The 48,026-nt window shown below is 36.8% G+C and carries 46 protein-coding genes and 1 tRNA gene; 24 read left to right on the forward strand and 23 right to left on the reverse strand.

Going from position 1 to position 48,026, the window contains the following annotated elements; translation table 11 throughout:
- Nucleotides 1–283 precede the first annotated feature (283 nt).
- The 9 genes from FVQ77_07445 to FVQ77_07485 all read right to left on the reverse strand — a co-directional run bounded on the left by FVQ77_07445 (nucleotide 284) and on the right by FVQ77_07485 (nucleotide 9,703).
- Nucleotides 284–628: an ATPase gene (locus tag FVQ77_07445; protein ID MBW8050159.1), complete on the reverse strand. Its 345-nt coding sequence runs from the start codon at nucleotides 626–628 to the stop codon at nucleotides 284–286.
- Between the two features lie 68 nt (nucleotides 629–696).
- Nucleotides 697–770 (reverse strand) — tRNA-Met (locus FVQ77_07450).
- Nucleotides 771–1,168: 398 nt separating this feature from the next.
- Nucleotides 1,169–1,513, reverse strand: coding sequence for a 50S ribosomal protein L20 (gene rplT / locus FVQ77_07455; GenBank protein MBW8050160.1), 345 nt, complete (start codon nucleotides 1,511–1,513; stop codon nucleotides 1,169–1,171).
- Nucleotides 1,514–1,537: 24 nt separating this feature from the next.
- Nucleotides 1,538–1,732 (reverse strand): 50S ribosomal protein L35, encoded by a 195-nt coding sequence (gene rpmI, locus FVQ77_07460; protein ID MBW8050161.1) that lies wholly within the window; start codon nucleotides 1,730–1,732, stop codon nucleotides 1,538–1,540.
- 256 nt (nucleotides 1,733–1,988) lie between these two features.
- Nucleotides 1,989–2,462 carry a translation initiation factor IF-3 gene (locus tag FVQ77_07465; protein ID MBW8050162.1) on the reverse strand — a complete coding sequence of 158 codons (474 nt, stop codon included), beginning with the start codon at nucleotides 2,460–2,462 and terminating at the stop codon, nucleotides 1,989–1,991.
- Between the two features lie 514 nt (nucleotides 2,463–2,976).
- Nucleotides 2,977–4,938 (reverse strand): threonine--tRNA ligase, encoded by a 1,962-nt coding sequence (gene thrS / locus FVQ77_07470; protein MBW8050163.1) that lies wholly within the window; start codon nucleotides 4,936–4,938, stop codon nucleotides 2,977–2,979.
- Nucleotides 4,939–5,120: 182 nt separating this feature from the next.
- Nucleotides 5,121–6,275 (reverse strand): tetratricopeptide repeat protein, encoded by a 1,155-nt coding sequence (locus tag FVQ77_07475; GenBank protein MBW8050164.1) that lies wholly within the window; start codon nucleotides 6,273–6,275, stop codon nucleotides 5,121–5,123.
- A 5-nt stretch (nucleotides 6,276–6,280) separates the two neighbouring features.
- The gene (locus tag FVQ77_07480; protein MBW8050165.1) at nucleotides 6,281–7,105 is read right to left on the reverse strand and encodes a hypothetical protein; all 825 of its coding nucleotides are present in this window, start codon (nucleotides 7,103–7,105) and stop codon (nucleotides 6,281–6,283) included.
- Nucleotides 7,106–7,156: 51 nt separating this feature from the next.
- On the reverse strand, nucleotides 7,157–9,703 hold the full coding sequence (locus FVQ77_07485) for a carboxypeptidase-like regulatory domain-containing protein (GenBank protein ID MBW8050166.1): 2,547 nt from the start codon (nucleotides 9,701–9,703) through the stop codon (nucleotides 7,157–7,159).
- A 427-nt stretch (nucleotides 9,704–10,130) separates the two neighbouring features.
- Between FVQ77_07485 and FVQ77_07490 the strand changes: the two genes are divergently transcribed.
- Nucleotides 10,131–13,592, forward strand: a complete 3,462-nt coding sequence (locus FVQ77_07490; protein ID MBW8050167.1) for a M1 family metallopeptidase — start codon at nucleotides 10,131–10,133, stop codon at nucleotides 13,590–13,592.
- Between the two features lie 292 nt (nucleotides 13,593–13,884).
- Nucleotides 13,885–17,304, forward strand: a complete 3,420-nt coding sequence (locus FVQ77_07495; GenBank protein ID MBW8050168.1) for a tetratricopeptide repeat protein — start codon at nucleotides 13,885–13,887, stop codon at nucleotides 17,302–17,304.
- A gap of 61 nt (nucleotides 17,305–17,365) precedes the next feature.
- Here the strand turns inward: FVQ77_07495 and FVQ77_07500 are convergent, their stop codons facing one another.
- Nucleotides 17,366–18,025 (reverse strand): carboxypeptidase-like regulatory domain-containing protein, encoded by a 660-nt coding sequence (locus tag FVQ77_07500; GenBank protein ID MBW8050169.1) that lies wholly within the window; start codon nucleotides 18,023–18,025, stop codon nucleotides 17,366–17,368.
- Nucleotides 18,026–18,194: 169 nt separating this feature from the next.
- Between FVQ77_07500 and FVQ77_07505 the strand changes: the two genes are divergently transcribed.
- From FVQ77_07505 to mazF, 9 genes are all read left to right on the forward strand, one after another.
- Nucleotides 18,195–18,569, forward strand: a complete 375-nt coding sequence (locus tag FVQ77_07505; protein ID MBW8050170.1) for a metalloregulator ArsR/SmtB family transcription factor — start codon at nucleotides 18,195–18,197, stop codon at nucleotides 18,567–18,569.
- Between the two features lie 364 nt (nucleotides 18,570–18,933).
- The gene (locus FVQ77_07510; protein ID MBW8050171.1) at nucleotides 18,934–19,629 is read left to right on the forward strand and encodes a noncanonical pyrimidine nucleotidase, YjjG family; all 696 of its coding nucleotides are present in this window, start codon (nucleotides 18,934–18,936) and stop codon (nucleotides 19,627–19,629) included.
- Between the two features lie 354 nt (nucleotides 19,630–19,983).
- Entirely contained in the window at nucleotides 19,984–20,190 is a 207-nt protein-coding gene (locus FVQ77_07515; GenBank protein ID MBW8050172.1) for a CopG family transcriptional regulator, read from the forward strand.
- On the forward strand, nucleotides 20,187–20,687 hold the full coding sequence (locus tag FVQ77_07520) for a hypothetical protein (protein ID MBW8050173.1): 501 nt from the start codon (nucleotides 20,187–20,189) through the stop codon (nucleotides 20,685–20,687). The genes FVQ77_07515 and FVQ77_07520 overlap by 4 nt, the downstream gene beginning before the upstream one ends.
- A gap of 262 nt (nucleotides 20,688–20,949) precedes the next feature.
- On the forward strand, nucleotides 20,950–22,689 hold the full coding sequence (locus tag FVQ77_07525; GenBank protein ID MBW8050174.1) for a hypothetical protein: 1,740 nt from the start codon (nucleotides 20,950–20,952) through the stop codon (nucleotides 22,687–22,689).
- Between the two features lie 124 nt (nucleotides 22,690–22,813).
- Complete coding sequence (locus tag FVQ77_07530; GenBank protein ID MBW8050175.1) at nucleotides 22,814–23,401, forward strand: hypothetical protein; 588 nt, start codon at nucleotides 22,814–22,816, stop codon at nucleotides 23,399–23,401.
- A 171-nt stretch (nucleotides 23,402–23,572) separates the two neighbouring features.
- Nucleotides 23,573–24,391: a T9SS type A sorting domain-containing protein gene (locus FVQ77_07535; GenBank protein ID MBW8050176.1), complete on the forward strand. Its 819-nt coding sequence runs from the start codon at nucleotides 23,573–23,575 to the stop codon at nucleotides 24,389–24,391.
- A gap of 37 nt (nucleotides 24,392–24,428) precedes the next feature.
- Nucleotides 24,429–24,671, forward strand: a complete 243-nt coding sequence (locus tag FVQ77_07540) for an AbrB/MazE/SpoVT family DNA-binding domain-containing protein (protein MBW8050177.1) — start codon at nucleotides 24,429–24,431, stop codon at nucleotides 24,669–24,671.
- Nucleotides 24,671–25,012 (forward strand): endoribonuclease MazF, encoded by a 342-nt coding sequence (gene mazF / locus FVQ77_07545; protein MBW8050178.1) that lies wholly within the window; start codon nucleotides 24,671–24,673, stop codon nucleotides 25,010–25,012. Before FVQ77_07540 ends, mazF begins: the two co-directional genes overlap by 1 nt.
- Before the next feature lie 118 nt (nucleotides 25,013–25,130).
- Here mazF and FVQ77_07550 read toward each other — a convergent pair whose 3' ends face one another.
- Genes FVQ77_07550 through FVQ77_07560 form a run of 3 tightly spaced genes read right to left on the reverse strand, consistent with a single transcriptional unit; the run spans nucleotide 25,131 to nucleotide 27,424 of the window.
- Nucleotides 25,131–26,921, reverse strand: a complete 1,791-nt coding sequence (locus FVQ77_07550; protein MBW8050179.1) for a T9SS type A sorting domain-containing protein — start codon at nucleotides 26,919–26,921, stop codon at nucleotides 25,131–25,133.
- A gap of 12 nt (nucleotides 26,922–26,933) precedes the next feature.
- Nucleotides 26,934–27,197, reverse strand: a complete 264-nt coding sequence (locus FVQ77_07555; GenBank protein MBW8050180.1) for an addiction module toxin, HicA family — start codon at nucleotides 27,195–27,197, stop codon at nucleotides 26,934–26,936.
- A 2-nt stretch (nucleotides 27,198–27,199) separates the two neighbouring features.
- Nucleotides 27,200–27,424 (reverse strand): type II toxin-antitoxin system HicB family antitoxin, encoded by a 225-nt coding sequence (locus FVQ77_07560; GenBank protein MBW8050181.1) that lies wholly within the window; start codon nucleotides 27,422–27,424, stop codon nucleotides 27,200–27,202.
- 210 nt (nucleotides 27,425–27,634) lie between these two features.
- On the opposite strand from FVQ77_07560, the gene pruA reads away from it, so the two are divergent.
- Entirely contained in the window at nucleotides 27,635–29,263 is a 1,629-nt protein-coding gene (gene pruA, locus FVQ77_07565; GenBank protein MBW8050182.1) for an L-glutamate gamma-semialdehyde dehydrogenase, read from the forward strand.
- Nucleotides 29,264–29,311: 48 nt separating this feature from the next.
- On the opposite strand, the gene sucD is transcribed toward pruA, so the two are convergent.
- Genes sucD through FVQ77_07580 form a run of 3 tightly spaced genes read right to left on the reverse strand, consistent with a single transcriptional unit; the run spans nucleotide 29,312 to nucleotide 30,857 of the window.
- A complete protein-coding gene (gene sucD / locus FVQ77_07570) occupies nucleotides 29,312–30,181 on the reverse strand; it encodes a succinate--CoA ligase subunit alpha (GenBank protein MBW8050183.1) in 870 nt (289 codons plus the stop codon).
- A gap of 41 nt (nucleotides 30,182–30,222) precedes the next feature.
- Nucleotides 30,223–30,639, reverse strand: a complete 417-nt coding sequence (locus tag FVQ77_07575) for a type II toxin-antitoxin system VapC family toxin (GenBank protein MBW8050184.1) — start codon at nucleotides 30,637–30,639, stop codon at nucleotides 30,223–30,225.
- Nucleotides 30,636–30,857, reverse strand: coding sequence for an AbrB/MazE/SpoVT family DNA-binding domain-containing protein (locus FVQ77_07580; protein MBW8050185.1), 222 nt, complete (start codon nucleotides 30,855–30,857; stop codon nucleotides 30,636–30,638). Before FVQ77_07580 ends, FVQ77_07575 begins: the two co-directional genes overlap by 4 nt.
- Before the next feature lie 199 nt (nucleotides 30,858–31,056).
- Here FVQ77_07580 and FVQ77_07585 point away from each other — a divergent pair, with 199 nt between their 5' ends.
- A complete protein-coding gene (locus FVQ77_07585) occupies nucleotides 31,057–31,245 on the forward strand; it encodes a hypothetical protein (GenBank protein ID MBW8050186.1) in 189 nt (62 codons plus the stop codon).
- Nucleotides 31,246–31,257: 12 nt separating this feature from the next.
- On the opposite strand, the gene FVQ77_07590 is transcribed toward FVQ77_07585, so the two are convergent.
- The 3 genes from FVQ77_07590 to FVQ77_07600 form a co-directional block, all read right to left on the reverse strand.
- Entirely contained in the window at nucleotides 31,258–32,535 is a 1,278-nt protein-coding gene (locus FVQ77_07590; GenBank protein ID MBW8050187.1) for a replication-associated recombination protein A, read from the reverse strand.
- Nucleotides 32,536–32,597: 62 nt separating this feature from the next.
- On the reverse strand, nucleotides 32,598–33,404 hold the full coding sequence (locus tag FVQ77_07595; protein ID MBW8050188.1) for an SDR family NAD(P)-dependent oxidoreductase: 807 nt from the start codon (nucleotides 33,402–33,404) through the stop codon (nucleotides 32,598–32,600).
- Between the two features lie 18 nt (nucleotides 33,405–33,422).
- Nucleotides 33,423–34,052, reverse strand: a complete 630-nt coding sequence (locus tag FVQ77_07600) for a hypothetical protein (GenBank protein ID MBW8050189.1) — start codon at nucleotides 34,050–34,052, stop codon at nucleotides 33,423–33,425.
- A 272-nt stretch (nucleotides 34,053–34,324) separates the two neighbouring features.
- On the opposite strand from FVQ77_07600, the gene FVQ77_07605 reads away from it, so the two are divergent.
- The 3 genes from FVQ77_07605 to FVQ77_07615 all read left to right on the forward strand — a co-directional run bounded on the left by FVQ77_07605 (nucleotide 34,325) and on the right by FVQ77_07615 (nucleotide 37,183).
- Nucleotides 34,325–35,836 carry a PAS domain S-box protein gene (locus FVQ77_07605; protein ID MBW8050190.1) on the forward strand — a complete coding sequence of 504 codons (1,512 nt, stop codon included), beginning with the start codon at nucleotides 34,325–34,327 and terminating at the stop codon, nucleotides 35,834–35,836.
- A gap of 38 nt (nucleotides 35,837–35,874) precedes the next feature.
- Nucleotides 35,875–36,273 carry a response regulator gene (locus FVQ77_07610; protein ID MBW8050191.1) on the forward strand — a complete coding sequence of 133 codons (399 nt, stop codon included), beginning with the start codon at nucleotides 35,875–35,877 and terminating at the stop codon, nucleotides 36,271–36,273.
- A gap of 250 nt (nucleotides 36,274–36,523) precedes the next feature.
- On the forward strand, nucleotides 36,524–37,183 hold the full coding sequence (locus FVQ77_07615) for a response regulator transcription factor (protein ID MBW8050192.1): 660 nt from the start codon (nucleotides 36,524–36,526) through the stop codon (nucleotides 37,181–37,183).
- Here the strand turns inward: FVQ77_07615 and FVQ77_07620 are convergent.
- Nucleotides 37,180–37,431, reverse strand: a complete 252-nt coding sequence (locus tag FVQ77_07620) for an RNA-binding protein (protein ID MBW8050193.1) — start codon at nucleotides 37,429–37,431, stop codon at nucleotides 37,180–37,182. The two genes, FVQ77_07615 and FVQ77_07620, sit on opposite strands and share 4 nt — an antisense overlap.
- 104 nt (nucleotides 37,432–37,535) lie before the next feature.
- Between FVQ77_07620 and FVQ77_07625 the strand changes: the two genes are divergently transcribed.
- Nucleotides 37,536–38,156: an ABC transporter ATP-binding protein gene (locus FVQ77_07625; protein MBW8050194.1), complete on the forward strand. Its 621-nt coding sequence runs from the start codon at nucleotides 37,536–37,538 to the stop codon at nucleotides 38,154–38,156.
- Between the two features lie 4 nt (nucleotides 38,157–38,160).
- Here FVQ77_07625 and FVQ77_07630 read toward each other — a convergent pair whose 3' ends face one another.
- Nucleotides 38,161–38,499 carry a DUF4296 domain-containing protein gene (locus FVQ77_07630; protein MBW8050195.1) on the reverse strand — a complete coding sequence of 113 codons (339 nt, stop codon included), beginning with the start codon at nucleotides 38,497–38,499 and terminating at the stop codon, nucleotides 38,161–38,163.
- A gap of 71 nt (nucleotides 38,500–38,570) precedes the next feature.
- On the opposite strand from FVQ77_07630, the gene FVQ77_07635 reads away from it, so the two are divergent.
- From FVQ77_07635 to FVQ77_07645, 3 genes are all read left to right on the forward strand, one after another.
- A complete protein-coding gene (locus tag FVQ77_07635; protein MBW8050196.1) occupies nucleotides 38,571–39,449 on the forward strand; it encodes a DUF58 domain-containing protein in 879 nt (292 codons plus the stop codon).
- A 183-nt stretch (nucleotides 39,450–39,632) separates the two neighbouring features.
- Nucleotides 39,633–40,571, forward strand: a complete 939-nt coding sequence (locus FVQ77_07640) for a hypothetical protein (protein MBW8050197.1) — start codon at nucleotides 39,633–39,635, stop codon at nucleotides 40,569–40,571.
- A 70-nt stretch (nucleotides 40,572–40,641) separates the two neighbouring features.
- Nucleotides 40,642–41,679 carry a hypothetical protein gene (locus tag FVQ77_07645; GenBank protein ID MBW8050198.1) on the forward strand — a complete coding sequence of 346 codons (1,038 nt, stop codon included), beginning with the start codon at nucleotides 40,642–40,644 and terminating at the stop codon, nucleotides 41,677–41,679.
- Between the two features lie 89 nt (nucleotides 41,680–41,768).
- Here FVQ77_07645 and FVQ77_07650 read toward each other — a convergent pair whose 3' ends face one another.
- Both FVQ77_07650 and FVQ77_07655 read right to left on the reverse strand, forming a co-directional pair.
- Nucleotides 41,769–42,815: a hypothetical protein gene (locus FVQ77_07650; protein MBW8050199.1), complete on the reverse strand. Its 1,047-nt coding sequence runs from the start codon at nucleotides 42,813–42,815 to the stop codon at nucleotides 41,769–41,771.
- Nucleotides 42,815–42,946, reverse strand: a complete 132-nt coding sequence (locus FVQ77_07655; GenBank protein ID MBW8050200.1) for a DUF433 domain-containing protein — start codon at nucleotides 42,944–42,946, stop codon at nucleotides 42,815–42,817. Before FVQ77_07655 ends, FVQ77_07650 begins: the two co-directional genes overlap by 1 nt.
- A 268-nt stretch (nucleotides 42,947–43,214) precedes the next feature.
- Between FVQ77_07655 and FVQ77_07660 the strand changes: the two genes are divergently transcribed.
- From FVQ77_07660 to FVQ77_07675, 4 genes are all read left to right on the forward strand, one after another.
- Nucleotides 43,215–44,483 (forward strand): hypothetical protein, encoded by a 1,269-nt coding sequence (locus FVQ77_07660; protein ID MBW8050201.1) that lies wholly within the window; start codon nucleotides 43,215–43,217, stop codon nucleotides 44,481–44,483.
- A gap of 79 nt (nucleotides 44,484–44,562) precedes the next feature.
- Nucleotides 44,563–46,311 (forward strand): hypothetical protein, encoded by a 1,749-nt coding sequence (locus FVQ77_07665; GenBank protein ID MBW8050202.1) that lies wholly within the window; start codon nucleotides 44,563–44,565, stop codon nucleotides 46,309–46,311.
- Between the two features lie 18 nt (nucleotides 46,312–46,329).
- The gene (locus tag FVQ77_07670) at nucleotides 46,330–46,695 is read left to right on the forward strand and encodes a hypothetical protein (GenBank protein ID MBW8050203.1); all 366 of its coding nucleotides are present in this window, start codon (nucleotides 46,330–46,332) and stop codon (nucleotides 46,693–46,695) included.
- A 204-nt stretch (nucleotides 46,696–46,899) separates the two neighbouring features.
- Nucleotides 46,900–48,026 (forward strand): hypothetical protein (locus FVQ77_07675; protein MBW8050204.1); only part of this gene is annotated, 1,127 nt, incomplete at its 3' end.

Here is a 48,026-nt window from a genome sequence, read left to right on the forward strand (position 1 = left end):
GGCTCTTGCCTTATTTTTTTTGCAAAGATAGTTATGTTTAATCCTAAATATTAATTGTTTTTATCGGACAACAGTGATTTTTTTTTAAAATAGCTATTTTTATACTTGAGTCCACTCTAAAAAGTCAATTTTCGCCACAAAAGCACAAAAACACTAAATCCTACTAAAAATTAACTAATTGATTTTCAGGGTTTTGTGGGATTTAGTGCTTTGGTGTTTTAGTGGCATTTTTTCTTTTTTAACTTTTTAGAGTGGACTCATACTTTAAATCTAAAATTCTATTTCACCCTCCTACAAGTTCCCTTAAGTTGTCAATAAAACAAGACCATAGCTCATTCAACTCCTCTAAATTATCCATTTCAGAATAATCTGTAATGCTAATATAAACTGTTTCAGTAATTTCATTTTTTAATAACTCAAGTTCTAAATAATTAGGATCGCTGTTTTGTTTTGTATTTTTAGAAATAAATTGAAATTTCACATACTGATTATGCTTAGATGATACCATTTTTGCAAAATGATCTTCACCATCCCATACAAAGTTATAAATATTATCTTCATCAACACTAACGCCATCAACAAACCATTGTGCTAATCCGTCAGGACTACTAATATAAGGATATAGGATATTCGCAGATGCGTTTATCTCATACTCTTGCTGGAATTTCGTTTTACTCATAGATTTAGCCCCAATTGTAGCGAGGGCGGGATTTGAACCCGCGACCTCAGGGTTATGAATCCTGCGCTCTTACCAACTGAGCTACCTCGCCAACTAGTGTAGCAACAATTTAGTTTTGCAACATTAATTAGTGTCTGTCTATAAAGTAGGGCAATTATGAAAACCGCTAAAGCGGTTATACCTTTTTAGTTCTCATTAACCCCTGACTTAAGTCAGGGGTTAATGAGAAATTAGAACACACTAACCGTTTTAACGGTTTTTTTTAATAATTAACTGACTTTATAGACAGACACTAATTAGTAATAAATAGATTCTTTCGTTATTAATCAACAAATGGTTATATGGCTATATGGTTAAATGGTTTGTGATGAGATTAGAGACGCCCAATTTGGGCGTCTCTAATCTCATAGGTTTAAACTCGCTGCTTAATTGCTGGCAATTTAGTTGCCATAAAACCATATAACCATATAACCATATAACCATTTTTTTCTATTGTACTTTCTCCACAACAGCCTTGAATGTTTCAGGATTGTTCATAGCCAGATCAGCAAGTACTTTCCGGTCAATATCAATATTTGCCTGCTTAAGCTTGCCCATAAACTGTGAATAGGACATTCCATATTCTCGTACCCCGGCATTTATTCTTTGGATCCAAAGTCTTCTAAACATTCTCTTGTTATTTTTTCTATCACGGTATGCGTACAATAGACCTTTTTCTACAGCATTTCTGGCAACGCTATATACATTTTTCCTCCTGCCCCAATAGCCTTTAGCGGCTTTTAATATTTTTTTTCTTCTTAGCTGTGAAGCGACTGCATTTACTGATCTTGGCATAATTCAATTAAAAAATTTGTTAATTTAGATATTAAGCAAAAGTTTCACTCTCTTTTCATCAGACCTGTGCACTAAGGCCGGCATCCCTAATTTCCTTTTCCTTTTAATAGATTTTTTAGTCAGAATATGATTTTTAAAAGCGTGCTTTCTTTTAATTTTACCGGTGCCGGTTAACCTAAAGCGTTTTTTTGCTCCTGAATTTGTTTTTACTTTTGGCATAATTTATTGTATCGGAATTTCATCCCGAGTACTCGGGATAAATGAAATTTATATTCAAACCTATCCTTTGTGCACTTAATGAACAGCTACTGGGCTCTGGTTACTGGGTTCTGGGTTATTAGTAATTCTTTCTGACAGTATTCACTCTACCAGTACCCAGCACCCAGTACCCAGTAACTAACTTATTATTTTTACTTCGCTCAATATTTAGTAATTTCATCCCGAGTACTCGGGATCAACTTATGAAATTATGTTCTTATTTTTTTTGTTTAGGTTCTAATATCATAATCATTCTTCTACCTTCCATCTTTGGCATATATTCAACTTTGGCCTTATCTTCCAAAGCCTGTGCAAATTTTAACAACAATACTTCTCCCTTTTGCTTATAGACTATTGTTCTTCCTGGAAAATGAACGTAGGCTTTAACTTTAGCGCCATGATTTAAAAAATTTATTGCGTGTTTGAGTTTAAAATCAAAATCATGAACATCTGTATTGGGTCCAAACCTGATCTCTTTAATTACTATTTTCTGAGCTTTAGCTCTTAACTCTTTCTGTTTCTTTTTGTACTGGTATTTAAATTTAGTATATTCAATGATCCTGCAAACAGGAGGATTAGCTTTAGGCGCTATTTCTACAAGGTCTAACCCCCTTTCCTTAGCCAGCTCTATTGCGTCCTGTATATTATATACATCCTGCTCAATATCCTCGCCCACAACCCTTACTTCCATGGCTGTTATTTTCCCATTCACCCTGAAGGGTTCTTCCACCCTGCCACGTCTTTTAAACCTTCCTTGAAATTTACCGATTTTTACCTCCTTTTTTTATTAGAAATTAGAAAATAGTATAGAGGAGGCATGTTGAGCGACAGCGAAATCCCGATTCTGTCGGAGCCTCCTCTATACAAAATGCCTCGTTTTTACTCGGGGTCTAACTTTTCTATTACACCAATTGGGCGTAAATATCGTAATATTTTCAAAATATATAAAATTAAATCAATTTTATTTTATCGGAATTTCAATGTTTAAATGAAATTTATATTTCAATCTATTATTTGTGTTCTTAATGAACAGCTACTGGGCTCTGGTTACTGAGTTCTGGATTATTTGCTTTCGGCAGGCAGGTTGGTAATTCTTTCTGACGGTAATCACTACCTTTACCCAGCAACCAGTACCCAGTACCCAGTAACCAGCAATTTTATCATATTTTTTCTTCATCCCGAGTACTCGGGATCAATTTACAACGTTATGTCCTAAACTCCCCCACCTTTGCTTCATCTCTGAACATTTTTTCAAATTCTTCATGGGAAAAGCTGCCTAAGTCCCCTTTTCCATGTCTTCTCACTGCTATTTTTCCTTCCTTCTCTTCTTTTTCACCAACGATTATCATGTAAGGCACTTTTTTTAATTCGGCATCACGAATTTTTTTCCCGATCTTTTCATCCCGGTTATCTATAAAACCCGTGATATCATCTGTTTGTAAATCTGATAAGACCGTTTGAGCATAAACTTCATATTTTTCTGAAATAGGCAATACAGCTACCTGTTCGGGTGAAAGCCAAAGAGGAAAATTTCCCTCACAATGCTCAATTAATACAGCTATAAACCTTTCTAATGACCCAAATGGCGCTCTATGAATCATCACAGGGCGATGTTTCTGATTATCTGACCCTATGTATTCTAACCGGAACCTTTCGGGTAGTTGATAATCAACCTGTATCGTCCCTAATTGCCAGTTTCGGCCCAGTGCATCTTTGACCATAAAATCCAGTTTTGGACCGTAAAATACGGCTTCACCCAATTCAGTGACGGTGGTTAATTTTTTCTCCCGGGCTGCTTCAATAATAGCCCGTTCTGCTTTTTCCCAATCTTCATCTGTTCCAATATATTTTTCTTTTTCCTGTGGATCTCTCAAAGATATCTGGGCAGTATAATCTCTAAAATCAAGGGCGTCAAAAACGTACATGATCAGGTCAATAACTGCTAAAAATTCTTCCTTGACCTGGTCAGGGCGGCAAAAAATATGTGCATCATCAACGGTAAAACCCCGCACACGTGTCAAACCCTGTAATTCCCCACTTTGTTCATAGCGGTAAACGGTGCCAAACTCTGCTAAACGAACAGGAAGGTCTTTATAAGAACGCGGCTTGCTTTTGTAGATTTCGCAGTGATGGGGGCAATTCATAGGCTTTAAAAAAAACTCTTCCCCTTCGCTGGGGGTTGCAATTGGCTGGAAAGAATCCTTGCCATATTTTTCGTAATGCCCTGAAGTTATATAGAGTTCTTTATTTCCAATATGTGGGGTAGTTACAGGCAGATAGCCTGCTCTTTGCTGCGCTTTTTTCAGAAAATCCATCAAACGTTCTCTTAAAACAGTTCCTTTAGGGAGCCACAATGGTAAACCCAATCCTACTTTTTCAGAAAAAGTAAAAAGCTCCAACTCTTTTCCCAGTTTTCGATGGTCACGTTTTTTTGCCTCTTCAATTACTTCCAGGTACGCTGTCAATTCTTTTTGCCTGGGGAAGGTAATGCCATAAATCCTTGTAAGCTGTTTATTGTTTTCATCGCCCCGCCAATAGGCGCCTGCTACATTCATTAATTTAACAGCTTTAATAAATGCTGTATTTGGTATGTGTGGGCCTTTACAAAGGTCTATAAAGTTCCCTTGGGTGTAAAAGGTAATTTCACCATCCTGAAGATCCTTCAGCAGATCTAATTTATACTCATCTCCTTTTTTATTGAAATGATCTACAGCATCTTTTTTAGAAATTTCCTTTCTCAAAAAAACGTTTTTTTGCCTTGCCAGGTCAAGCATTTTACTTTCTATCTTCTGAAAATCTTCAGACGAAAACTCTCTATCGCCAAAATCAACATCATAGTAAAACCCATTTTCAATGGGTGGCCCGATACCGAATTTTATACCAGGATACAGCGCTTCAAGCGTTTCTGCCATTAAATGTGCTGAGGAATGCCAGAATGCAGCTTTACCTCCCTTGTCATCCCAGGTTAACAACTGCACCACAGCATCACTATTGATGGGTCTTGTGGCGTCCAATACTTCTCCATTGACTTTTGCTGCCAGCACGTTTCGGGCAAGTCCTTCACTAATGCCGGAAGCAATATTGAGGCCGGTTGTACCTTTTGGGAACTCTTTTATAGTTCCGTCAGGGAAGGTGATCTTTATTTTTAATTTTTGATTTTCACCCATTGATTGTTGAATCGTTATTCGTTTTCAAAAAGTAAATCCCTACTTAAATAATTTAATGATCAACGTAAAAATCACACTTAATGAGGATAGCGTCACGAGTTACCCGGAAGCAAAAAACTGCTTGAGCGTAGAGAATTCCGCCAACTGGCGGGGCTATTGTGCTACCCCATGCGCTTTGTAGCTTACCGAATAGTATCACTTAAAACCGTTTTAACAGAATCCTGAGATACTTGCACCACCTGCTTAACCACCTTCTTCCTGTATATTTTCCTCTTTAACTTTTTCAGCGCACCCGCTGCATCCTGGTTCAGAGAATCTAAACTAACAGCCATTTCATATTGTGGGATCGCTTCCTTTTTGCGGGCTCTATATTCATAAGTTCGTCCTAACAAATAATAAGCAGAACTCATCTGTTGATTACTCTTTACCCCGCCAGTTGGCGGGGCCCTGCCCCGCCAACTGGCGGGGCCCTGCGCATTTATTGCATTCAAAAAATATATCTCCGCATCATCATAATTTCGTTCATTGAAAGCCAATACGCCCAGATTATAATGAGCCAGATAAAATTCAGGATCAAATTCCAATGCTTTTAAATAACACGCCTTTGAAGTATCCAATTCATTTAAGTATTGAAATGTAACTCCTTTATTATAATACAGGAACGGGTTGGCCGCGTTGTACCTTAAACCGGAGTTAATATACTGCATGGCAATATCGTATTCTTTCCTGGCATTAAATAGTCTTACAAGGTTATTATGCGCTTCAACATATTCAGGGGTTTGCTCAATAGCTGTTTGCAGGTTTGAAATGGCTCTGGCAGTATCTCCGATTTCAGCGTATATCATCCCTTTGTAGAAATAAGCATCAGCATTGAAAGGAGTGATCCTGAGAGCTTTATTCATATAATCAAATGCTTTTTGGTATTGCATGACGATGTAATACATCTCTCCGATCAATATAAAAAGTTCCGGATTTTTTAACTGCAACAATTCTGCTTTTTCCGCTGCTTTCAAACTCAATTTAATTTTATTAATTGCCCTGTATGCTTTAGATTTAATGAAATAATATTTTCCATTTATAGAATCCTTTTCAAGAGCAAATATAATATCATTCAAAGCCAGTGTATCTTCACCCGCTTCCAGGTATAGTTTAGCCCTTTTATAATAAAGCTCAGGGTTTTCGGGGTTATTTTTGATGGCATCGCTTACAGCTAGTAGCTTAGCTTCTGTGGGGTTTGTTTCAAGTTGAACTTCGTGGATACTATTATCACTATCGCTTTTGGAACCACAAGCGTTTAAGAATAAAAAAGTGCCAATTATAAATATATAAAATTTCATGTTTTTTAAAATATTTTATTCACATCATCATCATCAATAATTTTATACGACATTTCATAAAACTCCTTTTTATTGCTGGGGAGATCAACTAATTCTCTAGCCAATTTTTGATTACAAAGTGTTTCATTTCTTTTTCCTATATATTCTTTAAAAGAGGAAAACTCCCAATCTTCCATCCTTTTAACCAAACCAGCTTCCATTGGGTTTTTATGGATGTAGTTGAAACATATAAGGGGATAATACTCATCAGATGACGCATCTAAACATTTTTCTTTTGTTTTTTGCTGAAATAAAGATCCGGTTCTTCTTTCTTGTATATTAATAGCTCTTGTATATGATCTTAATAATACACCTATAGCGTTATTGAGTTTATAGAGCTGGTTATCATCGGATGACTGGTTGGAATCAGGGTTGGCGTCATCCGATGAATAGGTGGATTTTACCCTCCCACATTCATCGGATGACCCCTCGCCTCGTATCATCCAGTCATCAGATGATAGCTTACCCTTTACGCTTAGGCCGTCATCGGATGACTGGTTGGGAAGAGGGTTGGCGTCATCCGATGAATAGGTGGCTTTTCCCTTCACACATTCATCGGATGACCCATCGCCTCGTATCATCCAGTCATCAGATGATTGCCAACTCTTTGTATAAATTAAAAAATGAAAATGATTTGGCATTAAACAATATGCTAATATTTCACAATAATCAAGTAAATATTCTTTAATTTTTCTCAAAAAGAAAAGATAGTTTTCCCTTCCAAAAAATATTTTCTGTTTATTATTACCTATATTGTAAATATGATAAAGTTGTTCTGATTGAAAATACATATTTTTAATATATTGGTTTTGAGGTTTTGATCGATTCTACAAAATTAACAATTACAACCTGAACTGCACCGAAAACCTAATCCCAAAATTATTATCATGAGGATATTTAGTTTTATTATAGTATGTTAAGCGATGAAATGCTTCTACCCTGAACAATCTTAAAATATTTTCAATGCCATAGCTGACCTCAACGTAGGGAATTATAACCCCAGGTATTTTTAGTATTTTAAATTCTTGATCTAGTGTTCCAAATTGTTGATCTTCTTTTGGTATATTATCTTCTCTTACTACGCCTCCAAACAACACATTTGCTGTTGCAATCGCTCTCCATTTTAATTTCTTAAATAAAGGGATTCGATTAAATATCAGCCCGTTAAAATGATGTCTGTAATTTAGCCATACATAACTATCACTGACAAACTCAAAATAATTCATTAAATTAAAGGTCTCCCTGTTATAAAAGGGTGTTTCATTTCCCAGATGCACTGCCAGGAGCGGATAAGGCAGCACTGAAAAAATATGTCCTGCAGTAAGTGAATAGTACGAAATACCAAACTGACCTAACCTAAACTTATCGCTTATATTTAAAGTTACTTTATGATAGTCAAAATCACTAAAAAGAACGTTGCTTATACCCAATGTATATCTAATCGTTAGAATAGGCCATTTTTTAGCTCCAAGGCTAATTCTTTCATTGTCGTTTTGTATAAAAGCCTCATCTTTTGCAAACCTTGATTCAAAGGTCACTTCGGTTGTGACAAAATCATTTATTACCGTATCCCCTCCATTTGGTTCTGGAGTAGGGTATTGAAAATCAAACTGAGGAATAAATGAATAATTTTTGAATGTGATTTTTTCTGTAATACCTTTTACAAATTCACTTTGTATCCATAATTTCTTTTCCTCACTATAAAAAGGCTTACTCAATACGCCATAGTTTGAAAAGGCAAGAAAAAGGTTATTTTCAATTTCATCAGTCAAACCAACCTGCCTGAGGTCATACTTATACCCGAACCCCATTTCGGTACGGGGATTGAAACTTGCAATATATCTTACCTTAGCGTCATATTTCCATTTCCGGTCAAAGGTACCATAGGCAACATATCCTTTAAATATCAATTTTTTGCTGAAATCATAATTTGTTCTGAAACCTATCCGGATCCTTGAATGTTCAATATTATTATAGGTATATAAAAACGCATAAGAACCAAGATCAATCTTGCCAAGTGAGTAATACCCGTTAACGATTATATCTATAATATCAATATAAGTTTTGATCAGTGGCATGTTTCTTAGCGTATCTATCATATCATAAACATTCCTATCTGTTGCTGTAAGTGTATCATGGCGCTGTTCGGCCCAAAATTCATTATCATCCATATTTTGAAGAGCATCTTCGGCTACTACTATCTTATCTTCATAGAATTTTATATCTTTTGGTTCATTAACTTTAAAGTTCCTGTTTGATGTATAAAACTTCGCAAGCATTCCTGCCCAATCATCTTTAACTTCAGCTATATCTATCAAAACACGGTTTTTAACCGGCAGCCATGCACCAGCTTCAGTCTGTTTTAATTCCTGCTGTATCTTAATTTTTTCAATATAATTAAGATTGGCGCTTTTACCAACCGTAACATCAATCCGTTTCAATGCGAAGGAAGTATCTGCAATCCAAATAGTACCCCAGAATGCAAGGTCCTGTGGACGTTTGGGGTTGATCTCTATTTTATAGCACCACTCATTTCCAAGAAACATACTGTCTGCCAACAAATATTGGTAATAAAGTCTCCAGCCATCGGCAATAGGAGAAACAAAATCTTTTTCCAATATACTGAGCCAGTTCTCATAAAAATTATACTGTTGAAATGAAGTACCAATTATTTGTGATACCAAAGTTCCATCATCCAAACCTACCCCGGTAATTTTTGTATGGAGTATATCTTCCCTGGATTTTTTGGGATTATCACGGTAGTGATACTTAGATATTGACTCTGAAACGAAAACCGGTAAAACAGGCCTGCCGTCCTCACCTGCTAATTGCTGAAGACTATCAAAAATTGATGTGATCTTCCGCATGATCTTTTTATTTCGGAATTTATCAGTAATGTTATCAATATCCAATTCAATCTTATTATAACTCTCATATTCATAAGCAGACAGTGATCTTTTATCATTTTTTGATTTGTTTTTAATAACTTTTCTCATGGTTGCAAATGCAGGATTTTCACCTGCAACCACTACTACTTCTTTCAGTTTCAGAGCGGCACTTTCCAATTGAAAATTAATTGGTTTAATGAAACCTACTTTGGAAATTTCCATCTTCCAATCTCTCTTTTCTAACTTCACTGCTTTAACTTTTGTAATATATCCAATATAAGAGGCAACTAATGAATCGGTGGGTTTATCTGTACTCAACCTGTAATACCCTTCAAAATCTGTGGTTGTGCCAATTGTTGTACCCTTAAAATAGACATTCACAAAGGGCAAGCCATCTGCGGTTTGTGCATCAGTGATCCTGCCTTTTACAACTACAATTTTTTGTTGGGCAATAAGCAACTGAGAAAAACATAATAGCATGGCGCAAAGCGCATAGAGCATAGCATCCCGAGTAACCCGGGAGCGAAAAATGCCTGCTTGCCAGGTATAAGCCCTCGTATTGGCAGGTGGGCCTTGAGCGTAGGGAACACCATGCGCTTTACGCCATGCACCCAGCGCTTTTAGAGTAGCTGTTTGCCAAAGTTTTTTAAGCATATTAATTCAATATGGTAATTTGAAAATTTGTGAGGAATCTTTGAAAAACCTGCTTAAACAGAAGAAATTTTTACCACACTTGTGTCCCCCCGAGTACCCGGGAGGACTGATGAAACCACGAATTACACGAATTACACAAATTAAATTAGTGTAATTATTAATTAGTGTAATTAGTGTAATTAGTGGTTTCATTTTCATGGATCTTTCAAATCCTCCTTAAAGTGTGCAATTAATAACATTTTTTTTACTTTTGCCCAATATAAAAACAAGAATTATGAAAAACCTTCTATTTTTTACCTTCTTATTGATTATTTGCCATGAACTGCTTGCACAAAATGACACGTTACCAAAAGTAGGACCCAATCCCTCTACCAGCCCCCCTACCAGCCCCCCTAAATCCCCCCGAAGGGGGGACTTTAGCCCCCCAATTGCCAAAGGCAAAAGCGATGGCAAAGTCCCCCCTTCGGGGGGATTTAGGGGGGCTGACTACTGGAAAAACAGGCCCCCTCATCCAGGCTATTGGCAGCAAGATGTACATTATGAAATCAAAGCGACTATTGATGATAAAAAAGACATTATTGACGCTGCTTACTATAAGCTAACCTATTGGAATAATTCTCCGCATGACCTTGATGAACTCTATTTTCATCTTTACCAGAATACTTTTCAACCTGGCTCTTACTACCATAATCTCTGGCTCAATAATAACAGGGTGCCAATATTTGGCAAAAGGTATGAAGAAAAAGGACTCGGTACAGTTATTGAAAATTTAAAAATAAATCAAATTCCCGTTGAAACTGAACTGGATAATACCATTCTAAAAGTAAAATTAAACCAACCCTTAAAAAGCGGGGATTCCTTAGTCGTAACGATGCAATTCAAAACCTACTTTGACCAGGGGTCTATGCGCAGAAGAATGAAGAGATATTACTTCTTTGGAAATAAGCACTACAACGGGGTGCATTGGTATCCGGCTATCTGTGTTTATGACAGAAAATTTGGCTGGACCACCGATCAACACCTTGACAAGGAATTTTATTCCGATTTTGGGACCTTTGACGTAACATTAACATTTCCCCATGAGTATATTGTAGAAGCAACCGGCATTCTGCAAAATCCCGGGGAAGTTCTACCAGACACATTAATGGAACTATTAGATATTACAAATTTTAAAGATACCCCCTTAAACTCTCCACCTTCAATAGTTATTCCTAAAAAAAATGACAAAATAAAAACCTGGATCTACCACGCAGAAAATGTACATAATTTTGCTTTTACTGCGGATCCTACTTACAGGATTGGTGAAATTGAATGGAAAGGGATCAAGGTAATAGCGCTGGCCCAGGAGCCCCATGCATCAAGATGGCAAAAATCAGCAGAATACGCAGCTAAAGTAATTCAATTATATTCACAGGATTTTGGAATGTATGCCTGGCCCAAGATCATTGTAGCAGATGCCAGAGACGGTATGGAATATCCCATGCTGACTTTAGACGGTGGCTTGTACCCACGGCACAAAAGCCTTTTAGCCCATGAGATCGGACATATGTGGTTTTACGGAATGGTTGGCAACAACGAAACCTATCGTGCCTTTTTAGATGAAGGATTTACGCAATTCTTAACGGTGTGGTGTATGAATAAACTTGAACGGGACACATTACTTCCGCGCCCTCCATCTCTCAAAAATAATTACAGGTATAATCGCCTTTATTACCCCTACCTTAAAAACGTGCACGAAGGCTATGATGAAAAACTTAATACCCATTCTGCTGCATATAATGGTGCATTAAGACACGGAGGTGGATATGGTTTGGTCTATTATAAAACAGGCGTAATGCTCTACAATTTAGTATATGTCCTCGGTGATGAGTTGTTCTTAAAAGCAATGCAGTATTATTTCAATAAATGGAAATTTTGCCACCCATATCCCGAAGATTTCCGCAAAGCAATTATTGACTATACACAAACTGACCTTAACTGGTTCTTTGACCAATGGTTGGAAACCACTAAGTATATTGATTATGCCATTCAAAAAGTTAAAAGAAGTGGCAGTGGCAGTAAAGAAAATAAGGAGAGGTCTGAAGACCCTCCTTTTGTAGAGACGTTGCATGCAACGTCTCTACAAAAGGAACAGAGCTACGAAATTACATTTAAAAGATTGGGTAGAATGCAAATGCCTCTTGATTTTACCGTTACTAATAAAAATGGGTTACAATATAATTATCATATCCCTAATACATGGTTTGTAAAAGAAAGGAACAAGGGACGCCTGCCTGCCGAATCCCAAAAGGCGCAGGCAAGGGGGGCGGGGGATAGTTTAGTAACTATCCTTCCAAAATGGTATGGCTGGGACCGCTTAGCGCCCATTTATACCGCAAAAATAGCCATTGATGGCAAGATCAAAGAAATTGAGATAGACCCCAGGCATTATCTTGCCGACATTGACCTGAGAAACAACAAATGGAACACCACCTTACCCTCCTTGTTCTCCTTGTTAGGGAGAAAAGGGATTTCTACCTGGAAATTTGACAACAGGCTGCCTTCCACCCCACAATGGACAACACAACAAAATTACTGGAGGCCTGATATCTGGTATAACAGCTATGATGGATTCCAGTTTGGATTACACGCTGAAGGAAACTATTTCAATCAAAAAAGTTTTTATTCGGCAAATATATGGTATAATTCAAGATTACTTCAAGGCAATTTTGAAAACAGCATAGAAAATAACAATAATCCTGTTTCATTTAATTTATCCATTAAAGAAAATCTAAACAAATATTGGCGAAATGCCTGGCTTACCCAATATATTAACCACAATGCGGGCTTATTTAGTGCAGGGCTAGGCCTTGAAAAAACATTCAAAAAACAAGACCAATACAATCGTGAATTTTCAAAAATATATATAAAATTCAAATCAATGTTTAGAGCAAAGGATACAGATACGTTATACCTCCTGTATCCATCATATTGGTCTGTAAATTCGCTTAACAATACACTTGATATGGGTTTTCAACGCATATACAGGTATAGAAAAGGGCGTGGTGTATTTAATGCAGGAATTCGAGTTCCATTTATTGGCAGTGATTTCAATTATTCTTATCTTCAGGTTTCCTGTGTGAATTATAATTACCTGGGAAAATTTGAACTAAAAACACGATTCTTTGCCCAATACGGATATGGAGAGCCGCCACGTGAATCTTCGCTATACCTTGCCGGCGCCAATCCTGAAACATTATATAATAACAACTTTACACGTGCAGTTGGTTTTATACCTGCTGAATGGGTGGGCTATGGTACAGATGTAAACCATTTCCAGCATGGAGGAGGTTTGAACCTTCGCGGATATGCCGGATATCTGTCCCCTGACGGTACAAAAGATGCCGTTATCTTAAACTATGTTGGCAAATCAGGGATCAGCGCTAACTTTGAGCTGGATTTTGACAGATTCATAAAATTCAGGCCCAAAAAATTGAGAAAATACTTTCATTTAGATGCATACCTTTTCACTGATATGGGACTTCTAACCTATATAAACAGTAAAGGAAATCAAAAATTGGGCAGCTTTAGAATGGATGCCGGTATAGGCAGCGCGCTAACTATAAAAGCCGGCCGGTTACGTATAAAACCGTTGACAATCAGGTTTGATATGCCCCTCTTCCTGAACAGGACGCCTGCCGTCTCCCCTGAATTTGTAAAATTTAGGTATGTGGTAGGGATCAACAGGGCGTTTTGAAACCACTAATTACACGAATTACACTAATTAAGAATTTCACTAATTTTGAAACCACTAATTACACGAATTACACTAATGAATACACTAACGATGCCATCGCTCGAAAAAACGATGCCATCGCTCAAACTATTATATTTAACGAGATCATTGCTTGAAACGGAGGCAGTATTAGCACATTGATCTTTAAATAAATAAAGCGATGGCATCGTTCAAAGAAATCATTACTTAAAACAACAACAGTATTAATTAATTGATCGTTAACTAATAAAGCGATGGCATCGTTAATTCAACCGTGAAAAAACTGATCATATTCATCATAGCCGTTGTTGCAAGTAGTTTCCTCTTGCAACAACCTGACAACTCAAATCCTCAACTTGACTCCCTCAAAAACGCCTTTGACAATGCAAAGCACGACACCACCAAAGTCCGTCTGCTGGTTGAATTATCAGAAGAATTATATCTTTCTGATCCTGACACAATGATCTCGCTTTGCAAACAGGCACTTGAGATTATCAATAAAAACCTCACTGCCTCCAACAAAGAGGAAAATGCATCTTTTTTAAAAACCAAAGCAGCAGCCCTTAACAACATCGGTTCTATTTACAATTTACAGGGCAACCCTGACAAGGCACTGGAATATTTCCTGCAAAGCTTAGAGATAAAAAAAGAGATCAATGTGGAACATCCCGAAGAAAGCGGGAACAAACAAGGCATCGCCATCTCATTAAATAACATAGGCGTTATCTATCGCAACCAGGGCAACCCCGACAAGGCGCTGGAATATTACCTGCAAAGCTTAGAGATGCTAAAAGAGATCAATGACAAAGAAGGTATCGCCATCTCATTAAATAACATAGGCCTTATCTATAAAAAGCAGGGTAACCCTGACAAGGCACTGGATTATTACCTGCAAAGCTTAGAGATACAAAAAGAGATCAATGACAAACAAGGTATCGCCTACTCATTAAATAACATAGGCGCTATCTATGACAACCAAGGCAACCCAGACAAGGCGCTGGAATATTTCCTGCAAAGCTTAGAAATAAAAAAAGAGATCAATGACAAACAAGGCATCGCCATGTCATTAAATAACATAGGCTCTATCTATAACAACCAAGGCAACCCTGACAAGGCACTTGATTATTACCTGCAAAGCTTAGAGATACAAAAAGAGATCAACGACAAACAAGGTATCGCCTACTCATTAAATTTCATAGGGCAGATTTATCTTGAACGTAAAGACTATACCGCAGCCACAGACTACTGCACGCGCTCACTCAGAATAGCAGAGGAGCTTGGCTATCCTGAAAACATAATGAGATCTGCCGGAAGCCTGCACAAGATATACAAAGCCATGGCAAAAAAAGCCAAAAAACAGGGCTTGTGGGAGTATGGTGAGCGCTATGCAACGGCAATAGAATACAACGAACTCTACACCCAAATGCGCGATACCGTCCACAACAACGCGATGTCAAAAGCCATTGGCAAGGTAGAAGGTAAGTTTGAGTTTAAAATGGCGCTCAAACAAAGAGAGCAGCGCGAAAAAGAGCAGGAACTAAAGAAAGCCAAAGAAACATCACACAGAAACAACCTGCAAAATGGTGCAATCGCCATCGGTATATTTGTATTACTTACAATAATTATCTTTCTCGGTAATTTTGTAATGCCCGGGTGGCTTGTCAATGCTTTATCGTTTATACCTTTTGTACTGCTGTTTGAGTTCATCACCGAGATCATAGAACCCTATACCGAAGCTTTCACAGGAGATCAGCCCATTTATGAAGTGCTCATCAACACCATGGTGGTATTAGTTATATTTCCCATACAGTACATATTTGAAAAAAAGCTGAGAGGGCGGTTGTACACTGCAAAGAAAAAGCGGGCTGTAGCTCGGATTGGTAATCCGAGAAAGCGGAGTAAGGGGAGTAGTAGTAGCAGTAGCAAAAAGCAAGTCGGTAATTTTAAAGCAAGGATATTAAGAATTATAAAGAAGTTGTTTATATTTCTTATTATCATAAATGCAGGCAGTTTTATCTTTAAGCAGTTGCAATCGCCAACTGACTCTCAATCACAAACTTACCTTCAAAACCCGCAAGGTTTTAAAAACCTTGCGGGTTTGCAAGTAGAGGCAAAATTACTCGCATATCTTTCTCAAAACTCAGCTCCCACCCAGCACCAAGCGCCCAGCACCCAAAACCGAGTCCTCGATTCCCTCAAAAACGCCTTTAGCAATGCAAAGCACGACACCATCCGGGTACAGCTCTACCTTGAACTATCCGATGCCACCTACCTGGCATCTCCCGAAAAATCTACAGAATACGACAAGAAAGCATTAGCCCTTGCCGAAAAAAACATTCCTCGCAGCAAAGGAGCGGTATTGCTCGCCTTTAAAAAAGCAAAAGCAGATGCGCTCAACAACATTGGTTATATTCACGAGGTACAAGGCAACCCAGACAAGGCGCTGGAATATTACCTCCAAAGCCTGGAGATAGACAAAGAAATGAATAACAAACAAGGCATCGCCATCTCATTAAATAACATAGGTATGATCTATAAAAACCAGGGCAACCCTGACAAGGCGCTGGAATATTTCCTGCAAAGCTTAGAGATAAAAAAAGAGATCAATGACAAACAAGGCATCGCCTACTCATTAAATAACATAGGATTTATCTATGACAACCAAGGCAACCCAGACAAGGCGCTGGAATATTACCTGCAAAGCTTAGAAATAAAAAAAGAGATCAATGACAAACAAGGCATAGCCAGATCATTAAATAACATAGGGACTATCTATTTTAATCAAGGTAATTATGATAAAACACTGGAATATCAACTCCAAAGTCTTGAGATAAGAAAAAAGATCAACGACAAACAAGGCATCGCTAACTCATTAAATAACATAGGCCTTATCTATAAAAACCAGGGTAACCCTGACATGGCGCTGGAATATTACCTGCAAAGCCTGGAGATAGGCAAAGAGATCAATGACAAACGAGGCATCGCCTACTCATTAAATAACATAGGACAGTTATATCTTGAACGTAAAGACTATACCGCAGCCACAGACTACTGCACGCGCTCACTCAGAATAGCAGAGGAGCTTGGCTATCCTGAAAACATAATGAGATCTGCCGGAAGCCTGCACAAGATATACAAAGCCATGGCAAAAAAAGCCAAAAAACAGGGCTTGTGGGAGTATGGTGAGCGCTATGCAACAGCTATAGAGTACAACGAACTCTACACACAAATGCGCGATACGGTCCACAACAACGCCATGTCAAAAGCCATTGGCAAGGTAGAAGGTAAGTTTGAGTTCAAAATGGCGCTCAAACAAAGAGAGCAGCGCGAAAAAGAGCAGGAACTAAAGAAAGCCAAAGAAACATCACACAGAAACAACCTGCAAAATGGTGCAATCGCCATCGGTATATTTGTATTACTTACAATAATTATCTTTCTCGGTAATTTTGTAATGCCCGGGTGGCTTGTCAATGCTTTATCGTTTGTACCTTTTGTGCTGTTGTTTGAGTTTATCACCGAACTTATAGAGCCCTATACCGAAGCCTTCACAGGCGATCAGCCCTTATACGAAGTGCTGATCAACACCGCGGTGGTACTAATTATATTTCCCATACAGTATTTCTTTGAAAAGAAGCTGAGGCAGCGGTTGGATAAGGCAAAGAAGAAGCGGGTAGAGAAAGGGAGGAAGAAATAAATAGCACGGATTGCCCGTAGAGACGCCCAATTTGGACGTCTCTACGGGCAATCCGTGTTACCTATTCCTCCTCCCAAATCTTTTTCTTCCTCTTAAAATCCCCCCTGCGAATTGACTGGATCAATGCTATCCATGCAAATGGGTTGAGGAGTGGATTTGCATATCTTGGGTCAAATCTTTGGGTAGAAATCTTGTAGACCTCTTGGTTCATGTAGTTAGTATAATTCATGCTGGCGTCCATCTCAGAGTCATACAGGATCCGTGCGAGCACCTTTTCATCCAGGTTTTTTTGAGCATTTGACTGATTTTCATCATCCAGCTCCAGCGCTAAAAAAGCCTGCTTAAACAATTCTACGGTCGGGTAAGGATATATCTCAACTGTCGGAAGAATGGTGGTATCTATTATTAATTCAATAATGGCCGTATAACTTTGGTTTTTTGCATCATCAGGAATAATGATATGTTGTTTTTTAAAACCTACCGCACTGATAATAATACTGTCGCTAATTAATACAGGCATTGAAAAATATCCATATTCATTGCTGATAGAACCTCTGCCTGAATGCGGGACATAAATATGCACACCCCAAATTCCGTACAAGCTGTCACCGCCAACCACAAGCCCGGAAAACTGAATGATCCTCTCCTTCTCCTGGGCAAATGCACCTGAAAAAATTAAAGATACAGAAAACAGAGCTATATAAAATTGTAACTTTTTCACTTCATAGAAATTAATCAATAACAATGATACAAAATATATTTCCAAATTTCAACCAATTTTAATAAATTTCAAAATTTTTTACCCTAACAAGAGTTGCTTTTCCTGGTTTAATTCAATGATTATAAAACATAAAACAATTTAACAATACAACAATTTATTATATTTGCATATGAGAATCAAACATTTTAATTTATCATCCGGTACTCAAATGTTCAAAGCGCTCAGTGATGAATCAAGGGTCAGGATCTTAAATCTGATACTGAAAAACGGAGAAATGTGTATTTCAGACCTTGAATTGGTACTGGATTTTACACAAACCAAAACGTCACGCCACCTTACTTATTTGAAAAATGCAGGTATATTGACATTCAGGAAAATTGATCAGTGGGCATTTTATTATATCAAAGATGAAGTAACAGACATAATCAACCGGCAATTTAATTATCTTCAAAAAGATACCACATTGACAAATGACCTGGAGACCTACCGGGAGTTATATGAGAATGAACAATTAGGGATTTGTAAGTTAAAGCATGGCGCATAGCGTCATTCTCAATTTACTTAGCAATAATTAATTTGGTACCTAAAAATCTAAATTAAAAAGAAAGAAAAGTTGACCCCGTTAGATATAATCAATAAAAGCAACAAACAAGTAACATATAATGCAACATTTATAAACATTTACCTGATAGTATAAAAATATCTAACGGGGTGAATGTAAATGTTATGATACTTCCTTAATTTAGTTGCCGTAAAAGTAAAAAATTAATAATAATAGGGTCAACCAGCACCCAGTAACCAGCATCCAGTAACTGATAATTTGATGCATGATGTTAATAATGCTTACAATTTAAGTTGTTTTTTTTAATTTAGATTTTTAGGTGGTAGTTTAATCTTGAGATTTATTTATGAACAACTACAAACATATATTTTTCGACCTTGATGATACACTCTGGGATTATGATAAAAATTCACAGGAAACCCTTGAAGAATTATATCAAAATTACAGACTTTATGACTCAGGTGATTTTACAGTGGAAAAATTTATCACTCAATTCAAGGTAAGAAATACAGAATTATGGGAAAAATACAAAAACGGAACTGTAGATGTAGAAATTCTAAGAAAAGATAGATTTGTAGCAACCTTGAATGATCTCGGAATAAAACAAAAAGATCTATGTACAAATATTGCTATTGATTATCTGAAGATATGTCCTAAAAAATCCAACATAATTCGATTTGCTCATGAGGTTTTAGCTTATCTCCAAAAAAAATATCAATTACATATTTTAACCAATGGCTTTGAGGAAACTCAGTGTATGAAGTTAGAACATTCAGGTTTGAAAAAGTATTTTACTAACATTATCACCTCCGAACGGGCTGGTTGTCGAAAGCCCGACAAAAAGATATTTGAATATGCTTTACAAAAGGCTGATGCGATTGCCAAAGAATGTATCATGATTGGTGATGATCATGAAACAGATATATTGGGTGCAAAAGGGGTAGGAATAAAGCAAATATTCTTTAATCCGGAAGTGCGAATAAACAATTATAACCCTACTTATGAAATAAAAGATTTGAGCGAATTATACCGGATTCTTTAACAATTCGGCATTGAAAACGAAATTCAAAAAAAGATTAGAGAGCAGATTATCCCGCTTGAATAGTTTTTTCTTTAATAACCATATTGTATAATTGTAATAACTTATTTTTCGTAATACCTTGTCCTTCCAATTTCATAGTGGCATAAACAGAATCAATAATCATTTTTTTAACAAATGATTGGTTTCTTAATTGCTTATATTTTTCTCTAATTGTCATTAACGCAACAAAATAAATATCTGAAAAGAAATGAGTAGTTTTAGGGAATAATTTTATAAAAGAATTTTGAGCATATAGTTTATATAGTTAGGAACATTTTGTAGTTTTACCGCAAAGAATAACACTAAAAAAATATTATGAAAACAATGAAAATTGATTTACCAAAAAAAATAGTAGTTGCCATGGGAAACTATGTAAAAACAGGTTGGTTTAACAATGAATCAGAAGTAATGCGAGCAGCTTTACAGGAATTTATCAGAAATCATCGTATTGAATTAACGGATAAATTCATGGAAGAAGACATTAAATGGGCATTAGAAATAAAGAAAAACAGGGGAAAATGAAAAATGTGGTATGTGATACGGGCCCTGTTTTACACTTAAAACAGTCAAATTTGTTATGGTTATTGAAAAAAGCAGGGAAAATTTTGATACCCCTTAAAGTTAATGAAGAATTACAATATCTTGATAAATCATGGTTAGATCAAAAGCCTTCCTGGATAATTGTCAATACTTTAATAAAAGAAGACTCTGATGAAGCAAGTCTTTTGTTGAATTCAGGGTTGCTTGATGCTGGAGAATCGGAAGCCGTAATACTTGCAAAACGAGTAAAAGCGTTATGGTTTTTAACGGATGATTCAGCGGCAAGAATATTTGCAAATTCTATAGATTTAGAGGTTCATGGTTCATTAGGCATCGTACTTTGGGGAACTGCAGTTGGACATTTAAATTATAATGAAGCAAGGTCAGCAATTTATCAGCTTGAACGGTCAACATTGTGGATGTCTCAAACTATTATTGACAAAGCATATAAATCTTTAAAAGATATTTTCATTAAATAGAAGAAAATATTATTCCATTATAATAAACAAAAGTAAAGTGAGATTGTTTTTTTTATTCTTTTTAAAATTGTTCCTGTAGTTCTTTTCAGAGGAAGCAACGCAACAACTATTCCACCAGGGATCAAAAGATTAATAGAATTGAAATAAATAGCTGAAAAGAAATGAGTGATTTTGGGTAATAATTTACTAAAAAGTTTCTTTTTACTTTTAACTATAAGTTTGTGGCAAAGCTGAAAAATGGTAGATAAAAATCATCCAAAAAATGGAAAAAGGATTACATTTAAAACTACTTGTAGAATTCAGTGCAGTATTTGACGAAGAACCTAAAGATTTAGAAACATACTTAACTGGTATAAGCCGATCAATGTTATTGAATGTAGCAGCATTCTTTTTAGGCTTTTCAAACAGAAAGTCAAAATATGAAAATTATAAAAATCTATTGGAAACCTTTTTTTGCGCAGAAAACAATTCGATAGCAAATCAAATTTATTTCAAACTTATGAAACTCGAAGATGATAAGAGAAAAGAAATAATTATCATCCAACCTCAAAGCAGTTTGCAATTATTTGAATATTGTTTTGACAATCTTTCCAATGATGAGACACAAAAGAAAGCAGAAGCGGAAGTAAATATTTTTAAAGCATATCTCTATTTAAATGAACAAAATACAACCAAAGAGCAAACTGCATTTATTTCAACAAAGAACCTTCCTCAATGGCTCCGAATTGCAGGGATTTCATTATCGCAATCTTACCCTTATTCGGAATTAATTAATTATGATATAAAGGAAGTATTTGTAGGACAGATAATTAAATCTATATTTCTATTTGAATTCTTAGAAACAAATCCAAAAACTCAACTTCTTCTTGTAAAATTTAATAAACATTTTAATTGTTCTGATTGGAAAGAATATCTAAATAGGTTTTTACCGCTTACTTTTTCTTTAATTAAAGCTGAACAAGAAGCCAACATTGATCTTATCATTACAAGAGATGAAAATTTTAAAGAAAATTGCGAATTTATTGATAAACTAATTGCTCAAGAATCTGATACAATGGTTGACTATGATTTCAAGACAATTAGAAGCAAACCTTTTTATAGAGTTTCAGAAGGTGTGTATAGAATTATATATAGCTTATTCGTTGTAGAAAAAATATTTAAAGGATTGTATTTTATACTGAATGAGATAAACAAAACTTTGCCACTTGCACATAAGATGAATAATTTTAGAGGCATTTATTGTAATGATTTTTCTGAAAAGCAACTTATATACAAACTTCTAAACAGTATTTATGAGAATAGATATATAGAGTTTAGTGGTGAAATAATAAAGCAGCATGGTATTAACGCTGAACCTGATTACTACATTAGAAAAGGCAATTATTTATTCATATTTGAATCTAAAGACATACTTATTAATTCTGTGATAAAAACTTCCTATGATTACAACAAATACGAAAGAGAGTTTAAGAAGAAGCTATATTTTGATGACAATAAAGGAAAAATTGAAAATAAAGCAGTTCTTCAATTGCTTAATAATATAAAGAGAGTATTATCAAAACAATTTTCATTTGACACCAACTATAACGAGGGTTCATTGTATATATATCCAATAATCATTTTACATGACCATCAATTCAATGTAGCAGGCTTAAATGTATTAGTTAATTATTGGTTTCAGGAAGAAATAAATAAATTAAACCAACTGGGGTTTAATACTGATCGTGTACGACCTATCGTCATAATTGATATTGACACATTGATTCTACACCAAGATATTTTAAGAGACCGGACAATAAAACTGGAAAATGTATTAGATAATTATTACAAGTTTATCAAGTTTAATACAAAGAAAAAATATAGAGATGAAGAACATGCTACGGAATATAGAGAAAGAACTGTTGTTTCTTTTTCTCTATTCTTGGCAAACTATGTTTCGAAGAAAAAAATTGGACGAATTCCAAAAATGTTGAAAGAAAAAGTGTTTAGTTTGTTTAGTTAAACGACAAATCAACATTGGCAGATAAAAGCCAAGCCCTAACATGATGTACAAGTAAATTAGAGGTAAAAAACATTTTGAAAAATCTTTCTTTAAATTAACTTTGAAATAAGTGAATAAATAGGCTATGTTTATTATATTTGTCCAAAATAACATTTTGATCATGAAAAAATTATTACTCTCATTAACCATCGCTTTGCTGATAAGCAACTCATTTGCCCAAACCTACCAATGGGCGAAGAGCATCGGCAGCACAGCATACGATATCGGCTACAGCATCGCCACGGATGCCTCCGGCAATGCATACATAACAGGATCTTTTCAATACACAGCCGACTTTGACCCGGGCGCGGGAGTACAGAATTTAACTTCTGTTGGTAGTGCTGACATCTTCTTCGCCAAATATGACGCAAACGGCAATTACCTCTGGGCGAAGAGCATCGGCGGCATAGCAAGCGATATCGGCTACAGCATCGCCACTGACACCTCCGGCAATGTGTACATAACAGGATTTTTCTCCGGTATTAGCGGTGACACTATCACAGCCGACTTTGACCCGGGCGCGGGAGTACAGAATTTAACTCCTGTTGGTGGTGATGACATCTTCTTCGCCAAATATGACGCAAACGGCAATTACCTCTGGGCGAAGAGCATCGGCAGCGCAGGCTACGATGTGGGCCACAGCATCGCCACGGACGCCTCCGGCAATGTATAAATAACAGGATTTTTCTCCGGCACAGCCGACTTTGACCCGGGCGCGGGAGTACAGAATTTAACTCCTGTTGGTAGTTCTGTCATCTTCTTCGCCAAATATGACGCAAACGGCAATTACCTCTGGGCGAAGAACATCGGCGGCACATCAAGCGATGTCGGCAACAGCATCGCCATGGACGCCTCCGGCAATGCATACATAACAGGAGATTTCTACGGCACAGCCGACTTTGACCCGGGCGCGGGAGTACAGAATTTAACTTCTGTTGGAGTTCGAGACATCTTCTTCGCCAAATATGACGCAAACGGCAATTACCTCTGGGCGAAGAGCATCGGCGGCACATCAGCCGATTTCGGCAACAGCATCGCCACTAACGCCTCCGGCAATGCATACATAACAGGATTTTTTTACGGCACAGCCGACTTTGACCCGGGCGCGGGAGTACAGAATTTAACTCCTGTTGGTATTAATGACATCTTCTTCGCCAAATATGACGCAAACGGCAATTACCTCTGGGCGAAGAGCATCGGCAGCACATCAAACGATGCCGGCTACAGCATCGCCACGGACGCCTTCGGCAATGCATACATAACAGGATTTTTTGTAGCTACAGCCGACTTTGACCCGGGCGCGGGAGTACAGAATTTAACTCCTGTTGGTGGTAGTGACATCTTCTTCGCCAAATATCAGGATTCCGGAAGTACAGGCATTGATGAGCTTAAAGCTCAAAGTTCAAAGCTCAAAGTTTATCCAAACCCCTACACCGGTAAAACCAACATCAGCTACACGCTGCCGGAAAAAACCAATGTATCTTTAGAAATATACAACATTACCGGTAAAAAAATACATACATTGGTAAATAAAAACCAAAATGCAGGCAGACACCAATACGTGTTTTCTGCAAAAGACCTGGGTTATGGCAAGGGAATATATTTATTAAAGTTCAGGGTAAATGAAACCAATATCACGAAGCTGTTGTTAGAATTAAAGTAGTTTGTTAATTTTGTAAAAAAATAAAATATATATTAATATGAACACAGTAATTCAAAAAGTTGGAAATAATTTTGCAGTGCTAATTCCAAAAAAACTTGCAAAGACATCTCATTTAAATGAGGGAATGAAGGTAAATTTAACTTTAAAGAATAATGAGATTATCATCAACAAAGATAAACAAAGTAAATATACCCTTGACCAATTATTATCAAAAGTCAATAAAGATAATTTGCATAAGGAAATTAGTTTTGGCAAGCCTGTTGGAAAAGAAATAATTTAATGCCCTCAAAATATACCCCCGACAAAGGAGATGTAGTTTGGTTATCATTTGACCCCCAGACTGGCCATGAACAATCCGGCAGAAGGCCTGCCTTAGTGATTTCTCCTAAAAAATATAACAGCAAAGTTAGATTAGCTTTGTTTTGCCCGGTTACCGGTAAGATAAAAGGGTATCCATATGAAGTAGCAATTCCCCCAAAATTGAAAATCAAAGGTACTGTTCTGGCCGATCAAGTCAAAAGTCTTGACTGGAAAGTGAGAAAAGCAGAGTATATCTGTAAAATTCCAGATGATATTTTAATTGAAGTATTGGAAAAAGTTAATACCTTGTTACAATATTGATAAAGTCGTTCAACATTTCTTAGAAAATATTAACGCTGCTATCACTTAAAATCCCCTCATTATATATCCTGCTTTTATTATTAAATGTTTATTTTCATTGGTATTTCAAAGCCTCCTTTTATTTAATAGCGACCTTTACTGTTTTACTTACTTTTTCGGTCTGTATTTCAACAAAATAAATGCCTGATGGATAACCCTGGAGTTCAATAATATGTCGAATCACTCCGGAGCTTTTCGGAAATTTTTGAAAATAAAGACTTCTTCCAGGCATATCCTTAACTCTTAAAAGTATTTCCTCGGGTTCAGATAGGTGATAGCTCAAAATAAAGGAACCATTATTTGGATTGGGATAAACCTGTACCGAGCGAAGCGAGGTACCCCCCTCAGTAATTCCTGTAAGTTGATAAAATAAAGTGTTGGATTGGGTACTGCAGCCAATATCATTAGATAACACAACATAATAGTTCCCGGTATTTTGAGCGAGATAAAACTGCTGATTTGCCCCCGTAATTGGCAAACCATCATAGTACCATTGATAATTGTATCCGCTAACGTTTGAAATTAAAAGATTTTCATTTAACGTAATATTATCTACCGGTGGGTTTTCAATTGTTATGGTATAAACATCTGAAGCTACTTTACAGCCGTTGGAATCAGTCAGTTCAACCCAATAACTCCCACTATTGTAAACCACATAAAAAGAATCTGTTGCTCCCAGCAATACAATAGTGTCCTGGTACCATTGAAGGTTTGCGTTGTAACCGGTATTGAGGATAATTGAATCTCCAACACACGCACTATCACTTGAAGCTGTTAATACGGGTAGTGCTGGTAACGGATAAACAGTTACATAACTTGTATCATTAAACGAGAGCACAGAATGAGTGATCTCATATTGTACCGTGAGCGCTCCATTGGTAATGGTATAAATCCCGGGAGTTTGACCATTAAAAGATATGCTACCGCAAAGATCATTGGCTCCGGCCAGACCGCCATCCTCATCCCATATTTCCAGCGTATAGGTAGTATCGTTCAAATTGGTTGGGGGAAAAGGAACTGAAACAGGAGGATTACTTGTCACAGAACCAGTTGTGGCAAGAGAATTAAGTATCTCCACCCCACCCTCGTATAGAACCAAATAAAAATCAGGATCAGAACCAAAATCATCACAATCTGCTGCCAATACTTCCACTAAAGTTAAGGTGTAGTCAAGCGTATCTATAGTCGTTTGCAAACTCACGGAATAAGTACCCGGTGTATTATAGGTCATGGGCGGAGGAAACTCAGCGCTGCTTGTCAATGCATTGCCAAAATCCCAGTTGTAGCTGTAATTGGGATTTCCATTGCTTGGGAAATTGGTTTGAAAAGAGGTGGTAACAGAACCGCACCCAAAAGAGTTGGTCATTGCAAAGCTTGCATTTCCGGAAGTGTCGGGCAAAATTGTTATGTAAATGTCAAAAGTTTCCTGTTGCATCACAGTGCCCACAATGGGAGCATCTACATATACAGTTACAAAGACAGTAATAGTGTAGGTACCGGATATAAGGGGTGTGCCGCATACTTTCACACAACCATGTTCAGTAGCCGGAGGATTGCTTGAGGGGTAAAATTTATCGTTTGGTGAGCTTGACTCCCAGGATAATCCAAAGGGAACATTATAGATTGCGTCTATTACCAGGGTATCAAAAACCACATCAACACCAGCATTAAATACTGCGGGCAGATAAAATGAAATATCTTCATCATAGGGTATCATTACTCTTCCATCAGGCAGCGTATCGGGGCATAGTGTTGGGTATGGCGGATTGATCTTACAGCTTGTGTCTGCTACGCAGCCGGGGCATTGGGCAGACAGGTTGGAAGTAAAAAGTAAAAAGTAGAAAGTAAAAAGTAGAAATTTATTTTTCATAACGATATTCGTTCACTTACTATTATTCGCTTTATTTGATTGTTTAGAGGTAGGTTTGTTACCTTTTTTAAAATCCTCAATTGAAATATCTGCATCTTTGATAATTTGTTTCAGCAAACCTTTTCCTAAATCTTTGGAAGCATGAACTGGGACGGTAACCCGACTTCCTTCTGAATTACGAAAAATTGCATGACTACCACTTTGGCGAACTTTAACAAAACCTTTTTTATTCAAAATTTTAATGAGCTTTTTTGCAGTTATGACAGGCAGCTTCATATTTACACGGCAATACTTACTTGTTCTGTTCTAACTTCCTCATAAATTAGCTCACCATTTTCAATTCTATCTTCAATATGCAATTTAATTGCATCTTTTATTAATTCAATTGCTTGTTCTACAGTTTCACCTTCACTATAACACCCCTGTAATGAAGGACAAATTGCCAAAAAGCGGCCTGACTCATCTTTTTCTATTACTATTGTAAATGTATATGTCTTTTTCATACATATAGTTTGATTTTGCTTGTAATTTTTTACAAAAATAGACTTTTTTAGTTAAAACTAAAAATTATTCTTTTGAATGCCTTCACTATTAACACAAAAAAATAAGCGGATTGTTTATACTTGCTAAAATTAATTGTTACAAGCAAAGCCTTTGGGATAGCTTTTAAAAAAAATTTCTTTAAATTTGTTCGATTTTTAATTTTAAAAGCTATGTCAAAAGGATTCTTCAACGTACCAACACCCGAAAATGAACCGGTACTGTCTTATGCACCGGGAACGACGGAAAGGGATGAGCTAAAAGCTGCATTAAAGGAAGCGAGATCAAAAGAAATTGATATCCCCATGTTCATTGGCGGAAAAGAGGTAAGAACAGGGAATACTGTCAAAATAGCTCCACCGCATGACCACAAGCATATATTAGGTCATTATCATGCAGGTGATGCTTCGCATGTGAAAGCTGCAGTGGATGCTGCCCTGGCAGCTAAAGAAAAATGGGCATCTATTTCATGGGAACACAGGGCAAGTATATTCCTTAAAGCGGCTGACCTTCTGGCAGGACCTTACAGGGCAAAATTAAATGCTGCAACCATGCTGGGCCAGTCTAAAAATGCTTTCCAGGCAGAAATTGACGCTGTATGTGAGCTGGTAGACTTCCTGCGTTTTAATGTTGCCTACTTAACAGAGATATATAAGCAGCAGCCCGGATCAGCAGCAGGGATGTGGAACAGGATTGAACAAAGGCCTTTGGAAGGGTTTGTATTTGCGCTCACGCCTTTCAATTTCACTTCAATTGCGGGTAATCTGCCCTCAGCACCGGCTTTGATGGGCAATGTGGTGGTATGGAAGCCTTCTAAAACCCAGATATATTCTGCCCATGTTTTGATAGAAATATTCAGAGAAGCGGGTGTGCCGGATGGCGTCATCAATTTGATCCTGGTAGATGGGCCCACTGCCGGGGAAGTTATTCTCAACCATCCTGATTTTGCCGGCTTTCATTTTACAGGCAGTACGGAAGTTTTCCAAAATATCTGGAAAACTGTGGGCGCCAATATCCAAAATTATAAAACTTATCCCCGGATTGTAGGCGAGACCGGTGGTAAGGATTTTATTATAGCGCACAGGTCTGCTGATCCCAAACAGTTAGCAACTGCAATCTCCCGGGGCGCATTTGAGTACCAGGGACAAAAATGTTCTGCGGCTTCAAGGGCATATATTCCATCTAATCTGTGGGATAGCGTTAAAAAATCGGTACGGGAAGACGTTTCATCTTTCAAAATGGGCGGGCCGGAGGATTTTACCAATTTTATCAATGCCGTGATTGATGAAAGCTCATTTGATAAGATCACCACCTATATTGATGGGGCTAAAAAAAGCAATGATGCGGAGATCATTGCAGGCGGGAATTACGACAAATCAAAAGGTTATTTCATTCAGCCCACAGTTATTCTTGCCAAAGACCCCACCTACGTGACCATGTGCGAAGAGCTGTTTGGACCGGTTATGACAATTTACGTTTATGATAAAGACAAATATGAAGAAACCCTGAAACTGGTAGATAGTACTTCACCCTATGCGCTGACGGGCGCTGTTTTTGCAAAAGACAGGTATGCCATAGACTTAGCTTGTAAAATACTAACTAACGCTGCAGGTAATTTCTACATCAACGATAAGCCGTCTGGGGCAGTTGTAGGTCAGCAGCCCTTTGGAGGCTCACGTAAATCCGGAACCAATGACAAAGCCGGCAGCATGATCAATCTAATGAGGTGGGTTTCACCAAGAACCATCAAAGAGACTTTTGTACCGGCTACTGATTACAGGTATCCGTTTTTGAGTGCATAGTGCATGGCGCATGGCGTTGAACTCCCTCCATGCTCTTTGCTCCATGCTCTATTCAAGCACCTCCGCCATTGTCTCGCCAATATCTGCAGGCGATTCCACTACATGAATACCACATTCCTTCATTACCTTCATTTTAGCTGCAGCAGTATCATCTGCTCCTCCGATAATAGCCCCGGCATGTCCCATTCTTCTGCCCGGTGGTGCTGTCTTTCCTGCGATAAAGCCGACAACAGGTTTTTTTCCATTCTCTTTGATCCAGTGTGCTGCTTCACTTTCCATACCTCCGCCAATCTCACCGATCATAATGATGCCTGCAGTATCCGGGTCGTCCATAAATAACTCTATGGCTTCTTTAATGGTTGTACCTATGATCGGGTCACCCCCAACACCGATACAGGTAGATTGGCCTAAACCGGCTTTTGTTACCTGGTCAACAGCTTCGTAAGTGAGTGTACCGGAACGGGAAATAATACCAACTTTTCCGGGTTTATGGATAAAACCTGGCATGATCCCAACTTTCGCCTCACCAGGTGTAATTACACCAGGGCAATTCGGCCCGATCATCCTTACATCTTTTCCATCCAGGTATTCTTTTACCATGATCATATCCCGGGTAGGTATTCCTTCAGTAATAGTTATGATCACCTTTATACCTGCATCAGCAGCCTCCATAATAGCATCTGCAGCAAAAGCAGGCGGTACAAATATCACCGATACATCGGCTGAGGTTTTTTCAACAGATTCCTGCACGGTATTGAACACAGGTTTGTTGAGATGTGTTGTACCACCTTTTCCAGGCGTGACACCTCCAACGACATTCGTGCCGTATTCTATCATCTGTTCAGCGTGAAAGGTTCCCTCTGAACCAGTAAATCCCTGCACGATTACTTTTGAATTTTTGTTTACTAATATACTCATAATGCGATATATTTCAGCCTATAAAGGTGTAATTTATTATTCTATCGTATCCAAAAAAATTTAATTTTTTCTTTTTTTTCTATAATATCAAACTCGTGATGGTCTGCTGTTACAATTTCTGCTTTTTTTGTTTTTGCTTCTGCCAGAGCTATTGAGTCAGCTAAAGAGATTCTGTATGTTGCTTTTAGTCTACCTGCTTCTTTAAATACTTTATCTTCCAATTGTTCAATAATGGTTATTGGCAGATCATTAACAGTTATGAGAATATCATTAGCTTTCTTTTTGCTCTCTCTCCGGTAAGAATCATAATATACTTCAAACAAATTTATTTTGTGAATAAATACTAAACAATCTTCTTTTTCGGATCTTCTTAAAATATCATCTACTTTTTCTGACCCTTTTTCATTGCCGAAAAATGCTATCAATGAGCACGCATCTAAAATATATGTATCTTTCACCGTTCTAATTCCTTTTCTTTTTCTTTTAATTTGCAAAAACTTTCAGATGTTATTGCTGTTCCTTTTAAAATACCTCTCGCCTTTGTAATTATATCCTCTACAGGCTTTACCAATATCCCTTCCTTAGTTTCATAAAATTCAACTTTCTTTCCATTCAATTTATCGGCAATTTTTTTAGGGAGATTCAAAATCCCTGATTTTACAATTATTTGTTTCATCTTTTCTAATGAATTTAGTAAATTCAAATAAAAATTTTAGTTGCAAAGCCCCGCATATAAATCATTATATGTTGTACAAATTTATGTGGTGATAAAATTTATGTGCGGGGCAAAGATAATACAAATTAATGACATAATAAATCACTTATAATATAAAAATAAACATTTAGGTAAGGAAGAATATGATTTATCAGTCTCTTTGATTGGAAAAAAGCAAACTGATAAGATTATAAAGGAGGTTTTAATTTCTTCAAAACAAAATGGATCTATCAAAGATAATGAATCAAACAAAAAAGAAGATTTAGGTTTAACTCAAAATGAAATAGATAAGTGGAATGTAAAATTTAAAAAGCTAAAAGAAGCTAACAGGGAATTAAAACCCGCTTAATTCCACTATTTCTTAATATTCATATTTTTTCTCCCAGAGTTTTTTTAACCTTGCCCTCAGCTCATTCTCCCGTGAATTCTTACCTGGGTTATAAATGAGTGTCCCTTTAATTTCATCAGGTAAATATTGCTGTTCGACAAAGTTATTCTCAAAATCATGGGCATATTTATAATCCATTCCATAACCAATATTTTTCATAAGTTTTGTGGGGGCATTTCTTAGATGCAGCGGAACCGGCAGGTCTCCGGATTCTTTTACTATACCCTTTGCCTTTTTTATTGCTTTATAGGAAGCGTTGCTTTTGGGTGATGAAGCAAGGTAAGCAGCAGTTTGGGACAGGATAAGTTCAGCTTCGGGTAAGCCAATGAAATTAATGCCATGGAAACAGTTTACTGCCAACACCAGCGCCATAGGATTTGCATTGCCAATGTCTTCCGATGCTAAAATGATCATTCTTCTTGCAATGAATTTAGGCTCCTCTCCTCCTTCCAACATTCTTGCCAGCCAATAAACTGCTGCATTGGGGTCGCTCCCTCTCATTGATTTTATGAATGCTGAAATAATATCATAATGCTGCTCTCCTTTTTTGTCGTATAAAGCAATTTTTTGCTGGGCGATATTTATGACGATATCATCCGAAATTGTTACTGTCCCGGCATCCCGGGTACTCGGGGCCGCAGAATCAACAGCTAATTCAAGGAGGTTTAATAATTTCCTGGCGTCTCCACCTGAAATGCGAAGTAAAGCCTGGTGTTCCTTGAGCTGAATACCTTTCTTTTTAAGAACCACATCGTTTTTAATAACATATTTGAGCAATGATACCAGCTCTTCTTCCTCCAATGGTTTTAAAATATAAACCTGGCAGCGGGAGAGCAGCGGGGAAATCACTTCAAAAGATGGATTTTCAGTGGTAGCGCCTATCAAAGTAATAATTCCCTTTTCTACCGCACCCAGCAGGGCATCCTGCTGGGTTTTGTTGAAACGGTGGATCTCGTCAATAAACAGCGCTGTTTTGGAGTTAAAGCGGGCTTTCTCAATAATGGCTTTGACATCTTTTACCCCTGAACTCACTGCGCTGATCTTAATGAAAGGGATAGATAATTTGTTTGAAATGATATTCGCCAAAGTGGTCTTACCTGAACCGGGAGGCCCCCAAAAGATCATGGAAGGTATCACACCTGCCTCAAGAGCATTTCTCAATATGGCATCTTTGCCGACAAGATGTTTTTGACCGATAAAGGTATCAAGTGAATCGGGACGGATCCGTTCGGCTAATGGGGGGGTTGGCATAGTTTACAAATATAAAGTATATCCGGTATTACAGTACATCAATTTTTCAAATGTTACTCCTGTCATCCACCTGTTCTCTTACGCTGAAATTCGGTTATGCCCATCACATTGATAAACCAGTTGGAGAATCTTGGGAAGAGCGCGCTAATTGCTAACAATGGGCGTATAGGCAGAGAGTTGACTATGACTTCGGGTTGATTACGCTTGATAGCCCTTACTGTAGCGTTTGCTACTTGTTGTGGAGTACAAGATCCTACCGTTTTTGGTGGCTTCATACCACATTTAGCAAACATCCCTTCACCTGTAACAAAACCAGGACAAATAACTGAAAGACTTACGCCTGTGCCTTCCAGTTCGATACGTAGCGCACTTGTCCACTCAATGAGTGCAGCTTTGGTACCGCCATATACTGCTTCGTAGGGAGGGCTTTTTTTGCCTGCGATAGAGCTTATATTTACGATGTGTCCTTCACCATTCTTCAGCATTTGCGGGAGCACCAGGTGTGTGAGGTGCATGGGAGCTAACACATTTGTTTGCACAGTCATGTCAATAATCTCCGGATCAAGTTTGATGAAAGCTCCTTCAGATTCCACACCGGCATTGTTGATGAGAATATCGATTGATCCAAGAAAGTCTATGGTTTTCTTAACAAGCACTTTACGTTCTTCTGAATTTTTGATGTCAACCGGAATGGCAGCGGAACGCACACCCATCTCCTCAATTGAAGCGGCCATTTTTTGTAAAAGTTCTGCCGAACGTGCAGTAACCACAACGTTTACACCTTTACTTGCCAGGGCACGAGCAATGTGTGGTCCGATTCCTCTTGAACCCCCGGTAACAAGAGCATTTTTATTTCTTAACTTATTCATATTGAAAACAGAGATATATTAATTTCCCTTCCCCTTCTTCACTGGCGGTTTGTTACCTTTACTTCCTTTATCAGCGCCTTTTCCGCCTCCTTTATTACTTTTAACATTTCCGGATTTTGTTGATTGAGATTTTACAGTTCCCGGTTTCCCTGTCTGCTGTTTTTCCGTTTGTGGTTTTACAGTTCCTGGTCTTCCTGGTTGCTGTTTTACAGCTCCCGATTTCTCTGTTTGCGGCCTTCCCGCTCCTTGTTTTCCAGGTTTAGGCCCCTGTTTTCCGCCACCTTTATACCCTTTCGGATATTTTTGCTTGTGTACATGGTGGTGGCTGTAATGATGTTGTACCTGTATTTTATAACCGGTATGAAGGTCATAGCCATGGCAATGTGCAGGCAGTTGAGCAGCATATAACCATTGAACCCCACTGTAATAAATATACTGCCCGGTTTTAATAACATAATAAACTTCTATTTCCGGGAAATAATAATATTGTAAATGGCTTTGATACCCATGTGCCGGTGCCCAGGGTGGCGGTCCATGGTGCTGATGCTGTACGGTTGTTGTTGGTCGTGGACTTGGGGTAGTGTATACTACGCATGATGATATGATCATACAATATACCAGCGATACGGTAATAGCTGTCTTTTTCATTTTTTAAGTTTTTAATTTATTCATAATAATCAATTATCTTGCCACAAAATTAACAACTTATAACTAATTTTTATACGATTTATAGAAGAAAGATATTAGAAAGTTGTAAGTTGCGGGTAAAGGTTAGAACATGAAACATGCAACAGCTACCTTAGTTTATGCGTAATTAATACAATTTACGTATATTGTCACCGGAGTCTCACGCTAAGTGGAGCTCAGAATGTGTATCATGGGAGCCCAGGATACACTATCATTACCAGAACAACTAACAAATGGATACAGTTACCCGGTCATTAAAGCCCCGCACCAATCCCTCCGTGATCCCGGGAGGAGGTACAGGTGTAAAGGATAAAAGAATTGATCAGATCTATGATATTATCATGCAATTAGCCTCCGGTAATGTGAAGGTAAAACCCAACCTTTCCAATAAAAGCGACAGGTTTGGCGGCATTATTAAAGGTCTCAGTTTACTTCGCAAGGAGATCATTGAAATGCAGCTTGAACGTATTGGAGCTAAACAGGAGATAAGCGAGATTTTAAAGGTTGTTGAGTCTTTTGCATCTCTGGATTACTCAAAAAAAGCTAAGCTCAGAGCAGATACAGACCTTTTTAATACACTGGCTAAAGGAATAAATAAATTAGGCGAAGAATTGCAGTCTTCCACTGTATCACGTGATTACTTCGAAAATGTTCTTCAAAGCATGATCAATATGCTGATCGTGGTCAACCCGGATGGAACGATTAGAACTGTTAACTCAACGGCACTTGAACTTTTGGGATATCAGGAAAATGAGTTAATTGGAAAATCTATTAGTATTATATTTTCGCAAGACACCCCCTCCAAAAAAGGCAGAGGTAAAGTAATTGAGGAACTTATTAAAAAAGGAACAGTTCACAATGTTGAGAAGATCTTTCTGTCCAAAAGTGGTAATAAGATCCCGGTTTTATTTTCAGGCTCGCTCATGAGTGATGATAATTGTAAACTTCAGGGAATCGTTTGCGCTGCTCAGGATATTACCAGGCGCAAACAGGTTGAAGAAGAAAGAAAAAAACGTGCCGAAGCAACAGCAGCAGTCAGAGCCGGGAAAAAGCGTGCTGAAGAGTTAGAACAAATCAACGCTGAACTTAAAAAGGCAGATGAACATATCAAAGCATCACTTAAAGAAAAGGAGATTTTGTTAAAAGAAATCCATCATAGGGTAAAAAATAATATGCAGGTAATTTCAGGTTTGCTTGATCTTCAGGCCGACAAAAGTAAAGACCCGGCAATCAAAGATTTTTCAACAAAAGCCAAAGACCGTATCAGGTCCATGGCGCTTTTACATGAAAAAATATATCTATCAAAAGACCTGGCAAATATTGAAATTTCTGACTATATTGAAACCCTTACTGATGAACTGGTCTATAATTATAATATTAATAATAATATCAAACTAAAAAGGGAGATTGATGAAGTATTTTTGGATATTGATAAGGCAATACCGTTGGGTTTAATAATCAATGAACTTGTGTCTAATTCGCTAAAATATGCTTTCCCTAAAGACAGAAAAGGAGAAATTTTCATAAGTCTTAAGTCCCTGTCCAGACAAAGTCGGAGTAAAAAAAATAATGGAATTATATTGGAAGTTGGCGATAATGGATTAGGTTTGCCTAAAAATTTTGATATTCAAAATACAGAAACTTTGGGTTTAGAGCTTGTAAAATCTTTAACCCAGCAGCTTAAGGGTAGTCTTAAGATTATCAGGCATAACGGCACAAAATTTAATATAGCATTTGCAGAATGACAAAAAACTAATACCTAATTCCGTAAATCATAGTAATTATGAAACTTAGTACTAAGCCACATATATTAATAGTCGAAGATGAAATGGTAATTGGGATGACTATAAGAAATAAGCTCCAAAATATGGGATATGCTGTTTGCGGACTGGTAGATTCGTGGGAGGATGCTGCTGATATATTAGAACGGTCTCAGACAGATCTGGTTCTCCTGGACATCAGAATAAAGGGGCAAATAGATGGCATTGAATTAGGCAGACAAATTATTGAGGTGATGAAAATACCAGTGATCTTTCTTACAGCCCATTCTGATAACATAACTATACAGCGCGCAGCTCAAATTCAACATTCAGGTTATATTGTAAAACCTTTTAGGGATGAAGAATTGAAAACAACGATTGAAAAGGCATTGCGCATAGCCCCGCCAGTTGGCGGGGCATAGTGCAAGACATTATGCCTGCAAGGCTGTTACCTGAAAATCTAAATTAAAAAGAAAGAAAAGTGATGTAAATGTTATGATTTATGTTTAATTTAGTTGCCGTAAAAGTAAAAAATTAATAATAATAGGGTCAACCAGCACCCAGTAACCAGCATCCAGTAACTGATAATTTGATGCATGATGTTAATAATGATTACAATTTAAGTTGTTTTTTTTAATTTAGATTTTTAGGTGTTATTTAAAATATTTAAAGATGAATAAAATCACAGTTCTTTTAGCCGATGACCATGTATTAATTCGTGCTGGTTTTAAAGTGTTAATGCAAGATACTGATGATATAGAAGTATTAGGTGAAGCAGGTAATGCGCAGGAAGCTATTGCTAAAACAGAAGAATTATCACCTGATGTAGTAGTTATGGATATTTCTATGGGAGAGAAGGAAGATGGTTTAGAAGCAACTCAAATCATAAGTGAAAAATTCCCAGATACAAAAGTGCTTATACTTTCCATGCACGATGAAGAAGAATATGTCTATAAAAGCATTAAATGCGGTGCGCATGGCTATTTACTTAAAAGTGCAGAAAAAGAGCTTATAAGGGGCATAAAAGCAATCGCAAAAGGAGAAAAATATTTTGGCGCCAGTGTTTCCAAAATTATGACAGAGGGCTACATCCAGAGAGCAAAAAGGCAACAGAAATCCCCTGGTGAGAAAAATGACCAATTAACAAAACGGGAAATAGAAATATTAGAGCTTATAGTACAGGGACTTAGTAGTACTGATATTGCTGAAAAACTCTCCCCAATCATTAGCCCACGAACTGTGGAAACTCATAAATCCAATATGATGAAAAAATTAAACCTAAAAAATACTCCGGAGCTTGTAAAATATGCTCTTGAAAATAAACTTGTTTAATATTCTTTTTTAGGATACGCTTTATTCACCTTAACATTTCTACCATCCATATCTTTACCATTTAAAGCTTCAACAGCAGCATCACCTTCACCATCATTCTCCATATCTACAAATGCAAAGCCTTTGGACTTACCACTATACTTGTCTGTGATTACCTTGACCGATGTAACTTTGCCAAATTCAGCAAAAGTTTTTTCTAATTCTTCCTCGGTCATTGTGAAAGAAATATTACCTATGTAAATTGTCATAATAAAAATTTAATTGTATTTTGTGTTTTTATCCCTCAAACCTGGGATTGAACAATTCTCCACAAAATGTTAAAAACGCTGCAAGTTAAACAAAATTATTAACAATGAAAATAATTTTAAAAAAAATCGGAAAAAGATTTAATAAGGAATGGGTTTTCCGGAATGTTAATTTAGAATTTGAGCTCAACAATTCCTACGCTATTATTGGACCAAACGGTTCAGGGAAATCTACATTATTGCAAATTGTTGCAGGCATAATGAGCCCGACTGAAGGCAGCATCACCTATTATTCTTCTAATAAAATCGAAAGAGAGAATATTTATAGGCATGTAGCTCTATCAGCTCCATTTTTAGAACTAATTGAAGAATTTACACTCTTTGAAACGTTGAAATTTCATCAACAGTTCAAACCATTCAAAGCTGGTATAAATACGCAGGACATTATAGAAATATTTTCGTCCGGAGGTCTATGGACAAAACACAAACCGGTACAGTACTTTTCTTCAGGGATGAAACAGCGATTGAAATTAGCGCTTGCCATATTTTCCAGCGCACCTATCCTGCTGCTTGATGAACCAACCTCAAACCTCGATAAGAACGGCCGGGTTTGGTATCATGATGAACTAATAAAAAACAAGGAAAACAAAATTGTAATTATCTGCTCTAACCAGCCTGCTGAATTTGAGTTTTGCGAGAATATTATTGACATTTCACAATATAAATAAACTTTCAATTTTTTCTTTTTAAAAGCGCATTTCTCACGCTCAAACTATCTACTACAGCAGTATAAATATCATCAAGTATATTGATATTACGCAAATAATAGTTATAGCTTTCGTCAAAGTTTTCTTTTTCGATCCCATGTTTTTTGAAGATTGCCAAATCCTTAAATATTGCTATGGATGAATCTTTTGACAGATGCGCTTCATCAACCATAGCCTCGGCAATATGAATATCAACTAAAATGTTGATCATTTGTTCTTTACTGATTATATTTGCAGGAGGTTCTTCTTGTTGTACGCATGCAAAAACAAGCAGTGTAATTAATATACAATATAGTTTTTTCATAACCGATGATACTAATAAAAAATGCTAATATACGATTATACCCTATTAGTATTGGATAAATAACCATGGAAATACATGACCTTATAAAAAAACTCCGTAAATACGAAATTCGTATCCGTAAAGCAATCAATCACCAAATGCAGGGTGATTTTCATTCGGTTTTTAAAGGTTCAGGGCTTGAATTTGATGATGTAAGACTGTATCAATATGGAGATGATGTGAGAGCCATCAATTGGAATGTATCTGCTAAAGGCCATGGTACTTATATAAAAACCTTTAAAGAGGAAAAAGAACAAATCATTTTCTTTATCCTTGACGTGAGTGCATCACAGGAAATAGGGCAAATGGGTCAGCAAAAAATCGATATTGGAAAGGAAATTTGTGGCGTTCTAACATTATCGGCCATCAAAGAAAGCAGTCAGGTAGGACTTATTTGCTTTAGTGATCAGAAAGAAAAATATATAGAACCCGGTAAAGGAACGAATCATGCACTTCAACTAATTTCCGACTTGTATCGCCTCACACCAAAGTCTGTAAAAACAAATCTTAAAAGATCATTGGGCTTTGCACTAAACATTCTAAAAAGAAAAAGTATTATTATACTGATCTCGGATTTTATTGATATTGAATACGAAAAAAATTTAAGAGCCATGTCAAACCGGCATGACCTGGTAGTGATCCATCTCCGAGACCTTCGTGAAACAAACTTCCCCAGATTAGGCATTATCCCGATTTTCGATAAAGAAACCAAAAAAACGAAGTGGGTGAATACTTCTTCAGCCAGATTCAGAAAAAAAATTACTGATGAATTAGATGAAAATAAATTACGTCTGGAGCAGCTTTGCAGAAAGTATCAGGCTGACTACCTGGCCATTAATACCAATGAAGATTATATACCTTCGCTGATTAGATTATTTAACGTAAGAAAAGCAAGTAAAAAAATATCATAATTTATAGTAATGGAATTTAGTTTGTTTTAAATGAAACTTATATTCAATTATATTATTTATGCTCTTAATGGACAGTTTCTGGGCTCTGGTTTCTGGGCTCTGGGTTATTATAATTCTTTCTGACAGTATTTACTCTACCAGCACCCAGTACCCAGTACCCAGTTACTTTATATTATTATAACTATGACAAAAAATATATTATCAATTCTCCTAATATTTATTATTCCATTCTCAACCAACAGTCAGGATTATCGTCCAAAAGGTAAATTTCTAACAGACAGCATAAAAATTGGCGAGCCTGTTCATTTCAGTCTTAGTTACACGCATCCCCGGGATATGGAATTGATCTTCCCTGACTCAAACTATAATTTTTCTCCTTTTGAATTTATAGCAAAAAAATATGTTTCCCCAACAAAAACGGACAGCGCTGCAAGCAAAGATAGTGTAGTCTATACGCTGATCTCCTTTGAAATTGATAAAATACAGTATCTTACTTTACCTGTTTTCCTTTTCCAGGATAACCGGGATGACACGGTCCGGATCTTCTCAAATATTGATTCGGTTTTCTTAAAGGAGCTTATCAAAATATTGCCTGATACTGTCGTATTAAAGGAGAACACTAATTTTCAGGAAGTTGCCCTCTGGTTTAATTATCCCCGCCTGATAATTGGCATAGGAATATTTCTGGTAGTTGCCATTGTTATATGGTTAATATTCGGCAAACAGTTCAGGAGAAAATACCGTATGTATAAACTCAAAAAGAATTACAGGAAATTTGTAGAAAACTTTGACCAAATGAGAAGTGATATTCTTTCAGGCCTGCCTGCCCTGCGTAAGCCTGATAATTGGCAGGCAGGTAAATCTGAAAAAGATATTGAAAAGCTGATCATTCTTTGGAAACATTATCTTTCTAAATTAGAGCGCCAGCATTATATCACATTCACTACCAAAGAGCTGCTGAAAATATTCAAAGATGAAGTACTCAACCAGGCGCTTATGGATTTTGATAAAGCCATTTATGGAGATAAAATACCAGATACAATTGAAAAGCCTTTATATATTTTGCAGGATTTTGCTGAAGACAGATATGACAGGAGGGTGCAGCAGATACTTGTTGAATAAAAGGTGAAAGCTGGTTACACGTTTGTAACAGAACGTATCAAGTATCAAACATCAAGTATCAGGCAATAATATGCGATACCCCATTTATTTATTAATATCTATTCTTGCTGTATCTCGTTTCTCTTTCTCACAAGAAAGCATTTATCATAAAGACGAATATGTCATTAAAAATATCCAACTGTTAGAAATACACCCTTTTTGGATCGTGTATGAGAAAAAATGCCGCTCTTATGAGCTTGAAATTGATAAGATAGATAAAATTGAAACCGAAAACTATGAAATAATTGATTTTGACGATCATTATAAACCTGTTTTCCAAAATTCTGATATAAGATCCAGGTATCTAATATATGAAAATCCTGCCGATGAAGCATATCTGGGAGGTAAAGTTATTTTTGTAAGTGAGGCAGTTGGAGCAACAATAGACCTCAGCGAGAAGATGGAATATTATCTTTTCCCGTTTTGGGATAATGGGAAATTCCTTTCTGCCCAATTTATAAAGTTACCGGATGGCTCAATTATCCTTAGAGGTATTATGGTTGATAGTTTAACAGATATTGTTGATTATTCGAAGGAAGATTTTTGGCTGACCAAAAATTTGATTGAAGGGCAAACAATTGCCAATGCAAGAATAATTATTACATCTAAAAGTGGTTATAAATATAAAGGGACGTTATTACATGCAGCGGACAGTGTGCTTATCCTTTGGAATACCAAACAGCCCTATAGTATTAATGCAATAGATAAGTACGCAAAATCGCTTTATTACTCAGATATGAAGCGTATCACTATTGACAGAAAAAGTAAAATTATCAGGGGCATGAGTATTGGTTCTTTGATTGGCGCCAGCATAGGATTGGGAACAGGTATTGCGCTTCCGTTAGCTGGTATTCCGATAATAGTTTTAGGTGCAGTGGTTTCAGGGCCCTTAGAAGGATTGGTATTTGTAGGTATAACGGCAACTGGCATAGGCTTCGGAATTGGCGCTTTGCATCGCTATAATATCAATGAAAATATAAGCGCCTATAAAGCATTATTACCCCACTTAAAAAAAAGAGCTATATTTCAGTCTATCCTGCCCGCTGAACTTAAGAATTTGGAAATTTGATTTTGTAGAGATGTTACATGTTGGAGCACAAGGGAAATCCCGAACACAACGTATCGGGGCAACGTCTCTAAAAAATCCAATTTCCAAATTTATAAAATTTCCATTCTCTTTCTAAAATCACTGATCTTATTCTGAAACTTTAAAAAAACCTTGTTTCTTTCTTTTTCAGAAGTACCGCTGATCAGGGTGGATTTTCTCAATAATATCTTGAGAGAATTATAAGTATCCTCATAAAAATCATGATTTGTTGTTGTCAGCAAATTAAGTGAATTATTGGCCAGGTAAGTTACCAGGGTATTGTCCATCCTGGCAAGTATAGTAGTATCAGTGTGTAAAACTTCATTGTAGTACACTTTGTAATTACCCTCACTGACAAGCCGCTGCCCTTTGGGTGGTTCTTTTACCTCCCCGGGTTTATCAGGGTTTTTCTCATACTTAAATTTAAACCCATGTGCTGCCTGGTTTTGAATATGAGATAACAGCTCAGACAATTTGTCACATAATATTACAGCACAGTTGCTATCCTCAAACAATCCGCTGACATGGTAATACTCTATCTGTTTTAAAGTGACATCGAGTGCTTCTGCATTATAAATCTCAATGGTAGGTATTTTAATATATATGTCCCTGATCTTTCGGGATACTTCATTGCCATTTTCTTCTTTTTGATCAAGTGCAAATTTTTTATCTGCAAGTTCTGAATAATCTAATATAGTTTTCTTCCAGAAGAACATCTTAAAGGAAGCAATTTCAGGTACGTGCAAAAGATGGGGCAATGGGATGTCGTTTGCAAGGTATATGACCTCTTTGTTTTCAGCCGCTTCGATCTGTACAAGATCCTGAAGCTTAGCATCCATGAACATCTGAAAGCTAAAATCCTTTTCGTTTAACGGCCTGTAATTAAAAGCGATCACATCAGTAGTATTGTTAAATATCTCATCAACAGAAATTCCAAACCGTACAGATAGAGTTTTAATTTCGGTAAAGGTGAAAGATGTTTCTCCGCGGATTCTGCGGTATGCACTATCCTGGCTAATATCCAATATATCTGCAACTTCATCCACTAAGGCCAGGTGTACTGGCAGCTTTTCCTTAACACATTCTAAAAACCTGTTTTGTATTATTTTGGTGTCCATTATTTATAAACAGTATCTAAATATACTTTTTCCTCTTCTACTAATTTGGCAGCATATAGCATACAAGCTAAAATATCCTCTGTTTCAAGTTCGGGAAAGTTTTCAAGCAAATCACTATTATTTATACAAATTTAGTAAAATTTACTAAAACCACCTCTTTTAACAAACAAATTTTTGCAAAATACACAAATCTGCCAATCCCATTTGCAAAATCTGCCAAAAATAAGCCCTTTCCAGAAAAAGTCAGCCAATTATTAGTAAAATCTGCAAATTCCTGCAGACCACTTGCGAAAATCCGTTTTAGCGCCTGCGTACAAGCAGTTAGATTTGTCCCGAACATAAAGTTTTGTGCGAGACAAAAAAATTAAACTTTATTAAACATTTTAAATTTAAAAAATCATGAAAACAAAAAACACACCCCAGTACGGTTGTTCCAACCTACGGGGTATAGTTGTAGAAGCTCAAGGAGCCAAAACAACATCTGTAATGCGAACTTTGGTTCGCACAGTATTTATAGCATCTATGCTATTAATACTCTTAAAAAATGCTTATGCACAGCACAAAGCCACACTTGGTATATTAAACATTGATACCAAAGGCGTGCTGCACGACCCGGCTGCCATGAGCAACATGGTTCGCCTGGAGTTAGATAAAACCAATGTCTATTCAGTCATAGACAAATACGACCAGACAGACATCATTGAAAAAAATGAAGTGAACATTGCCAACTGTTATGGTAAATCATGCGTGGTGAATGTGGGTGAGCTGCTGCATGCTGGCAAAATGGTTACCGGCAGTGTGGAGCGGTTAGGTGAGAAGATCATCATTACCCTCAGATTGATTGATGTAAAATCAGCCACGGTTGAAAAAACAGATGCAACCGAATATCTGAACCTTCAGCCGGAGATCCAGAGAATGATCAGGATCTCTGTCAAGAATCTTCTGGGTATTGAAAATGACCCGACCGAGGTGAATTCTTTGGTTCATTATGAAGTGCCTGTTGTAAGCCCAAAATCTAAAATAAAAGCAAGCGGGCCAAGAATGGGGATGGCATATATAGCGGGTGATAACGGACGAAGATTACAAGCTAGTGATGAAGGTGGGCTTGATCTGCTGCCCCTTCTTACTCAAATAGGTTACCAATATGAAGTGCAGTACCTAAGTGCAGGCAATTTTCAGGCGCTGATTGAATTTTTAGGAATAATAACCGGAATGGATCAGAGCATCTTTAGGCCATCTTTATCATTTTTAAACGGATTCAGAAGCACTAAAACCGGGTGGGAAGTTGCCTTTGGCCCAGTCTTTTCGTTTGGTAAAGGAAAAGACGGATTTTTTGAAGATTACGTACCAAATAATGGAATAAAAGGTAATACAGGGGACTGGCATTCAGAGACCATCTATGATGAGAGCACTGGGACTATTACTACTTATAAAGACAACGATGTTTATGTAGACAAAAATGGTAAATCCCATAATGTAACAATTATCACTAGATTGGATGATCGGGGAACTCCTAAATTAAATAGCAGTTGGATTTGGGCTATCGGGAAAACATTCCAGTCAGGGTACTTAAATATACCTGTGAATGTGTACATAGCGCCTAGTAAATCAGGGTGGTTTATAGGAGCATCTTTTGGGTTTAATCTGAATAAACAACCGAAAAGATAATAATAAATCAAACCTGCGAGGTTTATAAAACCTCGCAGGTTTTAAAATGACTAATAACTAAAAACGAAAGGAGATTATCATGAAAACATATCTAACAATATTCGCCCTGTGCGTCTTATCATCATTATCCATTGCACAGGATCCAGATCATAAAGCACCTGCCCGCCATTCGCAAATCCAACAAGAGGCAGGCGGGGAGGTGATTAGAATTATATTAAAAGACGGAAGCGTGATAAAAGATGCTAAATTATATTTTATTTATCCTGATCTGATTGAATACGAAAAAAACGGCAGCTTACACGATCTTTTAATTAACGAAATTGACTGGATAGTATCAAACAAGCAGGTAATAGTGTTTGATAAAAATAATAAGCCACACGAGAGCAAACGACTCGACTTGCTTATTGATAATACATCAATGAGCTCTTTTGTAAGTGTTTTGAGCAACTATGTTGGAGAAGATATTGACAAAAGCGAACGGGATTATTATTGGCTCTTCCCCGGTATAAAAGGCTTTATCTCAGCAAGATTGAATGGCAATAGATACGTAGTTTATAATCAATATGGCTATGCACCTTACGCCTATACTTTTAAGATAAAACACATTTCTGCAGGATCGGTCAAGGATACTGTTATTACTATCAAATATACTGAACAAGATTATCTTATCTTACATTTTCTTGAATTCAACAAAATTTTAAATAAAGAAAAAAAGGTCAACAGGCGTTTAATAAAAACAGGTTTGGCGGGAAGCCGGCCGATTGTTAATCAGCAGCCAGTAAATAGTCCTCGTCAGGCCACTAAGGGTGAGACATCAGGGAAGGCAAGTGGTCAGACGAGTATGCCGGAAAACAAGACGCAAACTCTCGTCCGGCCACTAAGGGATGGCGCCAGTGAAGGCAGGCGGTCAGACGAGTCTGCTGCACAAAACAAGGAAAATGATAACATATCAAATAAAAACCAACCTGCGGTTATCACATTAAAAAATAAAAAAGCAATAAAAGATGTCCGCTTATATGAAATACAGCCAAATGTGATTGTTTATGAAAAAGAAGGCAGCCTGCACGACCTTTTGATACAGGATATTAAAAGAATAGAAACGGACAAAGAGATCATTGCCTTTGATAAAAATAATAAGCCGCTGCGTTTGCAAAAGAAACCCCTGGATGCGATAGATTATAACTGGCAGTCTCCTCGTCAGACCACTAAGGGCAAGGCAGTAGGGAAGGTAAGTGGTCAGACAAGTAACGACAAAATAGACAAATATGTCATATTAAAGATCTCCCCACTTGCTTTGCTTGAACCGGAAGGGTCTATACAGGGTGGAATAGAGCTTATGCTTGATAAAAATATCAGTATTCAGCAGGATCTTGGATATGTTTTTAATAGTTATGGATCTGAATTAGGCTTGTTCTATCCGGAGATCAAACAGGGCTTGATCTCAAAAACCGAATTAAGATTTTATAATAAAAATTTCAACAAATCAGATTTAAAACCATCTATGAAAAGAAAAAGAAATTATATAGCGCCACAATTTTTATATAAACATATTCAATACAGGGGTTATGATTACTCCTATCGCAATAATAAAAATAAAGACATTTACGCAGCACATTTAAAATTTGGCCGTCAATTTATCTATAAAAACAACACTGTGTTGGATATATTTTTGGGATTTGGTTTTAGACATAAAGTAGATTCCTGGACTTATACATATACTAGTTATGATTCCTGGACTAAAAAATCAACTACAGAAACCAGGAACTATAGAAACGAAATTACTTTACCAGGTATAAGTGCCGGCTTCAAAATTGGTTTAGCTTTATAATGTAAAAAAATAGTTGAGATGAACTCAAATAACAAAATATCGCCATCTATATCAGAAAATGAACATCTGGAAGCAGGGAATAATTACTTGCGCACAGAAATCGAATACCTGAAGTCTAAAACAAACCACCTCAGCGCTGAAAAAGAGTATCTGAATTCAGAAAAGGAGCATCTCAAATCAGGGGATGACTACCTGAAGCCTGAAAATGTACATCTGAGATCAGGCAAAGATTACCTGAAATCAGAAATAGGTTATCTGAAGTCAGAAAGAAAGCTCCTGGAATTAGAAAGGACATTCCTGCAATCAGCAGTTAAATATCTTAAGCATGGTAACAGATGCCTGGGATCAGGAAATGAATATTTGAAATCGAAGTTTGCATATTAATAACCAATAATAAGGAAATAGGGAAATAAAGGGAATAGAGGAAATAAGGAAGAATGAAGAAGGGAATAAGGAAATAAGGAAGAATGAAGACGGTTAGTGTGTTCTAATTTCTAATTAATTGAACAATCAAAAAAGGAGGCAATCATAAAAAAGTTAATCAACATATTATGCGTAACATCTCTGCTGCTTCAGGGATGCGCGGCCATGATCTCCGGCTCAAAAGCCAAGATAGAAATATCCGGCAAACCAGCAAGGGCTAAAGTATTCTACCGGGGATATTATGAAGGCGCTTCTCCCATGGTATTAAAAGTTCCAAAAAAAGACATCAATAAAAATACTAATAGAAATAAAATTGAAATTAAAACAGCAGGATACGAAACAAAAACAGTATTACTGAAAGGATATTTTGAAGCATCACCCTTTATAGTATTAGATGTACTTACCGGTATTCCATTAATATTACCTGGTATCATTGCTCTATTAGTTGATGGTATTACATACAGTTGGTTAAATACCTCACCCAAAAAAATACATTATAATTTAAAAGAGCTTTCATCTCCTTTGGCTCAGAAAACAACAGTTGCTAAAAAGGAGACTATACAGTCAATAGGTGGTATGCCTGTGACTATAACATTTTCACCGAAAAAAACCAACAATTATAATAATACTGACAAAACCAAACTTGAAACAATAGAAAAAATATCGGCTAAAGAGGTACAGAAACCAGAAAAACAAAAACCATTAGTAGTAAAGAGAAAAAATTATCAGGAGGAGAGGAAGGTATTCAGTATGAATGAAGAAAGTCTCCCTTACCTGGTAAGAGACTCCTGTTTGATTGTGCTTAAAAATAAACAGGTTATACTATGTAACATTTACGATCTGAAAAGAGACCTGATTGTTTTTGAGAAGGAGAATAGCCTGCACGATCTACTCATTGAAGACATAGACTGGATAGTACCACATAAAAAAACAGGTGGATATTTTTATTTTGATAAAAATGGAAAGCCTGTCTATCTGAAAAAACGGGATGATAAATCAAAAAAAGTTATGAATTATAAAAATGCTTCTGTTACCGCTATTTTATATCATTACCTGGGAAAACAAATTGATAAAAATGAACGGGATTACTATTGGCTCTTTCCTGGTATTGATGGATTCATTTCAGCTAAATTTATTGAAAAAAACCTTTATGAATATTTCTTTAAAATAAAATTCAAACCACAGCATGTTGTAAAAGATACAATTATTTATATTAGTTATTCCAGATTGGAATTAATAAAAAAACATTTTACAACATTTGAAACAATTATAAATAAAAAAAGAAAAGTAAA

Source organism: Cytophagales bacterium (genome assembly GCA_019456305.1).
In the GTDB taxonomy this organism is placed as follows: Bacteria; Bacteroidota; Bacteroidia; order Cytophagales; family VRUD01; genus VRUD01.

Bases quoted from the DNA above. Each gene is read 5' to 3' on its own strand.
- rplT (MBW8050160.1), bottom strand. From the start codon at position 1,513: ATGCCAAGATCAGTAAATGCAGTCGCTTCACAGCTAAGAAGAAAAAAA.
- rpmI (MBW8050161.1), bottom strand. From the start codon at position 1,732: ATGCCAAAAGTAAAAACAAATTCAGGAGCAAAAAAACGCTTTAGGTTA.
- FVQ77_07465 (MBW8050162.1), bottom strand. From the start codon at position 2,462: ATGGAAGTAAGGGTTGTGGGCGAGGATATTGAGCAGGATGTATATAAT.
- thrS (MBW8050163.1), bottom strand. From the start codon at position 4,938: ATGGGTGAAAATCAAAAATTAAAAATAAAGATCACCTTCCCTGACGGA.
- FVQ77_07475 (MBW8050164.1), bottom strand. From the start codon at position 6,275: ATGAAATTTTATATATTTATAATTGGCACTTTTTTATTCTTAAACGCT.
- FVQ77_07480 (MBW8050165.1), bottom strand. From the start codon at position 7,105: ATGTATTTTCAATCAGAACAACTTTATCATATTTACAATATAGGTAAT.
- FVQ77_07485 (MBW8050166.1), bottom strand. From the start codon at position 9,703: ATGCTCTATGCGCTTTGCGCCATGCTATTATGTTTTTCTCAGTTGCTT.
- FVQ77_07490 (MBW8050167.1), top strand. From the start codon at position 10,131: ATGAAAAACCTTCTATTTTTTACCTTCTTATTGATTATTTGCCATGAA.
- FVQ77_07505 (MBW8050170.1), top strand. From the start codon at position 18,195: ATGAGAATCAAACATTTTAATTTATCATCCGGTACTCAAATGTTCAAA.
- FVQ77_07510 (MBW8050171.1), top strand. From the start codon at position 18,934: ATGAACAACTACAAACATATATTTTTCGACCTTGATGATACACTCTGG.
- FVQ77_07515 (MBW8050172.1), top strand. From the start codon at position 19,984: ATGAAAACAATGAAAATTGATTTACCAAAAAAAATAGTAGTTGCCATG.
- FVQ77_07520 (MBW8050173.1), top strand. From the start codon at position 20,187: ATGAAAAATGTGGTATGTGATACGGGCCCTGTTTTACACTTAAAACAG.
- FVQ77_07525 (MBW8050174.1), top strand. From the start codon at position 20,950: ATGGAAAAAGGATTACATTTAAAACTACTTGTAGAATTCAGTGCAGTA.
- FVQ77_07530 (MBW8050175.1), top strand. From the start codon at position 22,814: ATGTTTATTATATTTGTCCAAAATAACATTTTGATCATGAAAAAATTA.
- FVQ77_07535 (MBW8050176.1), top strand. From the start codon at position 23,573: ATGGACGCCTCCGGCAATGCATACATAACAGGAGATTTCTACGGCACA.
- FVQ77_07540 (MBW8050177.1), top strand. From the start codon at position 24,429: ATGAACACAGTAATTCAAAAAGTTGGAAATAATTTTGCAGTGCTAATT.
- mazF (MBW8050178.1), top strand. From the start codon at position 24,671: ATGCCCTCAAAATATACCCCCGACAAAGGAGATGTAGTTTGGTTATCA.
- FVQ77_07550 (MBW8050179.1), bottom strand. From the start codon at position 26,921: ATGAAAAATAAATTTCTACTTTTTACTTTCTACTTTTTACTTTTTACT.
- FVQ77_07555 (MBW8050180.1), bottom strand. From the start codon at position 27,197: ATGAAGCTGCCTGTCATAACTGCAAAAAAGCTCATTAAAATTTTGAAT.
- FVQ77_07560 (MBW8050181.1), bottom strand. From the start codon at position 27,424: ATGAAAAAGACATATACATTTACAATAGTAATAGAAAAAGATGAGTCA.
- pruA (MBW8050182.1), top strand. From the start codon at position 27,635: ATGTCAAAAGGATTCTTCAACGTACCAACACCCGAAAATGAACCGGTA.
- sucD (MBW8050183.1), bottom strand. From the start codon at position 30,181: ATGAGTATATTAGTAAACAAAAATTCAAAAGTAATCGTGCAGGGATTT.
- FVQ77_07580 (MBW8050185.1), bottom strand. From the start codon at position 30,857: ATGAAACAAATAATTGTAAAATCAGGGATTTTGAATCTCCCTAAAAAA.
- FVQ77_07590 (MBW8050187.1), bottom strand. From the start codon at position 32,535: ATGCCAACCCCCCCATTAGCCGAACGGATCCGTCCCGATTCACTTGAT.
- FVQ77_07595 (MBW8050188.1), bottom strand. From the start codon at position 33,404: ATGAATAAGTTAAGAAATAAAAATGCTCTTGTTACCGGGGGTTCAAGA.
- FVQ77_07600 (MBW8050189.1), bottom strand. From the start codon at position 34,052: ATGAAAAAGACAGCTATTACCGTATCGCTGGTATATTGTATGATCATA.
- FVQ77_07605 (MBW8050190.1), top strand. From the start codon at position 34,325: ATGGATACAGTTACCCGGTCATTAAAGCCCCGCACCAATCCCTCCGTG.
- FVQ77_07610 (MBW8050191.1), top strand. From the start codon at position 35,875: ATGAAACTTAGTACTAAGCCACATATATTAATAGTCGAAGATGAAATG.
- FVQ77_07615 (MBW8050192.1), top strand. From the start codon at position 36,524: ATGAATAAAATCACAGTTCTTTTAGCCGATGACCATGTATTAATTCGT.
- FVQ77_07620 (MBW8050193.1), bottom strand. From the start codon at position 37,431: ATGACAATTTACATAGGTAATATTTCTTTCACAATGACCGAGGAAGAA.
- FVQ77_07625 (MBW8050194.1), top strand. From the start codon at position 37,536: ATGAAAATAATTTTAAAAAAAATCGGAAAAAGATTTAATAAGGAATGG.
- FVQ77_07630 (MBW8050195.1), bottom strand. From the start codon at position 38,499: ATGAAAAAACTATATTGTATATTAATTACACTGCTTGTTTTTGCATGC.
- FVQ77_07640 (MBW8050197.1), top strand. From the start codon at position 39,633: ATGACAAAAAATATATTATCAATTCTCCTAATATTTATTATTCCATTC.
- FVQ77_07645 (MBW8050198.1), top strand. From the start codon at position 40,642: ATGCGATACCCCATTTATTTATTAATATCTATTCTTGCTGTATCTCGT.
- FVQ77_07650 (MBW8050199.1), bottom strand. From the start codon at position 42,815: ATGGACACCAAAATAATACAAAACAGGTTTTTAGAATGTGTTAAGGAA.
- FVQ77_07660 (MBW8050201.1), top strand. From the start codon at position 43,215: ATGAAAACAAAAAACACACCCCAGTACGGTTGTTCCAACCTACGGGGT.
- FVQ77_07665 (MBW8050202.1), top strand. From the start codon at position 44,563: ATGAAAACATATCTAACAATATTCGCCCTGTGCGTCTTATCATCATTA.
- FVQ77_07670 (MBW8050203.1), top strand. From the start codon at position 46,330: ATGAACTCAAATAACAAAATATCGCCATCTATATCAGAAAATGAACAT.